Annotated in this window: 48 protein-coding genes (2 of these 48 only partly in view); 21 read left to right on the top strand and 27 right to left on the bottom strand. The window is 65.8% G+C overall.

Annotation, left to right across the window (positions count from 1 at the left end; all coding sequences use genetic code 11):
* On the top strand, window positions 1–1,480 hold the 3' portion of the coding sequence (locus ACT53T_RS18200) for a carbamoyltransferase family protein (RefSeq protein ID WP_476162294.1). Its footprint begins 356 nt before the window's first position; the window shows 1,480 of its 1,836 coding nt (coding positions 357–1,836); the start codon falls outside the window, past its left edge; the stop codon is at window positions 1,478–1,480.
* A gap of 4 nt (window positions 1,481–1,484) precedes the next feature.
* Here the strand turns inward: ACT53T_RS18200 and ACT53T_RS18195 are convergent, their stop codons facing one another.
* The 3 genes from ACT53T_RS18195 to ACT53T_RS18185 all read right to left on the bottom strand — a co-directional run bounded on the left by ACT53T_RS18195 (window position 1,485) and on the right by ACT53T_RS18185 (window position 5,350).
* Window positions 1,485–2,924, bottom strand: coding sequence for a sensor histidine kinase (locus ACT53T_RS18195; protein ID WP_476162293.1), 1,440 nt, complete (start codon window positions 2,922–2,924; stop codon window positions 1,485–1,487).
* Entirely contained in the window at window positions 2,908–3,591 is a 684-nt protein-coding gene (locus tag ACT53T_RS18190; protein ID WP_476162299.1) for a response regulator transcription factor, read from the bottom strand. The genes ACT53T_RS18195 and ACT53T_RS18190 overlap by 17 nt, the downstream gene beginning before the upstream one ends.
* Window positions 3,592–3,766: 175 nt before the next feature.
* Window positions 3,767–5,350, bottom strand: a complete 1,584-nt coding sequence (locus ACT53T_RS18185; protein WP_400768158.1) for a Do family serine endopeptidase — start codon at window positions 5,348–5,350, stop codon at window positions 3,767–3,769.
* Between the two features lie 275 nt (window positions 5,351–5,625).
* Between ACT53T_RS18185 and ACT53T_RS18180 the strand changes: the two genes are divergently transcribed.
* Complete coding sequence (locus ACT53T_RS18180; RefSeq protein ID WP_476162292.1) at window positions 5,626–6,042, top strand: cupin domain-containing protein; 417 nt, start codon at window positions 5,626–5,628, stop codon at window positions 6,040–6,042.
* 66 nt (window positions 6,043–6,108) lie between these two features.
* On the opposite strand, the gene ACT53T_RS18175 is transcribed toward ACT53T_RS18180, so the two are convergent.
* Window positions 6,109–7,185, bottom strand: a complete 1,077-nt coding sequence (locus ACT53T_RS18175) for a hypothetical protein (protein WP_476162291.1) — start codon at window positions 7,183–7,185, stop codon at window positions 6,109–6,111.
* A gap of 238 nt (window positions 7,186–7,423) precedes the next feature.
* Here ACT53T_RS18175 and corA point away from each other — a divergent pair, with 238 nt between their 5' ends.
* Window positions 7,424–8,425, top strand: coding sequence for a magnesium/cobalt transporter CorA (corA, locus tag ACT53T_RS18170; protein ID WP_476162290.1), 1,002 nt, complete (start codon window positions 7,424–7,426; stop codon window positions 8,423–8,425).
* Window positions 8,426–8,478: 53 nt separating this feature from the next.
* Here corA and grpE read toward each other — a convergent pair whose 3' ends face one another.
* From grpE to gshB, 3 genes are read right to left on the bottom strand one after another with little or no spacing between them, the layout of a single operon-like run.
* Window positions 8,479–9,081 carry a nucleotide exchange factor GrpE gene (gene grpE, locus ACT53T_RS18165; RefSeq protein WP_026191346.1) on the bottom strand — a complete coding sequence of 201 codons (603 nt, stop codon included), beginning with the start codon at window positions 9,079–9,081 and terminating at the stop codon, window positions 8,479–8,481.
* 55 nt (window positions 9,082–9,136) lie between these two features.
* A complete protein-coding gene (locus ACT53T_RS18160) occupies window positions 9,137–11,989 on the bottom strand; it encodes a [protein-PII] uridylyltransferase (protein ID WP_476162289.1) in 2,853 nt (950 codons plus the stop codon).
* A complete protein-coding gene (gene gshB / locus ACT53T_RS18155) occupies window positions 11,982–12,938 on the bottom strand; it encodes a glutathione synthase (RefSeq protein WP_018265698.1) in 957 nt (318 codons plus the stop codon). Before gshB ends, ACT53T_RS18160 begins: the two co-directional genes overlap by 8 nt.
* 197 nt (window positions 12,939–13,135) lie before the next feature.
* Between gshB and ACT53T_RS18150 the strand changes: the two genes are divergently transcribed.
* A complete protein-coding gene (locus ACT53T_RS18150; protein WP_018265697.1) occupies window positions 13,136–14,458 on the top strand; it encodes a methyl-accepting chemotaxis protein in 1,323 nt (440 codons plus the stop codon).
* Window positions 14,459–14,646: 188 nt separating this feature from the next.
* On the opposite strand, the gene ACT53T_RS18145 is transcribed toward ACT53T_RS18150, so the two are convergent.
* Window positions 14,647–15,021, bottom strand: a complete 375-nt coding sequence (locus ACT53T_RS18145; RefSeq protein ID WP_476162288.1) for a YraN family protein — start codon at window positions 15,019–15,021, stop codon at window positions 14,647–14,649.
* Window positions 15,018–15,941: a 16S rRNA (cytidine(1402)-2'-O)-methyltransferase gene (rsmI, locus tag ACT53T_RS18140; RefSeq protein ID WP_018265695.1), complete on the bottom strand. Its 924-nt coding sequence runs from the start codon at window positions 15,939–15,941 to the stop codon at window positions 15,018–15,020. The genes ACT53T_RS18145 and rsmI overlap by 4 nt, the downstream gene beginning before the upstream one ends.
* 195 nt (window positions 15,942–16,136) lie before the next feature.
* On the opposite strand from rsmI, the gene ACT53T_RS18135 reads away from it, so the two are divergent.
* Entirely contained in the window at window positions 16,137–17,366 is a 1,230-nt protein-coding gene (locus ACT53T_RS18135) for a penicillin-binding protein activator (RefSeq protein ID WP_476162287.1), read from the top strand.
* Window positions 17,367–17,542: 176 nt separating this feature from the next.
* Here ACT53T_RS18135 and glyS read toward each other — a convergent pair whose 3' ends face one another.
* The 8 genes from glyS to ACT53T_RS18095 form a co-directional block, all read right to left on the bottom strand.
* Window positions 17,543–19,879, bottom strand: coding sequence for a glycine--tRNA ligase subunit beta (gene glyS / locus ACT53T_RS18130; RefSeq protein WP_476162286.1), 2,337 nt, complete (start codon window positions 19,877–19,879; stop codon window positions 17,543–17,545).
* A gap of 154 nt (window positions 19,880–20,033) precedes the next feature.
* Window positions 20,034–21,029, bottom strand: a complete 996-nt coding sequence (trxB, locus tag ACT53T_RS18125) for a thioredoxin-disulfide reductase (protein ID WP_036291156.1) — start codon at window positions 21,027–21,029, stop codon at window positions 20,034–20,036.
* Window positions 21,030–21,147: 118 nt separating this feature from the next.
* A complete protein-coding gene (locus ACT53T_RS18120; RefSeq protein WP_476162285.1) occupies window positions 21,148–22,314 on the bottom strand; it encodes a mitochondrial fission ELM1 family protein in 1,167 nt (388 codons plus the stop codon).
* 68 nt (window positions 22,315–22,382) lie between these two features.
* Window positions 22,383–22,856 carry a transcription elongation factor GreA gene (gene greA, locus ACT53T_RS18115; RefSeq protein ID WP_026191343.1) on the bottom strand — a complete coding sequence of 158 codons (474 nt, stop codon included), beginning with the start codon at window positions 22,854–22,856 and terminating at the stop codon, window positions 22,383–22,385.
* A gap of 158 nt (window positions 22,857–23,014) precedes the next feature.
* On the bottom strand, window positions 23,015–26,509 hold the full coding sequence (carB, locus tag ACT53T_RS18110) for a carbamoyl-phosphate synthase large subunit (RefSeq protein WP_476162284.1): 3,495 nt from the start codon (window positions 26,507–26,509) through the stop codon (window positions 23,015–23,017).
* 243 nt (window positions 26,510–26,752) lie between these two features.
* Window positions 26,753–27,187, bottom strand: coding sequence for a hypothetical protein (locus ACT53T_RS18105; RefSeq protein WP_476162283.1), 435 nt, complete (start codon window positions 27,185–27,187; stop codon window positions 26,753–26,755).
* 114 nt (window positions 27,188–27,301) lie between these two features.
* Window positions 27,302–27,610: a DUF167 domain-containing protein gene (locus tag ACT53T_RS18100; protein ID WP_476162282.1), complete on the bottom strand. Its 309-nt coding sequence runs from the start codon at window positions 27,608–27,610 to the stop codon at window positions 27,302–27,304.
* Window positions 27,607–28,311 (bottom strand): spermidine synthase, encoded by a 705-nt coding sequence (locus ACT53T_RS18095; protein ID WP_476162281.1) that lies wholly within the window; start codon window positions 28,309–28,311, stop codon window positions 27,607–27,609. Before ACT53T_RS18095 ends, ACT53T_RS18100 begins: the two co-directional genes overlap by 4 nt.
* A 292-nt stretch (window positions 28,312–28,603) precedes the next feature.
* Between ACT53T_RS18095 and ACT53T_RS18090 the strand changes: the two genes are divergently transcribed.
* Window positions 28,604–29,413 carry a sterol desaturase family protein gene (locus tag ACT53T_RS18090; protein ID WP_476162280.1) on the top strand — a complete coding sequence of 270 codons (810 nt, stop codon included), beginning with the start codon at window positions 28,604–28,606 and terminating at the stop codon, window positions 29,411–29,413.
* Between the two features lie 29 nt (window positions 29,414–29,442).
* Here ACT53T_RS18090 and ACT53T_RS18085 read toward each other — a convergent pair whose 3' ends face one another.
* The 3 genes from ACT53T_RS18085 to ACT53T_RS18075 are packed head-to-tail and all read right to left on the bottom strand — an operon-like array spanning window position 29,443 to window position 31,467.
* Window positions 29,443–30,450: a pilus assembly protein TadG-related protein gene (locus ACT53T_RS18085; RefSeq protein ID WP_476162279.1), complete on the bottom strand. Its 1,008-nt coding sequence runs from the start codon at window positions 30,448–30,450 to the stop codon at window positions 29,443–29,445.
* Window positions 30,443–30,958, bottom strand: coding sequence for a TadE/TadG family type IV pilus assembly protein (locus ACT53T_RS18080; protein ID WP_476162278.1), 516 nt, complete (start codon window positions 30,956–30,958; stop codon window positions 30,443–30,445). Before ACT53T_RS18080 ends, ACT53T_RS18085 begins: the two co-directional genes overlap by 8 nt.
* Window positions 30,955–31,467, bottom strand: coding sequence for a TadE/TadG family type IV pilus assembly protein (locus ACT53T_RS18075; RefSeq protein ID WP_476162277.1), 513 nt, complete (start codon window positions 31,465–31,467; stop codon window positions 30,955–30,957). Before ACT53T_RS18075 ends, ACT53T_RS18080 begins: the two co-directional genes overlap by 4 nt.
* A 298-nt stretch (window positions 31,468–31,765) precedes the next feature.
* Between ACT53T_RS18075 and ACT53T_RS18070 the strand changes: the two genes are divergently transcribed.
* The 3 genes from ACT53T_RS18070 (at window position 31,766) to ACT53T_RS18060 (ending at window position 35,136) form a co-directional block, all read left to right on the top strand.
* Window positions 31,766–32,647 (top strand): outer membrane protein assembly factor BamD, encoded by an 882-nt coding sequence (locus ACT53T_RS18070; protein WP_400768126.1) that lies wholly within the window; start codon window positions 31,766–31,768, stop codon window positions 32,645–32,647.
* A 47-nt stretch (window positions 32,648–32,694) separates the two neighbouring features.
* Window positions 32,695–34,371 carry a DNA repair protein RecN gene (recN, locus tag ACT53T_RS18065; protein WP_476162276.1) on the top strand — a complete coding sequence of 559 codons (1,677 nt, stop codon included), beginning with the start codon at window positions 32,695–32,697 and terminating at the stop codon, window positions 34,369–34,371.
* An 81-nt stretch (window positions 34,372–34,452) separates the two neighbouring features.
* A complete protein-coding gene (locus ACT53T_RS18060; protein WP_476162275.1) occupies window positions 34,453–35,136 on the top strand; it encodes a transglycosylase SLT domain-containing protein in 684 nt (227 codons plus the stop codon).
* Between the two features lie 9 nt (window positions 35,137–35,145).
* On the opposite strand, the gene ACT53T_RS18055 is transcribed toward ACT53T_RS18060, so the two are convergent.
* Window positions 35,146–35,307 (bottom strand): type II toxin-antitoxin system RelE/ParE family toxin, encoded by a 162-nt coding sequence (locus ACT53T_RS18055; protein ID WP_018265676.1) that lies wholly within the window; start codon window positions 35,305–35,307, stop codon window positions 35,146–35,148.
* Between the two features lie 177 nt (window positions 35,308–35,484).
* Between ACT53T_RS18055 and ACT53T_RS18050 the strand changes: the two genes are divergently transcribed.
* Genes ACT53T_RS18050 through ACT53T_RS18040 form a run of 3 tightly spaced genes read left to right on the top strand, consistent with a single transcriptional unit; the run spans window position 35,485 to window position 38,414 of the window.
* Entirely contained in the window at window positions 35,485–36,360 is an 876-nt protein-coding gene (locus tag ACT53T_RS18050) for a chorismate mutase (RefSeq protein ID WP_400768116.1), read from the top strand.
* Between the two features lie 4 nt (window positions 36,361–36,364).
* On the top strand, window positions 36,365–37,486 hold the full coding sequence (gene hisC / locus ACT53T_RS18045; protein WP_476162274.1) for a histidinol-phosphate transaminase: 1,122 nt from the start codon (window positions 36,365–36,367) through the stop codon (window positions 37,484–37,486).
* On the top strand, window positions 37,479–38,414 hold the full coding sequence (locus ACT53T_RS18040) for a prephenate/arogenate dehydrogenase family protein (protein WP_476162273.1): 936 nt from the start codon (window positions 37,479–37,481) through the stop codon (window positions 38,412–38,414). The genes hisC and ACT53T_RS18040 overlap by 8 nt, the downstream gene beginning before the upstream one ends.
* 158 nt (window positions 38,415–38,572) lie before the next feature.
* Here the strand turns inward: ACT53T_RS18040 and ACT53T_RS18035 are convergent, their stop codons facing one another.
* The gene (locus tag ACT53T_RS18035) at window positions 38,573–38,995 is read right to left on the bottom strand and encodes a VOC family protein (protein ID WP_476162272.1); all 423 of its coding nucleotides are present in this window, start codon (window positions 38,993–38,995) and stop codon (window positions 38,573–38,575) included.
* A 193-nt stretch (window positions 38,996–39,188) separates the two neighbouring features.
* Entirely contained in the window at window positions 39,189–40,139 is a 951-nt protein-coding gene (locus ACT53T_RS18030; protein ID WP_476162271.1) for a patatin-like phospholipase family protein, read from the bottom strand.
* Between the two features lie 116 nt (window positions 40,140–40,255).
* Here ACT53T_RS18030 and ACT53T_RS18025 point away from each other — a divergent pair, with 116 nt between their 5' ends.
* Window positions 40,256–41,371 carry a sensor histidine kinase gene (locus ACT53T_RS18025; protein ID WP_476162270.1) on the top strand — a complete coding sequence of 372 codons (1,116 nt, stop codon included), beginning with the start codon at window positions 40,256–40,258 and terminating at the stop codon, window positions 41,369–41,371.
* A 39-nt stretch (window positions 41,372–41,410) separates the two neighbouring features.
* On the opposite strand, the gene ACT53T_RS18020 is transcribed toward ACT53T_RS18025, so the two are convergent.
* Window positions 41,411–42,754 carry an FAD-dependent monooxygenase gene (locus ACT53T_RS18020; protein WP_476162269.1) on the bottom strand — a complete coding sequence of 448 codons (1,344 nt, stop codon included), beginning with the start codon at window positions 42,752–42,754 and terminating at the stop codon, window positions 41,411–41,413.
* Between the two features lie 302 nt (window positions 42,755–43,056).
* Here ACT53T_RS18020 and ACT53T_RS18015 point away from each other — a divergent pair, with 302 nt between their 5' ends.
* The 5 genes from ACT53T_RS18015 to ACT53T_RS17995 all read left to right on the top strand — a co-directional run bounded on the left by ACT53T_RS18015 (window position 43,057) and on the right by ACT53T_RS17995 (window position 48,497).
* Window positions 43,057–45,537 carry a TonB-dependent receptor gene (locus ACT53T_RS18015; RefSeq protein WP_476162268.1) on the top strand — a complete coding sequence of 827 codons (2,481 nt, stop codon included), beginning with the start codon at window positions 43,057–43,059 and terminating at the stop codon, window positions 45,535–45,537.
* Between the two features lie 157 nt (window positions 45,538–45,694).
* A complete protein-coding gene (locus ACT53T_RS18010; protein WP_476162267.1) occupies window positions 45,695–46,666 on the top strand; it encodes a quinone oxidoreductase family protein in 972 nt (323 codons plus the stop codon).
* Between the two features lie 430 nt (window positions 46,667–47,096).
* Complete coding sequence (rsfS, locus tag ACT53T_RS18005; RefSeq protein ID WP_400768100.1) at window positions 47,097–47,606, top strand: ribosome silencing factor; 510 nt, start codon at window positions 47,097–47,099, stop codon at window positions 47,604–47,606.
* Window positions 47,607–47,668: 62 nt separating this feature from the next.
* Complete coding sequence (gene rlmH, locus ACT53T_RS18000) at window positions 47,669–48,148, top strand: 23S rRNA (pseudouridine(1915)-N(3))-methyltransferase RlmH (protein ID WP_400768097.1); 480 nt, start codon at window positions 47,669–47,671, stop codon at window positions 48,146–48,148.
* 70 nt (window positions 48,149–48,218) lie between these two features.
* The gene (locus ACT53T_RS17995) at window positions 48,219–48,497 is read left to right on the top strand and encodes a (2Fe-2S) ferredoxin domain-containing protein (RefSeq protein WP_018265666.1); all 279 of its coding nucleotides are present in this window, start codon (window positions 48,219–48,221) and stop codon (window positions 48,495–48,497) included.
* Window positions 48,498–48,524: 27 nt separating this feature from the next.
* Here the strand turns inward: ACT53T_RS17995 and ACT53T_RS17990 are convergent, their stop codons facing one another.
* Together ACT53T_RS17990 and ACT53T_RS17985 are read right to left on the bottom strand one after the other, a co-directional pair.
* On the bottom strand, window positions 48,525–50,072 hold the full coding sequence (locus tag ACT53T_RS17990) for a DEAD/DEAH box helicase (protein ID WP_400768096.1): 1,548 nt from the start codon (window positions 50,070–50,072) through the stop codon (window positions 48,525–48,527).
* A 252-nt stretch (window positions 50,073–50,324) separates the two neighbouring features.
* Window positions 50,325–50,651: a hypothetical protein gene (locus ACT53T_RS17985; RefSeq protein ID WP_476162266.1), complete on the bottom strand. Its 327-nt coding sequence runs from the start codon at window positions 50,649–50,651 to the stop codon at window positions 50,325–50,327.
* A gap of 517 nt (window positions 50,652–51,168) precedes the next feature.
* Here ACT53T_RS17985 and clpS point away from each other — a divergent pair.
* The 3 genes from clpS to ACT53T_RS17970 all read left to right on the top strand — a co-directional run bounded on the left by clpS (window position 51,169) and on the right by ACT53T_RS17970 (window position 55,276).
* Window positions 51,169–51,537 (top strand): ATP-dependent Clp protease adapter ClpS, encoded by a 369-nt coding sequence (clpS, locus tag ACT53T_RS17980; RefSeq protein ID WP_043332417.1) that lies wholly within the window; start codon window positions 51,169–51,171, stop codon window positions 51,535–51,537.
* Window positions 51,538–51,550: 13 nt separating this feature from the next.
* Window positions 51,551–54,052 (top strand): ATP-dependent Clp protease ATP-binding subunit ClpA, encoded by a 2,502-nt coding sequence (clpA, locus tag ACT53T_RS17975; protein WP_476162265.1) that lies wholly within the window; start codon window positions 51,551–51,553, stop codon window positions 54,050–54,052.
* A 120-nt stretch (window positions 54,053–54,172) separates the two neighbouring features.
* Window positions 54,173–55,276, top strand: a complete 1,104-nt coding sequence (locus ACT53T_RS17970) for a glycosyltransferase (protein WP_476162264.1) — start codon at window positions 54,173–54,175, stop codon at window positions 55,274–55,276.
* A gap of 82 nt (window positions 55,277–55,358) precedes the next feature.
* Here ACT53T_RS17970 and uvrA read toward each other — a convergent pair whose 3' ends face one another.
* On the bottom strand, window positions 55,359–57,145 hold the 3' portion of the coding sequence (gene uvrA / locus ACT53T_RS17965) for an excinuclease ABC subunit UvrA (RefSeq protein ID WP_476162263.1). The gene runs 1,246 nt beyond the window's last position; 1,787 of the gene's 3,033 nt are visible here — the last part of the coding sequence; its start codon lies beyond the right edge, outside the window; the stop codon is at window positions 55,359–55,361.

Raw genomic sequence — 57,145 nt, 5'->3', positions numbered from 1 at the left:
TGTCGATTGGCGCGCGCGTCTGCTCTTCGCCGAGCATCATCTCAGCCATGCGGCGAGCGCCTTCTATCCATCGCCCTTCGACGAGGCTGTCGTGCTGACGATGGACGGCGTCGGCGAATGGGCGACCACATCGGTCGCCTTCGGCGAGGGCGCGAAGCTCGCCATGCAGCGCGAATTGCGCTTTCCGCATTCGCTCGGCCTGCTCTATTCGGCCTTCACCTATTACACGGGATTCAAGGTCAATAGCGGCGAATATAAGCTGATGGGCCTCGCGCCCTATGGCGAGCCGAAATATGCGAGCCTCATTCTCGATCACATCGTCGATCTGAAACAGGACGGCACATTCCGTCTCGATCAATCCTATTTCGATTATTGCACAGGGCTGCGCATGTCGAGCGAGAAGCTGCATCGCCTGTTCGGCGGGCCGCCGCGCGCGCCGGAGGAGCAGCTGACGCAGCGTCATATGGACATAGCCGCGTCGATCCAGGCGGTGACGGAGGAGATCGTGCTGCGCCTGACGCGCGCGCTGGCGGCGGAGACGGGCGCGCGCAATCTCTGCCTCGCCGGCGGCGTCGCGCTCAACTGCGTCGCCAATGGCAAGGTTCTGCGCGACAAGAGCTTCGAGCGCATTTGGATTCAGCCTGCGGCGGGCGACGCCGGCGGCGCGCTCGGCGCCGCGCTGCTCGCCTATCACGAATTCAACGGGCGTCCGCGCGCCGCGCGCGGCGAGAGCGACGCCATGCAGGGCGCCTATCTCGGGCCGTCCTATTCGCAGAGCGACATAGAGCGCCGGCTCGCCGATTGCGGCGCGCGCTTCACGACGCTCTCGGATGAGGAGACCATCGCCGTCACTGCGCGCGATCTCGCCGAAGGCAGGGCTGTGGGCTGGTTCCAGGGGCGCATGGAGTTCGGCCCGCGCGCGCTCGGCGGGCGTTCCATTCTCGCCGATCCGCGCTCGCCGCAAATGCAGAGAACGCTCAATCTCAAGGTGAAATATCGCGAGTCCTTTCGGCCCTTCGCGCCGTCCGTTCTACGCGAGCATGTCGCCGATTGGTTCGATCTCGACGAGGATTCGCCCTACATGCTGCTCGTCGCCGATGTCGCGACGAAGCACAGGCTCGCGACCAGCGCGGAGGATGAGGCGCTGTTCGGCATAGAGCGCTTGCAGCGGCCGCGCAGCGTCATTCCGGCAGTGACGCATGTCGATTGCTCCGCGCGCGTGCAGACGGTGCATCACGAGACCAATCCGCGCTATCACGCGCTGATCTCGGCCTTTCATGCGCTGACATCGTGTCCCGTGCTGGTCAATACCAGCTTCAATGTGCGCGGCGAGCCGATCGTCTGCAAGCCGGAGGACGCCTTCGCCTGCTTCATGGGCACGGAGATCGAGACGCTCGTCGTCGGCAATTGCCATTTGCGCAAGGAGGATCAGGACCCTGCGCTGCGCAAGGACTACAAGGACAGATTCGAGCTCGATTGAGGAGCTATTCCGCCGGCGGCGCCAGCGGAACGGCGGGGGAGGGCGCGGCGCTCGGCGCATGGGTCTTGGCCGCCGCGCGCGGCAGCGCCAGCACGACGCGCAGTCCCGGCGCATTGTCCTCTATGCGCAAGGTCCCGCCATGCAGGCGCGCCACGGCGGCGGCGAGCGACAGGCCTAGGCCGGAGCCCGGCCGCGAGCGCGAATTCTCGAGCCGCACGAAACGGCCGATCACCCGGTCGCGATCCTTCTCCGCTATGCCGGGGCCGCGATCGGAGACCTCGATCTCTATACCGTCGCTCGTCCCTCGCGCCGCGACGCGCACGACGGCGCCGGGCGCGGTCGCGCCATATTTCAGCGCATTGTCGACGAGATTGACCAGCGCCTGCCCGAGCAGCTCGCGATTGCCGCGCAGCGTCAGACCCTCGGCGGCGGCGAGCTCTATGCGCGCGCCATGCTCCTCGGCGACGGGCTCGTACATTTCGGCAATGTCGGCGGTGACGCGGCCGGCGTCGAAATCGCTGGAGAAATCGCTGCAATAGCCGGCCTCGGCGCGGGCGATCATCAGCAGCGCGTCGAAGATGCGGATGAGCGCGTCCGATTCCTCGATCATGTCGGTCAGCGCGTCGCGATATTGGTCGGCGCCGAGATCGGCGCGCAGCGCGGCGTCGGCGCGATTGCGCAGGCGCGTCAGCGGCGTCTTGAGATCATGGGCGATATTGTCGGAGACCTCGCGCAGCCCCGCCATCAGCTGCTCGATGCGGTCCAGCATGGCGTTGAGATTGCCGGCGAGACGGTCCAGCTCGTCGTCCGCGCCCATCAGCGGCAGGCGCTGCTCGAGATCGCCGGACATGATGCGGCGGGCCGAGGCGGAGAGCTTGTCGAGCCGCGCCAGAATGCGCCGCGCGACGATGAGGCCGCCGAGCGTGCCGATGGCGATGAGCCAGAACAGCGAGGCGACGAGCGCGCGGCGCAATATGCCGCGCAGCAGCTTTCGGTCTTGCAGATCATGGCCGACCAGCAGGCGAAAGCCGCCGGGGAGCTGGAATAGCCGCATCATGGCGCGATGATGGGCGGCGGTTTCGCCGCGCCGCTGATAGCGCGCCTCGACCAGCTCGGAGCCGTCCGGCAGGTCCGGCGGCAGCTCGGCAATATTGCCGACGACGAGCTCGCCGGAGAAGGTCGTCACCAGATAGAGCGAGGCGCCGGGCGTGCGCACGCGCCGCTCGATCACCTCCACCAGCTGGCGAATGCCGCCTTCCGAATATTGCTCGGCGAGGCCGCGAATGTCGGCGTCGATCGTCTGCGCGGTCTGCTCGTCGAAAAGGTCCTCGACATTGATCTGCACGCGGGTCAGCACCAATGCGGCGCCGATGCCGAAGAGCACCAGATAGGCGAGCGACAGCTTGAAGGCCGTCGTGCGGAAGAGTCTAACGAGCGCCTTCACGGATCATATATCCGGCGCCGCGGATCGTGTGCAAAAGCGGCGTCTCGCGGCCCTTGTCGATCTTGGAGCGCAGTCTGGAGATGTGGACGTCGATGACATTGGTCTGCGGATCGAAGTGATAATCCCAGACATTCTCGAGCAGCATGGTGCGCGTCACCACCTGGCCGGCGTGCTTCATGAGATATTCCAGCAGGCGGAACTCGCGCGGCTGCAGCACGATCTCCTGTCCGGCGGACACCACCTTATGGGCCAGCCGATCGAGCTCGAGATCGCCGACGCGATAGACGGTCTCCTCCGGCCTCGGCCCGCCGCGGCGGCGCGCCAGCGCCTCGACGCGGGCGAGCAGCTCGGAGAAGGCGTAGGGCTTGGACACGTAATCGTCGCCGCCGGCGCGCAGGCCGCGCACGCGATCGTCCACCTGGCCGAGCGCGGAGAGGATGAGGGCGGGGGTGTCGATCTTCTGCTCGCGCAGGCCCGAGATCAGCGAGAGCCCGTCCAGCTTGGGCAGCATGCGGTCGACGACGAGCACGTCGTAATGGCCTTCCGCCGCGGCCGCATAGCCGGAGAGCCCGTCCGCCGCATGATCGGCGACATGGCCTTGCTCGCGAAACGCCTTCACGAGATAGGCGCCGGCTTCCGAATCGTCCTCGACGACCAATATTCGCATCTCTCTCATATAGCGCGCCTCGAATAAAAACGGCAGGCCGGCGATACGCGCCGACCTGCCGCGACTGACGCGGCGGGAGAGGAGACGAAACGCCTCCCGCCGCCTCCTTTGCGCTGGCCCGCTACACGGGGGGCGGGCAAAACGGGCCGATCGCGCAAGAAGCTCTAGAGCGCCGTCACGACGCCGGATTGACCGAGAGGGCGACGAAGCGGGCGCCCTCCGGGGATTTCACGCGCAGCAGCACGGATTTGCGGCCCTCCTTCTTGGCCGAGTCGATGGCGGCTTGCAGATCGCCGCGTCCTTTGAGCGTCTGGCCATTGGCCTCGACGATCACATCGCCCTGGCGCAGGCCCTTCTGGGCGGCGGCGCCATTGGGGTCTATGCCGACGATGATGAGGCCCTCGCCGCCGCGGCCGCCGCGCACCTCGGCCGCCGGGGCGACCTCTATGCCATAGGCGGCCAGCGCCGCGCCGGGCTCGACGCCGTCGTCATTGGATTCGGCGGCGGCGGTCTCCTTCTCGCTCGGCAGCTTGCCGAGCTTCAGCTTCACATTCTTCTCCGCGCCGTTGCGCAGATAGGTCAACTCCGCGCTCTTGCCGGGGCCGAGCGTCGCTATGCGGCGGGCGAGGTCGCGCGGTCCGTCCACCTTCTGGCCGTCCACGGCCGTCACCACGTCGCCGGCCTTCAGCCCGGCCGCCTCGGCCGGTCCGCCGCGCTGCGGCTGCGCGATCAGCGCGCCTTTGCTCGTCTTGAGCCCCAGGCTCTCGGCGATCTCCGGCGTGATCGGCTGGATGGAGACGCCGATCCAGCCGCGCGCCACCTGTCCCTTGTCCTTGAGCGCGGCGATGACGTCCTTGGCCACCTCGGAGGGGATGGCGAAGCCGATGCCGACCGAGCCGCCGGAGGGCGAGTAGATCGCCGTGTTGACGCCGATCACCTGGCCATGCTCGTCGAAGGAGGGGCCGCCGGAATTGCCGCGGTTCACCGGCGCGTCGATCTGGATGAAATCGTCATAGGGGCCGGCGCCGATGTCGCGGCCGCGCGCCGAGACGATGCCCGCCGTCACTGTGCCGCCGAGGCCGAAGGGATTGCCGACCGCGATCACCCAATCGCCGACGCGCGGGCTGGAGCTCGCCCAGTCCACATGCGGCAGATTATTGCCGTCGCTGATCTTCAGCAGCGCGAGATCGGTGCGCTTGTCGGTTCCGATGATCTTCGCGGGCAGCGTGCGGCCGTCGTCGAACGTCACCTCCACCTGCGTCGCATTCTCGACGACATGGTTGTTGGTGACGACATAGCCGTCATTGGTGATGACGAAGCCGGAGCCTTGCGCCTGCGTCATATGCTTCTGCCGGCCGCGTCCGCCTCCCGGAGGCTCGCCGAAATGGCGGAAGAAGCGATAGAGCGGGTCGTCGGGCGAAAGCTCGGGCGGCGCGCCGGGAAAGCCTTCCTCGGGGCCGCCGCCGGCCTCCAGCGCCTTGGTCTTGATCGCGACCACGGCGGGCTTCACCCGCTCGACGACATCGGCGAAAGATTGCGGGCCGACGGCCGGGGCCGCGCTCTGGCTGGAGCTCTGCGTCTGCGTCGCAGGAGCCTGGCCCCAGGCGAGCGTCTGCGCCGGGGAGAGCAGCGTCGCGCCGAGCGCGAGAGCGGCGGCGCCGGACATCAGCGCGAGGCGGAAAGGGCGTCCTTCTGGACGACGCCAGCGCGCCGTGCGGCTGGTGGCGAGAGCTCGACGAAACAGCATAGGCAAGGTCATCAAACCGTCTCCATCGATCTGCCAGCGGCGCGCTCTCTCACTCGGGAGCTGCGGCCGGTGGCGCGGCGGGGCGTCCGCCTTCGACGATGAAGATGGTGTTCGTGAGCTTACGCCACAGTGGCTGCCGCATGAAACTTTCGTAAGGCGCGAGCGCGGGCTCGGGCGCGGCGCCTTCTCGGGCAATTCGCCCGGCGCCCGGAGGGATGGCGTCCATGGCGCGGCGCGGCCTCTTTCGTCAGGCTGTTCCGGTCGTCTCGGACCGGGAAGAAAGCGCAATGACGAAATTCATTTTCGACGACCAGAACATCGATTGGAAGAGACTCGAAGGGATCGATCACCTCTGGCTCTCCGTGCTGAATATCGATGACGAGGCCGGCATCGTTCATGTCTTGTACAAATTCGCCGCCAATGAGAAAATCCTGCTGCATCGTCACAAGACTCTGAACAAGACCTTCGTGATTCAAGGCGAGCATCGCCTCTATCACGCCAATGACGAGATAAAGGAGGTGCGGCCGGTGGGCAGCTACAAGGTCAGCCCGCCGACGGAGAACCCGCATCGCGAGGGCGGCGGCGATCAGGACGTGATCGTTTTCTTCACCATCTATGGGAAGGGTCTGCTCTATGAGATTCTGGACGATGCGCAGAATGTCGTCGCGCCGATCACTGTCGAGGATTTTCGCGCGCTGATGTGATTTCGACAGGGTCGGAGCGCGGATCGCTCGGCGACGGCGCGGCCTTCGCGCCGTCGCCAGCGGCGTTCAGACGAGAGCGAGGCGCAGGCCGCACATTCCGAGCATTATGGCGAGAGCGAGGAGGGCGGCCGCCGCCGTCACGCCGATCATCGCGCCACTCGCCCATCGCACTGGCAGACCATGGCCGAGCATCGCCATTCTCAGGCCGGCGCCCATATGCGCCACGACGAAGAAAACACCCAGCGCATAATGGGGAATGAGGCGATTGCTCCATCCGCTCGCGATCAGCCCGCCCCACGCCTCGCTGGTCGCGAAGGACCAATCCGTGGCGATCGGCGGATTGGACCAGCCGCGCGCATAGACGAACACCGAATTCATATGGCCGAGGATGAAGACGGCGAGATAGACGCCCGCCGCGATTTGGAAAATCCTGAACGGATCGGCGCTCGCGCGCAAATGGCGCCACGCGAGAAACGATCCGCTCGCCACTTGAAACAGCATTGTGGCGACGAGCAGCGGCTCGACGAGAGCGGAGCCATAAATGGCGTGAACGCTCTTCATGAGGCTGCGATGCGCATCCGGCCCGATCAGGCCCGCGAGATGATTGACGAGATGAAAGCCCAGGAACGCGGCGAGGATGGCGATTGCGGCGACGCCATGCGCGATGCGTAGCGTCGCCGGCGCGGCCGCCGAGGATGCGAGCGGATAGCGGTCGTCCGGGCTCGCGACGATTGCGACGATGAGGAGGACCCACAGCAGCGCAAAGGCCCATTCATCGGGAAGCGGGCTATTGGTCATGAAATCGACGACGCCGAGGAAGGTGTAGATCGCCGGCGCGGCGACGACGATCAGCGCCACGAACTCGGCGCGTCGTTCCGCCACAGTCGGCGCCGCGATGCGCGCCAGGCGGAACGATGCGAGCAGGCCGATCAGCGGGACCGCAAAGGCCATAGCCAAGAAAACCGCGGCGCCGATCCAAGCGACGAGATGCGCCTGTCCCGACGGCTCGAGCGTCGTGGCGGCGAGATTGAAGGCATGCAGCGTCCAGGGATAAGCGATCGCCGCCAATGGCGCGCCGATCAAGCCGAGCTTGCGTGAAACGGCGACGCGATCCGGCGTCGCGCCTTGCGCTTCTATCGTCATATTTCTGGCCTCCCGATCAACGTCCGCCCCGCATCGGCGGCTCATGGAGCTTCAAATATTCGTGACGTCGCGGCGACTGCGGCCGCGTGGATGCGTCGGCGTTCGCTCGCGCATCGAAAATTCTTTTCGTCCGGCTCAGATTAGCCAGACGCGACGGAGCTGTCACGCTCGTGCGATAGATAGCTTATTGAAACGACCCTATTATGATGCCGCCGTGGAGCGCGCTCGGAGCGAGAATATGAACGATAGGCCGCAAAGCGACGGGCGTGAGCCTGGCGTGGTCGCCGCCGCCGTCTATGCCGACGGCCGCCGGCTTCAGGACATTGCGATCGACGAGGCCGGCGCCTTCGCCGTGCGTCCCGGCCATGTCGTTTGGATCGGCCTCTATGAGCCGTCTTTCGCGCTGCTGGCGCGCGTGCAGCGGCAGTTCGATCTGCATCCTCTGGCGATAGAGGACGCCGGCAAGGCGCATCAATATCCCAAGCTCGAGCAATTTGGCGACGGCCTGTTCATCGTCGCGCGCACCGCGCAAATGGAGAATGGCCGCATCGCTTTCGGCGAGACGCATCTCTTCGTCGGCAAGGGCTATGTGCTGTCGATCCGCCACGGCGCCTCCAGCTCTTACGCGCATGTGCGCGAGCGTTGCGAGGCGGCGCCGCATGGGCTCTCAGAGGGCGAGGATTATATCGTCTACGCCATTCTCGATTTCATCGTGGACAATTACTTTCCCGTGCTGGCGACGATCAATGCGGAAGTCGAAGAGATAGAGGATCATATTCTCGCGCAATCGCCGGACAAGACGCATGTCGATCGGCTCTATGCGCTGCGTCGCGATCTCTTGCGGCTCGGCAACGCCGTCGCGCCGCTGGTCGACGTCTGCCAACGCCTCGAGCATACCGAGGTGATGGCGATCGACGCCGCCATGCGTCCGCATTTTCGCGACGTGACCGACCATATTCTGCGCGTGCGCGAGCAGATCGCCACCTTGCGCGAGGTGCTGGCCTTCGCCTTCGAGGCGAGCCTGATGAACGGTCAGATGCAGCAGACCCATATCACGCGGCGGCTTGCCGCCTGGGGCGCGATATTGGCGGTGCCGACAGCGATCGCCGGCATTTACGGGATGAATTTCAAGAATATGCCGGAGCTCGAATGGCGCTACGGCTATTTCCTCATCCTCGCGGCGACGGTGGCGATCTGCGCGACGCTCTATTGGCGCTTTCGCCGCAATGATTGGCTCTGACGCGCGGCGTCATCCACGTCGCGCGCTCCCGGTCATCCAGAAAAAGCATAGGGTCAGGCCTTCGGCCCGCCCCGCGAGATTCCGACCTTGGCGGGGCGCAGCACGCGCTCGCCGATCGTATAGCCGGGCTCGACCACTTGCGCGACCGTGCCATGCGGCACGCTCTCGTCCGGGATCTCGAACAGCGCCTCGTGCTGATTGGGGTCGAAACGCTGGCCCTGCGCCTCGATCTTCTTGACGCCGAAGCGGGCGAGGCGGGAGACGAAATCGCGCTCGGTCAGCTCGACGCCTTCGATGAAAGTGGACAGGCTCTGCTCGAGGCCCTCGCGCGCCTTTGCCGGCACGCTGTCGACCGCGCGGCGCAGATTATCGGCGAAGGTCAGCATCTCGCGGGCGAAATTGGTGACGCCATAGGTCTTGGCGTCGGCGATCTCCTTCTCGGTCCGCCGGCGCAGATTCTCCATATCGGCGAGCGTGCGCAGCAGCTTGTCCTTCAAGCTGGCGACCTCGGCGTGGAGATTGGCGAGCTCGGTGAAGGGCTCGGGCTCGGCGATGTCGGATTCGGCGCCGGGCTGCGCCAGAGCGGAGGCCTCGGCGTCCTCGGCCTGACGGGCGCGGGCCTCTTCCTGCGTGTCCTTTTTCTTATCGTCGCTCATGATCTCTTCCATTGGCGATGAAACGTCCCCGATATCAGTGCGGGAGCGTGCAAAATCAAGTCGGGGCGGCGCCCGCGCCCCCGCCGGAGGCCTTTCGCACGCGAATCGCGAAGACATCCAGCAATTGGCGCTTTATCGCCGCTTGTCGCGCCGGCGAGACGATTTTCCCGCCGGTCAGATCGGTCACATAGAAGGCGTCCACGGCGCGCTCCCCGAAGGTCACGATATGAGCGGAGCCGATGTTGAGATTGAGATTGGAGATGGCGTTGGTCAGATCGAACAGCAGGCCGACGCGGTCGAGGCCGGAGACCTCGATGACGGTCGCCATATTGGCGAAGCTATTGTCGATGACGACGCCCGGCGCGATGTCGAAGGCCGTCGTCGAATCGCGCTGCGCGCTGCGCGCGGCCACCGCCTCGGAAATGGCGATCTCGCCGCGCAGCGCTTTTTCTATGAAATCGGCGACGCGGCGCGCGCGGCGCAATTCGTCGTCGTCCAGCGGAAAGGCGCGCGAGAAGAAGATGGTGTCGAGCGCGAGCCCGTCGGCCGTGGTGAAGATATGCGCGTCGACGATATTGGCGCCGCTGGCGGCGCAGGCGCCGGCGATGATCGACAGCAGACGCCGATGATCTTGCGCGACGACGGTGAGCTCCACCGCGCCGCTCTTCGTGTCGAGATCGACCGTGGTGACGAGCGGCGCCTTGGCGTCCTTCAGATCGCGGAGCAGGCGCGCATGGCGCACCTTGCGCGAGAGATCGGCCTTCAGCCAATAGGCGGAGTAATGCCGCTGCGCATAGGCCTGGAATTCGGTCTCGCTCCAATCCGAGAGCGCGGCGCGCAGCTCCTCTTTCGCTTGGGCGACGCGGCTCTTGCGATCGGCCGCCGAATGGCCGCCGCCGAGCACCACTTCCGTCTCCCAATAGAGCACGTTCAGCAGCTGCGCCTTCCAGGCGTCGAGCACGCCGGGGCCGACCGCGTGAATGTCGCACATGGTCAGCACGAGCAACATTTTCAGCCGCTCCATCGTCTGCACGATGGCGGCGAAATTCTCGATCGTGCGGCGATCGGAGAGATCGCGGCTCTGCGCTATGCTGGACATCAGCAGATGATGCTGCACCAGCCAGGCGACCGTATCCGTCTCGCCGGGATCGAAGCCGAGACGCGGGCACAGCGAATGCGCGATGGTCGCGCCGGCCACCGAATGATCCTCCTTGCGGCCCTTGGCGATATCGTGAAGCAGCAGGCCGAGATAGAGCGTCTTGCGATTGGAGATGGTCGGCAGAATGTCGTTGGCGAGCGCGGCTTGCTTCGGCCCGCGGCCCGATTCCAGCGCCGCCAGCGCGCCGACGGCGCGCAGGAGATGCTCGTCGACCGTATAGTGATGATACATGTTGAACTGCATCATCGCGACGATGCGGCCGAATTCGGGAATGAAGCGCCCGAGCACGCCGGTCTCGTTCATGCGCCGCAGCACGGTCTCCGTCGTGTTGTGCGACAGCAGAATCTCGAGGAACAGCCGGTTCGCCTCCTTGCTCGCGCGCAGATCCGAGTCGATCAGCCGCAGCGAGCGCGTGACGACGCGCACGGCGTCGGGATGGATCGCGAGGCCATAGCGGTCGGCGGTCCAGAACAGGCGGATGATATTCACCGGATCGCGGCGGAACACATCCTCGGCCGCGACATTGACGCGGTCGTGCTCGACGATGAAATCATTCGACGGCATTTTGCGCGAGCGCCGTCGCAGCCGGCCGAGCACGCGGTCCAGCATCGCCGGCGGCTTGGCCTCGCGCGCCTCCAGCGCCGCGCAGACGATGGCGGTGAGATCGCCGACGTCCTTGGCGACCAGGAAATAATGCTTCATGAAGCGCTCGGTGTGCGACAGGCCGGCGCGGTCGTGATAGCCGAACTTCGCGGCGAGCATGGGCTGCAGATCGAAGGAGAGGCGCTCCTCGGCGCGGCCGGTGGAAAAATGCAGCTGGCAGCGCACGCGCCACAGAAATTCCTCGCAGCGCTGGAAGAGCGTCAGCTCGCTGCGCGTGAAGAGGCCCGCGGCGACGAGCTCCTCCGGCTCGCGCACGCGATAGACATATTTGGCGATCCAGAACAAAGTGTGCAGATCGCGCAGGCCGCCCTTGCTCTCCTTGACATTGGGCTCGACGAGATAGCGCGAGGAGCCCGCGCGTGAGACGCGCTGGTCGCGTTCGGTGAGCTTGGCGGCGACGAATTGGCGCGCATCGACGCGCATGATCTCGCGATCGAAGCTCTCGAGCAGCTCGTGAAAGAGCTCCGAGCTGCCGAGGATGAAGCGCGCTTCCAATATTGTGGTGCGTATGGTGATGTCGGCGCGCGCCTGGCGCAGGCATTCGGCGACGGAGCGGCTCGAATGGCCGACCTTCTGGCGCAGATCCCAGAGCACATAGAGGATCGCCTCGACGACGCTCTCGCCCCAGGGCGTCTGCTTATAGGGAAGCAGGAACAGAAGATCGATGTCGGAGCCGGGAGCCAGAGTGCCGCGCCCATAGCCGCCGACGGCGACGATGGTCAGCCGCTCGCCGAAGGTCGGATTATCCGCGACATAGACGAAGCGAACGACATAATCATAGATCGCGCCGATGATCTCGTCCTCGAGATCCGAGAGATAGCGCGCGCAGACGAGGCCCTTGCCGCCGGATTCGAGATAGGCGCGCGCGATCTCATGGCTGTCGGCCAGCACATTGCGCAATATCTCGACCACCGCCGCGCGCGGCGGCTCGCCGGGCTTGGCGGCTCTGCTCACTGCGGCGATCTTTTCGCCGAGCGTCGCGCGCAGGCCCTGCGCGCTCGGCGGCTGCGGCCGCACGGGCTTCAAAGGCTCCTCCTGCAATGGCTCCTCCCGCGCGCGCAGCGCGGCTTTGCGCGCGTCAGCCATTCGCGCGCAGCCTCGCGAGCTTGGCCTCGATCGCGTCGAAGATGGGCGCGGCGAGGTCGGGTCCGCCGAGCCGGGCGAGCGCCCGCAGGCCGGTGGGGGAGGTGACGTTGATCTCGGTCAGATTGCCGTCGATGACGTCTATGCCGACGAACAGCAGGCCGCGCTCGCGCAGCGCCGGGCCGAGCCGCGCGCAGATTTCGCGCTCGCGCTCGGTCAGCGCCGTCGAGGCCGCCGCGCCGCCGCGCACCATGTTGGAGCGAATGTCGTTCTCCGCCGGAACGCGATTCACCGCGCCGAGCGGCTCGCCGTCCACCAGCAATATGCGCTTGTCGCCCTTGCTGACGGCCGGCAGAAAGCGCTGCACGACCCAGGGTTCGCGGAAGATCGAGGAAAAGAGATCGAACAGCGAGCCGAAATTGGGATCGACCGGCTCCACCTTGAACACGCTGGCGCCGCCATGGCCGTAGAGCGGCTTCATGACGATCTCGCCATGCTCGGCGCGGAACGCCTCGATCGCCGCCCGGTCGCGCGTCAGCAGCGTCGGCGGCATCAAATCGGCGAATTCCATGACGAAGACTTTTTCCGGCGCGTTGCGCACGGCGGACGGATCATTGACGACCAGCGTGCGCGACTGGATCTTCTCCAGAAAATGCGTCGAGGTGATATAGGCGAGGTCGAAGGGCGGGTCCTGCCGCAACAGCACGACGTCGACGCTGGCGAGATCGAGCACGCGCTCCTCGCCCAGCTCGTAATAGCGTGCGGAATCGTCATAGACGGCGATCTCCCGCGCCGGCGCGCTCAGCCGTCCCGCGCCGAGCGACAGCTTGTCCGGCGTGTAGTGCCACAGGCGATGGCCGCGCCTCTGCGCCTCGAGCATCAGCGCGAAGGTGGAATCTCCGGCGAAATTGATTTTGTCCAGGGGGTCCATCTGGACCGCGACGTCGATCATGCTCTCGATGTCTCTTTCGTGGCGACCGCGCCGGCCTCTCGGGCCGGACTTGAGGAAGTAACGCTTTTCGTCCCGGGGCGAAAGCGCTTCCTCGAATTCGGGCGTCCCGACCACATAGACGTTAACTCCGCTTGAAGGAGATCGGTCTAAAACTACGGACAACTGTCAAGACCGGAACAAACTGGATACAGCCCCCAATGCGGTTCACCTCGATCGGCGCTGGCCTCGCGCTCAGGCAGTTCCTTTTTCTGGCTCTGCTGCTGCTCATGGGCGCGACCGCCTATGTCTCGGTCGCCAATGTCCGCGATCTGACCGGGGCCGCGGCCGATCCGGCCAATGCGGCGCGGGCGTCGCAGCTGGCGGTGACGGCCAATCAGGCGGCGGCGACGCTATCGCTCGAGCTGCTGCTCGGCACTCTGGCGGCCGCTTTTCTGGTGGTCGGCGTCTCCATCCCCACCATTCACCGCACCATCGCCTCGCCGATCAAGACCATCGCCCGCCAAATGGCCGATCTCGCCGCCGGCGACACCACCATTGTCGTGCAGGGCGCGGAGCGCGGCGACGAGATCGGCGCGATCTCCAAGGCCTTGATCGTGCTGCGCGACGCAGTGCGGGCCAATAATGAGATGGCGGCCGAGATTCGCGCCCGCGACGACCGCGAGGAGCGGCTGCGCCGCGAGGCAGTCATTCGCGAGCAGGTCGAGCATTATTCCCACGAACTTTCGGCGACGACCGCGGCGCTCGGCGAGCTGACGAAGAAAATGGCCGGCGCATCGGAGGAGATGATCGTGCAGGAACGTCGCGCCCGCGAGGATACGGATTTCGCCCGCACCGCCTCGTTGCAGGCGGCCGCCGACGTCGCCTCGGTCGCCACCGCCTCGGAGCAATTGCTGGAGGCGATCGGCGAGATCAGCCGTCAGGCGGTGGAATCGACCACAGTCGTGCGCCAGGCCGTGCAGGAGACCAATGGCTCCAGCGCCGAGATGCTGCGCCTCTCCGCCGCCGCCAATCGCGTCGGCGATGTGGTGAGCCTCATCTCGCGCATCGCCGCGCAGACCAATCTTCTCGCGCTCAACGCCACCATAGAGGCGGCGCGCGCCGGCGAGGCGGGCCGCGGCTTCGCCGTGGTGGCGCAGGAGGTCAAGAGCCTCGCCACCCAGACCGGCAAGGCGACGCAGGAGATCGCCGATCAGATTTCCGAGATTCAGGCGGCGACCAATCTCTCCGTCTCCTCCATCGACAAGATCAAGAACAAGATCGCCGAGGTGGAGCATATTTCCGCGATCATCACCTCCGCCGTGCATGAGCAGGACGCCGCCACCAAGGACATCACCCGCAGCGTGCGCTCGGCCGCCGACAGCGCCTCGGCCATGTCGCAGCATGTCTCGCAAGTGGCCAGCGCCATGGCCATGACCGGCGCCGGCGCCGAGTCGATCGTGACGCTCGCCCGCGAGATCGACCATATGGCCCGCCGCACTCAGGCGCATACGGAAGAGCTGGCGCAGAGCCTCGCGAGCTGAGACGGTCTGCGAGATAAATAGGTTCGCGCCCTCCTTCTCCCACTTGTGGGAGAAGGTGGCCCTCGCGTCAGCGAGGGTCGGATGAGGGCGCCTTGCGTCCCATGGACCCTCATCCGTCGCGCATTCGCGCGACACCTTCTCCCACGAGTGGGAGAAGGGGCGCGGCTTCATCGCTTCGTCTCTTTACTTCAACCCAAATCCAGCTCGAACGCCGCTTCCACATGCAGCGGCAGGCGCTTCGGCGCGATATAGACCGCGTCGCCGCGCAGCACATGGTCGGCGGCCCAGGGATTGGACGCCAGCCATTTCGACGCCGCGCGGGAGATGCGGCGGCGCTTCTCCTCGGTGATGGCGATCATCGCTTCTTCGAGATTGGCGCGCGCCTTCACTTCCACGAAAGCGATGGTCCGGCCGCGACGCGCCACAATGTCGATCTCGCCGCCGCGAATGCGATAGCGGCGGTCGAGGATGGCGTAGAATTTGGCTCTCAGGAAAAGCGCCGCGATCGTCTCGGCGCGCAGCCCGCCGCGATGGCGGGCGCGCCTTTCTTCCGCGTCGCTCACTCGCGCGTCTCGCTCTCGCGCTCGGCGGCGAGCTTGATGGCTCGCGCATAGACCTCGCGGCGCGGCCTTCCGGTGGAGGCGGAGACGACGCTGGCGGCGTCCTTCAGCGAATGGGCGGCGAGCGCCTCCTCGAGCTTGGCGTCGAGCTCCGCCTCGCTCGTCGCCTCGGCGTCCGCGCCGGGCGGGGCGATCAGCACGACGATCTCGCCGCGCGGCGGCTCCTCCTCGCGCAGAGCGGCGGCGAGCGCGTCGAGCTTGCCGCGCCGCACCGATTCATAGAGCTTGGTCAGCTCGCGGGCGATGGCCGCGTCGCGCGGGCCGAGCACGGCGGCGGCGTCCTCCAGCGTCTCGGCGACGCGCTTGGGCGATTCGAAGAACACGAGAGTGCCGGGAATGCGCGCGAGCTCGGCGAGGCGCGCTCGTCGCGGCCCGCCCTTATGCGGCAAAAATCCCTCGAAAAAGAAGCGATCCGTCGGCAGGCCGGCGACGACGAGCGCCGCCAGCACGGCGGAAGGGCCGGGGACCGATGTGACCTTGATCCCCTTCTCCAGCGACTCGGCCACGAGCTTGAAGCCGGGGTCGGAGACCAGCGGCGTGCCGGCGTCGGAGACCAGCGCGAGCGCTGCCCCGGCCTCCAGCCGCGCGATGAGATGCGGCCGCATCACATGGGCGTTGTGCTCGTGATAGGCGACGAGCGGCGTCGAAATCCCATAATGGGCGAGCAAAGTCTTGGTGACGCGCGTGTCCTCCGCCACGACGGCGTCGGCCGCCGCCAGAGTCGACAAGGCGCGGAAGGAAATATCCTTCAGATTGCCGATCGGCGTCGCGACGAGATGCAGCCCGGGCGCGATTTTCTCCGCCTCCGCTCGCAGGCCGAAAGCGGTATAAGCCGCCGGCGTCGTCACTTTTCCCTCGCTCATGGCCCGCCTCTCTGCCGATGCGTTCGATGAATCGTCCGTATGTTCTTTTTACAGAACATGGAAAGCGCGTTCAAGGCCGCAATTTCCCCGCAAAATTCCATTTTATTTCAATTTAGGGGTTGCCGTGCGCTTTCCGCAATCGCGTATAAGACGGCGATTTCATCGGGCCGTTCGAGCGGGAGGCTTCCATTGGTCATGGGTAGGCGGAACAGGTTTCGGCGGGGCGGCGCTGCGGCGTCGGCGCGCCTCGTCTGCGCCTTGGCTGCGGCGTCCTTTCTCAGCGCCTGCAATCCCACGGCGGGGCCCGGCGTTCCGGGCGCTCCCGATCTGCGGCTCTCGGCGCCGCTCGGCAAGGTGGAGGTCGGCCAACTCAATGAGGGCGAGCTGATCGGCAGCGGCGCGACGCGCATAGCGCTGATCGTGCCGCTCTCCATGGCCTCCGGGCCGAGCCAGGTGGGCGCCTCGCTGCTGAACGCCGCCAAGCTCGCCTATGCCGACAGCGGCGCCAATGATGTGACCATTCTGGTCAAGGACGATCATTCGACGCCCGCCGGCGCCGCCCAGGCCGCGCAAAACGCGATAAACGAGGGCGCGGAGATCGTCATCGGCCCCGTCTTCGCCAGCGGCGTGAGGGAGGCGGCGCGCGTCGCCCGCGGCGCGGGCAAGCCGATCATCGCTTTCTCGACCGATTCCTCCGTCGCCGGCAAGGGCGTCTATCTCCTGTCCTTCCTGGTCGAGGGCTATGTCGAGCGCATCGTCGATTTCGCCGCGCAGCGCGGCAAGAAATCCATCGCCGCGCTCGTGCCCGAGAATGATTATGGCACTGTGGCGCTAGCGCAATTCCAGCAGAGCGCGGCCAATCACGGCATGCGCGTGCTGACGATCGAGCGCTACAAGCCCGGCGCCGTGCAGCCTTCAGTGCAGCGCATCGCCCAGGCGGCCGAGCAGATCGACGCTCTCTTCATCCCCGAGCAGGCCGAGGCTATGGGCGCCGTCTCGCAGGAATTGCAGGCGGCGCATATCGACACAAAGCGCATTCAGGTGCTCGGAACCGGCCTCTGGAATGACGCCCGCGTGCTGAAGCTTCCGGCGCTGCAAGGCGCCTGGTTCGTCGCGCCGGAGAACGCCGGCTTCAACTCCCTGGCGCAGCGTTACCGCGCCAAGTTCAACACCGATCCGGCCCGCATAGCGACGCTCGCTTATGACGCCGTGTCGCTGGCCATAGCTTTGTCGCGCAGCCAGGGCTCGCAGCGCTATTCGGACAATGTGCTGGTCAATCCGTCGGGCTTCAACGGCGCCGATGGCGTGTTCCGCTTCAAGGCCGACGGCATGAACGAGCGCGGCCTCTCCGTGCTGGAGATTTCCGGCGGCGCCGCCAAGGTGCTCTCGCCCGCGCCGCGGACGTTTACCGGGAATGGGGCGTAGGTTCCTCGGGGAAGTGCAATCACCCTCGCCCTCATGCTGAGGAGGTCGCGCAGCGACCGTCTCGAAGCACGAGGGTGAGTTCCAGACGGCGGCGCATGAAGGTTTCCTCGTCCTTCGAGACGCCTGCTGCGCAGGCTCCTCAGGATGAGGAAACCTTCACCCGACGGCGCTGCGCCTCACGCCACTTTCGAGAAATCCGCCACCTGCAGCATGGCCTCGCGCAGCTCCGCGAGCAGGCGCAGGCGGTTGAGGCGCACTTTCGGATCGTCGCAATTCACCGTCACCGCCTCGAAGAAGTCGTCGACCGGCTCGCGCAGCTTGGACAGCGCCTGCATAGCGCTCTCGAAATTCTCCTTGTCCAGCCGTTCCGAAGTCTCCTCCCGCGCGCGCTTGATGGCGGCGGCGAGCTTATGCTCGGGCAGTTCCATGCGCAGATTGGGATGGTGCGGCTCGTCATAGGCGCCGGCGCCGTCCTTCTTCTCCTCGATCTTGAGAATATTGGCGGCGCGGCGGAAGCCGGCGAGCAGATTCTTGCCGTCGTCGGTGTCGAGGAATTTCCCCAGAGCCTCCACCTTGCGCGTGATGGTGAGCAGATCGTCCGGCATTTGCGCGCTCCCTTCTCGAGACTGCGCCGAGGCCGAGGCCCCGAGCGCCGCATCGATGAGGTCATATCGTGCGCCGCGATCGCGAAGGTAGACCTTCAGGCGATCGATGAAGAAGGCGAGGAGATCGGCCGCATTGGCGGCCAGCAGTGGCGGCAGCGTCTCGCGCAAGAAAATCTCGGCGGCAGGCGAGGGCGCCTCGGCGCCCGCCTCTCTGCCGACGGCGTGAAGCTGCTTCTCTATGTCGCGGCGCAGATGCGCCTCGGCGTCGGCCGAGAGAGTCGCGGCGCCATTCGGCGAGAGGTCCGAGGCGACGCGATTGACCTCGCTCGTCACCAGCTCGCGCAGCGGCGTGCGCGCCGCGAGCCAGACCGGCCATTGCGCGGCGGCAAAGGCTTCGCGCAGCGGTAGCCGCAGCTCATTCTCGAGCGCGAGGCGGATGACGCCCAGCGCCGCTCTCCGTAGCGCATAAGGGTCCTTGCTCCCGGTCGGTTTCTCGTCGATCGCCCAAAAGCCGACGAGCGTGTCGAGCTTGTCGGCGAGCGCCACGGCGATGGACACCGGGCTCGTCGGAATACGGTCCGCCGGCCCTTGCGGCTTGTAATGCTCCTCGAGCGCCGCGGCGACCTCTGCGTCCTCGCCCTGCGCGGCCGCGTAATAGCGGCCCATCAGGCCTTGCAGCTCGGGGAACTCGCCGACCATTTCGGTGACGAGATCGGCCTTGGCGAGCGTCGCCGCCCGCGCGGCCTTGTCCGCATCGGCGCCGACGATAGGCGCCAGCTCGCGCGCCAGCGTCTCTATGCGCTTCACGCGCTCGCCCTGTGTCCCGAGCTTTTCGTGGAAGACGATATTGTCGAGCTTGGGCAGGCGCTCGCCGAGCGGCGTCTTCAGATCGGTCTCATAGAAAAATTTCGCGTCCGACAGACGCGCGGCGATGACGCGCTGATTGCCGCCGACGATCGTCTCGCCGCCATCGCTCGCCTCTATGTTCGAGACGAGGATGAAGCGATTGGCGAGCCCGCCGTCATGGCGCTTCAGCACGAAGCATTTTTGATTGACGCGAATGGTCGTGCGAATGACCTCGGGCGGAATGGAGAGAAAGCTCTCGTCGAAAGCGCCCATCAGCGTCACCGGCCATTCGACGAGGCCGGCGACCTCCTCGAGCAGCGCGGCGTCCTCGATGAGCTCGAGCCCCAGCGCCATGGCGAGATTGCGCGCGTCATGCAGGACGATGTCGCGTCGGCGCGCGGCGTCGAGCACGACCTTCGCCTTCTCGAGCGCGGGAACGTAATCGTCGAAGCGCTTCACCGCGAAAGGCGCCGGCGCCAGGAAGCGATGGCCGTGGGAGAGATCGCCGCTCTCGATTCCGTCGACAGAGAAGCGCACCACATCCGGAGTCTCCATCTCGGTCCCGAAAGTGGCGAGGATGGATTGCAGCGGCCGCACCCAGCGCAACGAATCGAGCCGCGTCGAGGCCTTGCCCCAGCGCATGGATTTCGGCCAGGGGAAGCTCTTCACAATGCCCGGCAGCAGATCCGCCAGCACCTCGATCGTCTCGCGCCCGGCGCGCTCGATGACGGCGACGTAGAACTCGCCTTTTTTGGCGTCCTTCTCGATCTTCGCCTCGTCGATCGACGCGAGGCCGGCGCTCTTCAGAAAGCCCTGAATGGCGGCCTCCGGCGCGCCGACGCGCGGCCCCTTCTTCTCCTCGCGCGTATCCGGCTGGCGGCCGGGCAGGCCGGCGATATGCAGCGCCAGCCGGCGCGGCGTCGCATGAGCGGCCGCGCCCTCATAGGTCAGCCCCTTTTCGGCGAGCGCGCCGCAGACCAGCCGCTGCAGATCATCGGCCGCCTGACGCTGCATGCGGGCGGGGATTTCTTCGCTGAAGAGTTCGAGGAGAAGGTCGGGCATGTGGAGTTTTTGCCTTCGGTGTTCCTTTGCCCCCTCCCTCACCCTCCCCCGCTTCGCGGGAGAGGGGGCGGCGGGCGTCGCGCGAAATTTCGATGAAGCGCCGAATCTTCTCCCTCTCCCGCGTGAGCGGGGGAGGGCCGGGGAGGGGGCTATCTCACAAAGGCTCCTCGGAGGCGAGCGCGTCGCTCGCCGGCGCCGGCGTCTCGAGCAGATAGCGTTCCACATCCAGCGCCGCCATGCAGCCGAGACCGGCGGCCGTCACCGCCTGGCGATAGGTCTCGTCGGCCACGTCGCCCGCCGCGAACACGCCAGGAATATTGGTGTTGGTCGTGCCCGGCTGCACGGCGATATAGCCGGAGGGCTTCAGCTCCAGCTGGCCGACGAACAGCTCCGAGGCCGGCTGATGGCCGATGGCGATGAAGACGCCATCCACATCCAGAGTCTGCGTCGCGCCGGTCTTCACGTTCTTCACGCGCGTCTGCGTGACCGAGGGCGGGGCGCTGCCGCCCAAAATCTCGTCGATGGCGTGATCGAAGAGGATTTTGACATTGGGCCGCGCGGCGAGCCGCTCCTGCAGCACGCGCTCGGCGCGGAAAGAATCGCGGCGATGCACCACCGTCACCTCGGCGGCGATCTGCGAGAGATAGAGCGCCTCCTCGACCGCCGTATTGCCGCCGCCGACGACCAGCACCTTCTTGCCGCGGAAGAAGAAGCCGTCGCAAGTGGCGCAGGCGGAGACGCCATAGCCCTTGAACGCCTCCTCGCTGGGAAGGCCGAGCCATTTGGCCTTGGCGCCGGTCGCGATGATGAGCGCGTCCGCCGTGTAGAGCGTTCCCGAATCGCCCAATAGCTCGAAGGGGCGCTTGTCGAGCCGCGCCTCGACGATATGGTCGGAGACGAGCTTGGCGCCGACATGCTCCGCCTGCGCGCGCATCTGATCCATCAGCCACGGGCCTTGGATCGGCTCGGCGAAGCCGGGGTAATTCTCCACATCTGTGGTGATCATGAGCTGGCCGCCCTGATCGAAGCCGGCGATGACCACGGGCTCGAGCATGGCGCGCGCCGTGTAGATCGCCGCCGTATAGCCGGCGGGGCCGGACCCCAGCACGATGACGCGGGCGTGCAGGCGGCCTTTATCGTCTGCGGACATGAAGAGGCTCTTTGCGAATGTCTCCGCGCGGACGGCGCGGCGCGTTCGGATGGGCGCAATCTAGCCATTATGCGTTGCGCCGCAACCGCTCCTGATCTTCGGGCGACTCGCGAATTTATTACGAAGCGCGCGAGCCATGAAGCAATACGGGGGCCGCCCCATGGAAGGCCGCGAAGCGGCGGGCGATCTCTTCGGCGATGGCCGGCGTCTCGTTCAGCGGCTCGTAACGCCAATGCTCGAGCCGTCCGCGCCACCGGCGCAGCGCGCCGCGCTGCTCGAGGGCGTCGAGAAAAGCGGCGATCTTGGCGGCGCCGCCCTCCGGCTCGAAGACATGAACCGGCGCGCCGGTCGCGGCCGCCTCGGCGACCATATTGACGCTATCGGCCGTCACCAACAGCGCCTGCGCGCCGGCGAGGATGGAAACATACGGATTCTCGCCTTTCCCCGCCCAAAGAAAGGCGCGCGTTTCCTTCTCCCGCACGCGGGAGAAGGCAGTCCTCGCGGCAGCGAGGGTCGGATGAGGGCCCCCGAGCCGCTCGCGCAAAGCCTCGACCAAGGGCGCCGGAGTTCGCCGCGAGACCGTCGCGGCGATACTCCAGCCTTGGTCCAGCATGGCGCCGACGGCTGCGAGAAGCCGTTCCGCATCTCGCTCCGAAAACCGAAAATGCCGGCTATCCCCCCCGATGAGCAGCCCCACTCTCGGCTCCGGCAGCGCTGCGACCCTCGGATCGAGCGCGGCGCACGCTTCGGCGAGGCGCTGCGGCGTCAGCCGATTCGCCGGCGCGAGTGGGGCGATGACATTTTCGCCCGTGAGCCGGTCGTGGCGCGGCGCGACGATGACATCCGCCGTTCCGAGCCCGCTGGCCGGGCGGTTCACATAGACGGTGAAGATCGCGCCACCCGAGGCGCGCTTCACATGGCGCAGATAGGGAATGGTCCGCCGTCCGCAGGCGATGACGAGATCGGGATAGGGCGGGGCGAGGAGCTTCGCCTCGCGCGGGTCGATCGGGCCGAAAGGCGCGAGCGCGGCGATGAGCCCGCTCGGGGCGAGGCGAATGAGGCGGGGGGAGAGGCCGAGGGCCTCCGCTATGCCGAGGCTCTGGACCTCGTGGCCGGCGCGGCCGTCGGAGAGGACCCAGGCGGAGGTAGGGCGGGGCCGTGGGGTTCTCCCTTCTCCCGCTTGCGGGAGAAGGTGGCCCGGCGAAGCCGGGTCGGATGAGGGTCCATGCCGCTCATCAGAATGTCGGGCAAATCGACGATTCGGCTCTTCTGGAGGCGCCCTCATCCGACCCTCGCTGACGCGAGGGCCACCTTCCCCCACGCGCGGGAGAAGGGGAGCGCGCTGCTTGCCGCTCAGACGAAAGCGACCTTCAAAATCTCATAGCTCTTGCCGCCGCCCGGCGTCTTCACCTCGACCGTGTCGCCGGCCTTCTTGCCGATCAGCGCGCGGGCGATGGGGGAGGCGATGGAGACGCGGCCGTTCTTTACATCGGCCTCGGGCTCGCCGACGATCTGATAGGCCTTCTCTTCCTCGGTGTCCTCGTCGACGACCGTGACCGTCGCGCCGAACTTCACCGTATTGCCGGTGAGCTTGGATACGTCTATGACCTCGGCGCGGGAGAGCTTGTCCTCGAGCTCGGCGATGCGGCCCTCGTTCAGCGACTGGGCCTCTTTCGCGGCGTGATATTCAGCGTTTTCCGAGAGATCGCCATGGGCGCGCGCCTCGGCGATCGCCTGGATGATGCGCGGACGTTCGATCTGCTGGCGCTGACGCAGCTCCTCGTCGAGAGTCGCGTAGCCGGCGGCGGTCATGGGCACCTTGTCCACCATGTCTCTTGCTCTTTCGCTCCTGGATGGTCCTGACCCGGTCAATAAAATTCCCGGCGCCCCCGAAGCAGCGCGAGCTGCGGCGGACGGTCGGACTTCCTTCGACATGAACGAGCCGCGGATGCGGCGGCCTTCACTTATATTCGCGCGGCGCGAGGTCACGCATTCGACGCGAAATAGTCCTGAAGGGCGCGGACTTCGAGATCTCCCGATACATAGGCCCTGATGCTCTGGACTGCTGCGATCGCGCCGGCCAGAGTCGTATAATAGGGGACTTTATGCAATAGCGCAGCTTGGCGCAAGGAACGAGAATCCGCCAGCGCCTGAGCGCCTTCGGTCGTGTTGAACACCAGCTGAACCGAGCCGTTCTTGATGGCATCCACAATATGCGGGCGCCCTTCCGACACTTTGTTGAGCTTTTGCGCCGGCACGCCCTGCTCCTGCAGATAGCGCGCCGTGCCGCCTGTCGCCACCACCGTGAAGCCGAGGCTCACCAGCTGCTGAACCGCCGGTATGACGCGCGGCTTGTCGGCGTCGCGCACCGAGACGAAGACGGTTCCCTGGCGCGGCACTTTTGTGCCGCCGCCGAGCTGGCTCTTGGCGAAGGCCGCCTCGAAGCTGCGGTCGAGGCCGATGACCTCGCCGGTCGAGCGCATCTCCGGCCCGAGCACGGTGTCGACGCCGGGGAAGCGCGCGAAGGGGAAGACCGATTCCTTCACGCCGACGTGATTCGGCGCGCGGGTGGGCAGAGTGAAGGCCGAGAGCTTCTCCCCGGCCATGATGCGCGCCGCGATCTTGGCGATAGGCGCGCCGACCACCTTGGCGACGAAGGGCACCGTGCGCGAGGCGCGCGGATTGACCTCCAGAACGAAGATTTCGCCGTCCTTCAGCGCATATTGGACGTTCATGAGCCCGATGACGCCGAGCGCCTTGGCGAGCTGGATCGTCTGCCGCTCGAGCTCCGCCACCATCTCCGCCGAGAGCGAGCGCGGCGGCAGCGAGCAGGCCGAATCGCCGGAATGAATTCCCGCTTCCTCGATATGCTCCATCACGCCGGCGATGGCCGCCTCCTCGCCATCGGCGAGGCAATCGACGTCCACCTCTATGGCGTCGGTGAGATAGCGGTCGAAGAGCAGCGGATTCTTGCCGAGAACCGTGTTGATCTGCCCGGTCTTGTCATTGGGATAGCGCGCCTTGACGTCCGACGGCACGAGGCTCGGCAGCGTGCCGAGCAGATAATCATCGAGCGCATTCTGGTCGCGGATGATCGCCATGGCGCGCCCGCCCAGCACATAGGAGGGCCGCACCACCAGAGGCAGGCCGAGCTCGCCGGCGACGAGCCGCGACTGCTCCACCGAATAGGTGATGCCATTCTTCGGCTGCTTCAATCCGAGCTTGTCGAGCAGGCGCTTGAAGCGGTCGCGATCCTCGGCGAGGTCGATCGAATCGACCGGCGTGCCGAGAATGGGCAGGCCCGCCGAGCTCAGCGCATGGGCGAGCTTCAAGGGCGTCTGGCCGCCATATTGGACGATGACGCCATGCAATGTCCCATTGCTGCGCTCGACGTCCAAAATCTCCTCCACATCCTCGGCCGTCAGCGGCTCGAAGTAGAGACGATCGGAGGTGTCGTAATCCGTCGACACGGTCTCGGGATTGCAATTGATCATGATGGTTTCATAGCCCGCGTCGGCGAGCGCGAAGCAGGCGTGGCAGCAGCAATAGTCGAATTCTATGCCCTGGCCGATGCGATTCGGCCCGCCGCCGAGAATGACGACCTTGCGCCGATTCGACGGCCGCGCCTCATTGGCCGGCGCGCCGAGAAAAGGCGTCTCATAGGTCGAATACATATAGGCGGTGGGCGAGGCGAATTCCGCCGCGCAAGTGTCGATGCGCTTATAGACCGGCCGCACGTCGAGCGCCCGCCGCGCCGCGCGCACTTCCTTCTCGCCGGCGCCGGTGAGCGTGGCGAGGCGCGCGTCGGAGAAGCCTGCGAATTTCAAGGCGCGGAAATTGTCGGCGTCCTTGGGCAGGCCGAAGGCGCGCACTCTGGCCTCCAGCGCGACGATCTCCTCGATCCGCGCGATGAACCAGGGGTCGATCTTGCAGGCTTCGTGAATCTCCTGCGGATCCATGCCGAGCCGCAGCGCCTGGCCGACGACGAGCAGCCGATCCGGCGTCGGCGTGCCGAGCGCGGCGCGCAGCACGTTCATATCGTCACCGCGGCCCATGCCGTCGATCTCGATCTCGTCGAGGCCGGAGAGGCCGGTCTCCAGCGAGCGCAGCGCCTTTTGCAGCGATTCGGCGAAATTGCGCCCGATCGCCATGGCCTCGCCGACGGATTTCATCGCCGTCGTCAGAATGGGCTCGGCGCCGGGGAATTTCTCGAAAGCGAAGCGCGGAATTTTGGTGACGACATAATCGATCGTCGGCTCGAAGGAGGCCGGCGTCGCGCCGCCCGTTATGTCATTAGCGATCTCGTCCAGCGTGTAGCCGACGGCGAGCTTGGCGGCCACCTTGGCGATAGGGAATCCCGTCGCCTTCGACGCCAGCGCCGAGGAGCGTGACACGCGCGGATTCATCTCGATGACGATCATGCGGCCCGTGGCTGGATCGACCGCGAATTGCACATTCGAGCCGCCGGTTTCGACGCCGATCTCGCGCAGCACGGCGAGCGAGGCGTCGCGCATGATCTGATATTCTTTGTCGGTCAGCGTCAGGGCAGGAGCGACGGTGATGGAATCGCCCGTATGCACGCCCATGGGATCGATATTCTCGATCGAGCAGACGATGATGCAATTGTCCGCTTTGTCGCGGACGACCTCCATCTCATATTCTTTCCAGCCGATGACGCTCTCTTCGATCAGCACCTCGGTGGTCGGCGAGGCGTCCAGGCCCCGCTCGATAATGTCGATGAACTCCGCCTTGTTATAGGCGATGCCGCCGCCGGTGCCGGCCAGAGTGAAGGACGGCCGGATGATCGCCGGCAGGCCGATATCCTCCAGCGCCTCCAGCGCCTCGGTCAGGCCCTTGGAAATGTAGCGTCGCTTGCGCTCCGGCTCATCCGCTTCCCAGCGGCGACGAATATCGGCGATCGCCTTCTGCTTCTCCTCGGCGGAGAGGGCGGAGGCCTCGATCTCGGCGATATCGGCGTTGCGCTTGGCCTTGTCGGAGGTCTTGACGTCGGTGGCGTTGGCGAGGCGCGAGCGCGGCGTCTCGAGGCCGATTTTCGTCATCGCCTCGCGGAACAATTCGCGATCCTCGGCCTTGTCTATGGCCTGGGCGTTGGCGCCGATCATCTCGACGTCGAATTTCTCCAGCACGCCCATACGCTCGAGCGAGAGCGCGCAATTCAGCGCCGTCTGGCCGCCCATGGTGGGCAGCAGCGCGAAGCCGCCGGGCGCGGCGTAGCGCTCCTTCTCGATGATCTTGGCGACGATCTCGGGCGTGATCGGCTCGACATAGGTCCGATCCGCCATATCGGGATCGGTCATGATCGTCGCGGGATTGGAATTGACGAGGACGATTCGATAGCCCTCGGCGCGCAGGGCTTTGCAGGCCTGAGTGCCGGAATAGTCGAATTCGCAGGCCTGGCCGATGACGATGGGGCCGGCGCCGATGATCAGAATGGTCGAGATGTCTGTTCGCTTCGGCATGTCGGTCCGTCTGTCATCCTTTCGTCGCGGGACGCTCCCCAGAATGGGGGAGAGCGCGCGTCTTGTCGTCTATCGGGGCGCCGGCGCGCACAAAAAAAGGCCGCGCTGCAGCCTTTCCAAGGTCCAGCGCGCCCTCCCTAGAGACGAGATCGAGCGGGGCGGTCGGCCCGGCCCGGCGGTCGGCCGTGTGTTAGACGAGAATCTGCGGAAGGGAAAGGGGCAGGGAGGCCGACTGGCGAAGAGTCAGCGTGGATTGGCCGGCCCGCCCACCTGAATCCGCGCCGTGACGTGCTGAAGGACCGTCCGATTCTCGAGGTGATAGGCGACGTTCAGCACGAAGCTGTCGTAGCCGGTGAAATTATGCTCGGGCGTGTAGGTCACGATCGTCGCATAGCCGGGCTGGCCCTGGCAGTGCCGCACCGGCGCCTGCCCCTCGCCAATGGTCAGCGTCCCATGCTCGGGATGCTGCGGCGACACCACCGTCGCCCGCTGCGCGAGCCGATAATTCGGCACGCCCTGGCAATTCACTCGGAAGGAATGAAAATAAAAGACGGTCGGCGTGTTGGGCTGCGTCAAGCGGGTGAGCAGCGCGTCTCGGGCCGCCGCCGGCGCCGCGGGCAGCGTTGCGGCGGCGAGGAGCGTGAGAGCGACAGCGCGCGCAATGAGCCGACAATTCATGACGTTCTCGGAAATAGACGAAACGAGAAGTCATTATATCGAATTTATGTATTAGTCCAGCTCAGGCCTCGCCGTCGTCGGCCACGGGCTTGTCTGGATTTCCGCGCTTTTCGCTCAGGCTCTGCGGAACGGGCCTGGAAGCTTCTGCGGCGCGGCGATCCGCAATTGCTGGTTGACGTTCATGCGTCCGAACACGACTTCGATCGCCGAGGGAGCGACGCCGAACTCGCCGGCGAGAAAGCGAACCATATGATCGGTCGCCCGGCCTCGCCGCGGCGCCGTGGTCACGCTGACCTCGAGCTGATGGCCTCTGGGCTTGCCGATGGCGTCGCGACTGGCGGCCGGCCGTCCCAATATGTTGACCACCAGCGTCTCGCCGTCCCACCAGAAAAAGCGCTCGTCCTCCGCCGATTTGCGCGTCACCGATCGGCTCCCGGCCGCGGCGGCGAATCGACGCGCGTGGCGAGCCAGATCACATGCCGCGCGCCGCCGCCTCCGCGATGGGCCCGCGCCTTCGCCTCCTCGACGCGAAAGCCGGCCTTGCGCAGACGCGCGGAAAACGCCTGGTCGGGCGCGCAGGACCATACGGCAAGCACGCCGGCCGGACGCAGTGCGGCGCGCGCCGCCCGCAGTCCCTCCTCGCCATAGTGCCCGCCATTGGAATCGCGCGTCAGGCCCTCGGGGCCATTGTCGACGTCGAGGAGAACGGCGTCATAGGCGCCGCGGCCGGAGCGAATCGTCTGGCCGACGTCCTCCACTTCTATGTCGAGACGCGGATCGGCCAGGCTGTCGCCGAAAACCTCGGCCATCGGCCCACGCGCCCAGGCCACGACGGCGGGCACGAGCTCGGCGACGGTGATCCGCGCCTGGGGGCCGAGGGCGCCGAGCGCGGCGCGCAAGGTGAAGCCCATGCCGAGCCCGCCGATGAGCGCGCGCGGCTGCGCCCGGCCGGCGATTTTCGCGCAGGCGAGCGTGGCCAGCGCCTCCTCCGAGCCGCTGAGGCGGCTGTTCATCAGCTCATTATTGCCGAGCATTATGGAGAATTCCGCGCCGCGCCTCTTGAGCCGCAGCTCGCCCGCGCCGCCAGGGACGGGGGCCGTATCGAGCAGGGTCCAGGGGATCACGGGAGGGGCTCGTCCTTCGAGGTTGCGCGGCGTTTCAGCGGCGCGGTGATAGCGCGAGGCGAGATTCGGCGTCCAGCGCGGCGAAGGCGGAATGGCCCACGAAAGTGGGCGCGGCCCGGCTCGACGCGGCGCTGCGCGTCCGAATTCAAAGCATTGGCGCCTCATTGGCGCGTCGTCCCATCGACTAGAAATTCGCCATGAACTCGGCTATAGGACGAAAAAATATCTCTGTTCGCCGCGCGGATTGCGGCCGGCGCGACGAACGGATTTCCCGATCGGAGTCCGCCTATCCATGTCGCTCGAGCCATTCGGATATATTCCTCTCTCCCTTCTCGCCTGGGCTGCGCAGATGGTCGCGTTCCACGGGATCGGCTACGCATTCGAATGGTGCGATTCGACCGGTCGGCTGAAGCGCTTCAAGGTGCGCGAGCTCGATCGCATGAGCTATCGCGAGCTGCTGCCGCGCGTCTTGCTCAACCAGACGACGATTCTTCTGCCCTCCATGCTGGCGGTGGAATATTTCGGCCTCGGCTTCGTCGGCGCGCCGCATCTGACCTGGACCGCGCTCGTCCTGACCATGATCGGCATGCTGATCGGCCATGACATCGTGCAATATGTCGCGCATCGCCATTTGCTGCATCATCCGGCGCTGATGAACCGGCTCGGACATGCGCTGCATCACCAGACCGGCGCCAGCAAGGCGATCAGCGCCTGCTATCAGTCCGGCGCGGATTTCTTCTTCGAGATCGTGCTGCCCTATCTTCTGCCGCTGGTTCTCGTCGGCGGCGGCGGCGCCAGCGTCGCTTTTCATCTGTGGACGACCAGCCTCGGCGCGCTCGGCGGGCTCTATGAGCATTCCGGCTATGATTTCGGCCTCGCCTTCCGCGATCCGGCGGCGACCGGCTGGCGCAAGCGGCTCAACGCCGCGCTGGAACATCTCACCTCCAGCGCGGCGCACGGCTTCCACCATACGCGCGGCAATGTGAGCTTTTCCGACGGCTTCGGCACCCCGGGCATTTGCGACACCCTGTTCAAGACGCGTTGGGATCTCGTGCCGGAGCGCGTGCGCCAGAGAGCGCGCGCGGCGGCGACGTCGGCCTGAGCTCGGCGAGGCGAGAAGCCGGCTCTTCGTCAATTGGTCAGCAGAACGCCGGTGGCCTGCGCGGTCGAATCATTGGCTGCGCATGTCACCGACATGACGGCGTCGTTATAGTCGTAGTCGTCGGTGTTTCCGCCCATGTCGTTCCATGCATAATAGAGCGTCTTGCCTGCCGCCGCCGCACAATTGAGCGCCGCATAGCTCGGCAAAGAGGAGAGGCAGGAGCCGCTGACCAGCGACGACAGGCTGGTGACGACCTGAAGGCTGCAGTTTTTCGTCACGGTCGGATAGGCCGATTTGCTCGGCGGCGACAGATGCGAATAGAAATAATGCGTCGAGCCCTGCGCGCCGCCATAGCCGTTGGACCCGTAGCCGCTGCGTCCGCCGGTGACATTGTAGAGGGCCAGTCCCAATTTCTGGCCGGCGGTGAGCGTCACCTTGATCGTGCCGGAAGTGGAGCCGCCGGTATTGCTGAAAAGCTTGGTGAGATTGGAGGTCGAGGGCGCCGAGCCGTCGCTCGGGACGATGTAATAATAGAGCGTGTTGGCGTCCAAGGCGCTGGAGTTGAACTGCGATAGGGCGATGCTCGCCGTATAGACGAAGTTTTTCGCGGTCGCCGTCACCGATATCGGCGCATTGGCCATGATGGCGCCCAGCATCTGGCTCTTGGCCGTGGCCGAGGCCGTCACCGTGACGATATAGGCGGTGGTCGAACTGCTGGCGCTGGCTGTCGATGTCGTCGCCGAATAGCTGACGGAGGCCGAGGCGCTGGGCAGGAGCGCGACGGCGCCGGCCATATAGGCTTTGGCGGCCGTGACCGCGGCGGCGCTGGTCGAGGAGGAGACATAGGCCGTCGCGCCCGCCAAGGCCGCCTGATCGACGGCGTTCTGCAATCGGGAACGAATCGCGAAGGCGCTCGCCAAATTGACGCCGGCCCCGATCAGCAGAGCGAGCGGCAGCAGCACGGCGGCGAACAGCAGGACGGCCGCGCCGCGGCGATCCGCGCGGAAGCGGGCGAATGTCGATTTTTTTTCAGTCATGGCTCACCTTCGTTCCGTTGCGTGGCTTGGCGACCGCGATCGCCGAGAAAGAGAATGTCGAGGGCAGCACGTAGGAGACGGGGGCCGCATAGGCGTATGTCGCCTGCACCACGATGGCGCTGTCGCCGGAGGTCGGCGTGTAGGTCGTCGCCAGGGTCGGCGCATTGGTCGTCGCGGAGGCGGAGCCGCAGCTCGTGTCTTGCCAGTCTTTCGCCCGGCCGCTGCTCGAATAGACGACGCTCGTCACCGCGGCTTTGAAGCCGGAGCTCTTCAGCGGCGAAAGCGCCATTTGCGCGCCCGAGCAGAGATTGGACATGATCGTCGTGGAGATGCTCGTCTGCTGGGAGACGATATCCGCCAAGGTCTGCGTCGCCAGCCGCACCTTCCAGCTCGCGCGAATGAGCCGCGTCGCCTCGAAGGCGCCGAGAGTGAGCATGAGAGCGACCGGCGCGATCAGCGCGAATTCGACGAGCGCGACGCCGCCGTCGTTTCGAGGCGGGCGGCTCATGAATAGGGCTCGTTCTGGAAGGCGACCGTCGACAGAATCAGCAGATAGCCGTTCTTGCCGAAGAAAGCCGAGAGCCAGGGAGCGAACAGCGTCCGCGTGAAGCCGACCTGCACCAGCACGTCCGATCCCCCCGAGCCGATGGAAAAGCTCGTATTGGTCAGCGCATTGGAGCTGTCGGTCGTGATGGTTGTCGAAAGGGCGGAGAAGCTCGTCCCCGATTGGACCGAATATTTGATCGAGGAGCAGGGGACGACGGCGTAGAGATAGCCGCAGAGCTTCGTCTTGAAGGCGGCCGAAGTCGTCGTCGCGCCGATCTTGACGCTGCGCGCCGCGCGCAAAGTCGCGCTGTCCAGCACGCTCTGCGCGAGCAGGGTCATGCCGAGATCGATCCATACGACCAGGATCAAAACGAAAATCGGCGCGATGAACGCGAATTCGACCGCCGTCGCGCCGCTTCGACTTTCGAAGAAGGCGGCGCGCTTCTCACATGTTCCCAAAGTGGCCATCATGGCGCTCCGCCGGTGCGTGGGAAATATTCCCACATCATGCGCGACGCGCGTTACCTATGGATTAACGCGGATCCGTCTCGCGGAAGCCCCGTTCCCGCGCCGCCCGCCATAATGTCGCCCGAACTCGCCCGTCATCTGGCCGCGGCGACGAAGCTTCCGCGGTCGCCGCGGTCGCCGGCCGCTCTCTTCTCGCGCGCGCGGCCCGCGCGCTTGTTTTCTCGTGGATCTCTCCGGGTGGCGCGCGCCGGCGATTTGGTCTACAGAAAGTTAACCGCCTACGCCCGATGAGGTCGATCACATGCCGATGATTTTCCGCTCGTCCCGTTATCGCGTCGCGGTTCTCGCCTGCGCTCTGCTCGCGGCGGCGCCGGCTCGCGCGGACATTCTGGACAGCATCACGAGCGGCTTCGGTCTCTTCTCGGGCGAGAAATACAAGACCGAGATTCTGCCCGATATTCCGGCCGAGGATATTTATAATCAGGGCCTCGCTCGCATGGACGCCCATGATTACGAGAACGCCGCCAAAAAGTTCGGCGAGCTCGAGAAGCAATATCCATTCTCGCAATGGGCGCGCAAAGGCCTGCTGATGCAGACTTTCGCGCAATATCAGAAGCCCGCCTATGACGACGCGGTCGCCTCGGCGCAGCGCTACATCGGCCTCTATCCGACCTCTCCCGACACGCCCTACATGTATTATCTCGCGGGAATGTCTTATTATAATCAGGTCCCTGCGGTGATGCAGGATCAGGAGAGCGCGGAGAAGGCGCTGGCCATCTTCACCCAGCTCGTCGAGAAATTCCCCAAGTCGGAATATGTGACCGACGTCAAATACAAGATTCAGGTGGCGCGTGATCAGCTCGCCGCCAAGGACATGACGGTCGGCCGCTTCTATCTGACCCGCAAGAATTATGCGGCCGCGATCAATCGCTTCCACGACGTTCTCGCCAAATATCAGACGACCCGCCACGCCGAGGAGGCGCTGTATCGGTTGACGGAAGCCTATTTCGCCATGGGCGTCGTCAATGAGGCGCAGACGGCGGCGGCCATTCTGGGGCATAATTTCCCCGATTCGTCCTGGTACAAGGACGCGCATGCGCTGCTCGCGACGGGCGGCGTCGCGCCCGAGGAACATCAGGGCTCCTGGCTCTCCAAGATCGGCAAGACGCTCGGCGCCAGCTGAGCGTCCGCAGGGGCGAGCCGAGGGGGCCGGAAGAGTAGAGCGCGCGCATGCTCGTCCGTTTGTCTATTCGCGATATCGTCCTCATCGACAGGCTCGATCTCGAGTTCGCGTCCGGCCTGACCACGCTGACCGGCGAGACCGGCGCCGGCAAATCCATCCTTCTCGACGCTTTCCTGCTGGCGCTGGGCGCGCGCGGCGACGCCTCGCTGGTGCGCGCCGGCGAGGAGCAGGGGCAGGTGACGGCGGCCTTCGATCTGCCGCGCGACCATCCGGCGCTCGCCGCGGCGCGCGAGTTCGGCCTCGACGCCGAGGACGAGCTGGTCTTGCGCCGGGTGCAGACCAGCGACGGCCGCACCCGCGCCTTCGTCAACGACCAGCCGGCGAGCGCCCAGGCGCTGCGCGCCATCGGCGCCTCGCTGGTCGAGATCCATTGTCAGCACGATGATCGCGCGCTCGTCGATCCGAGCGCGCATAGGGCGCTCGTCGACGCGCATGGGGCGCTCGGCGACAGAACCGCGCAGCTGCGCGAGCTGCATGGCGCGCTGCAGCGCGCCCGCCGCGAGCTGGCCGAGGAGGAGGCGCGCGTCGCCAAGGCGCGCGCCGAGGCCGATTATCTGCGCCACGCCAATGAGGAGCTGGAGGCGCTGGCGCCGCAGCCCGGCGAGGAGGCGGCGCTCGCCGAGCGGCGTCAGACCATGCAGCGCTCCGAGAAAGTGGCCGGCGATCTGCGCGACGCGCTCGAGGCTTTTTCCGGCGATCATTCGCCCGCCGGCGAGATCGCCTCCGCCGCGCGGCGGCTGGAGCGGCGCGCGACCCAGGCGCCGCAGCTGATCGAGCCGCCGGCCAAGGCGCTCGCCCATGCGCTGGACGCGCTGTCCCTCGCCGAGCAGGCGCTAGAGCAGGCGCTGCGCGACGCCGATTTCGACCCGCGCGAATTGGAGCGTATCGAGGAGCGGCTGTTCGCGCTGCGCGGCGCCGCGCGCAAGCATCAGACCAGCGTCGATGCGCTGCCGGCGCTGGCCGAGCGTTTCGCCGCCGATCTCGCGGCGCTCGACGCCGGCGAGGCGCGCATCGTCGCGCTGAGCGAGGCAGTCGCCAGAGCGCAGGCCGCCTACGCCGAGGCGGCGGAAAGCCTCTCCGCGGCGCGCCGTGCGGCGGCCAAGACGCTCGACGCTCTGGTGGAGGGCGAGCTGAAGCCCTTGAAGCTGGAAGGCGCGCGCTTTCGCACCGAGATCGTCAGCGATCCGGCGACCGCAGGGCCGGACGGCTATGACCGCGTGGAGTTCTGGGTGCAGACCAATCCGGGCTCGCGGCCCGGCCCGCTGGTGAAGGTCGCCTCGGGCGGCGAGCTCGCGCGCTTCATGCTGGCGCTGAAAGTCGTGCTCGCCGATCGCGGCTCGGCGCCGACGCTCGTCTTCGACGAGATCGACACCGGCGTCGGCGGCGCGGTGGCGGACGCCATAGGACAACGCCTAGCGCGGCTCGCGAAACGTGCGCAAGTGCTCACCGTCACCCATGCGCCGCAAGTGGCGGCGCGCGCCAGCCGGCATTTGCGCATCGCCAAAGGCGCCGTGAAAGGCAAGGCGAAAGACCGTGTGGCGACGCGCGTCGCCGAGCTGGGGGAGGCGGAGCGGCGCGAGGAGATCGCCCGCATGCTCTCGGGCGCCGCCATCACCGACGAGGCCCGCGCGGCGGCCCGCCGGCTGCTGGAAGGGGCAGGCTGAAATCCGTACGGATTCGGGCCGATTTGGCGAAAGCTCGATCTTCAGTTAAGAAGCGCTAACCAAATCGGCTCGGGAGGACGAATGAGACTGGCGATTTGCGCGGCGGCCGCCGCCATGGGCTTTGCGCTCGCGGGCTGCAATTCCTCTTCTCCCGAACGTCAATTCGTCGCCAAGGCGGTCGAAGAGCCGCCGCCGCCGAAGGCGAAGCTCTCGCAGCGCGAGAAGCTGGAGGAGAGCATCTCCCGTTGCGCGCGCACCTATGACATTCCCGCATCGCTGATCCATACCGCCGTCCGCCGCGAGAGCAATTACAATCCCGCCGCCAAGAACGGGCCCTATTGGGGCTTGATGCAGATCCGCTACGACACGGCGCGCAGCGTCGGCTACAATGGCCCGGCCAAGGGCCTGCTGGATGCGGAAACCAATCTCGCCTACGCCGGCGCCTATCTCGCCAACGCCTTCCGCGTCGCCGGCGGCGATGCGCAAAGGGCCATTCAGCTCTACGCCAAGGGCTTTTATTACGAGGCCAAGCGCAAGGGCCTGCTCGGCCAAATGGCCAGCGGGCGCTCCTCCGCCGACGAGAAGAACGAGCCGACGACGACCGTGGCCGAGGCGGAGCCGCCGGTCACTGTGCTGGCCGCGATCGATATTCCGGCGGGCAAGCATGTCAGGCCGGCCGAGCCGCAAGCGCAGCCGGAGCCGGTCATGATGTATACCGAAGCGCAGGCCCCGGTCGCGCTGGAGGAGCAGCCGGCGCAGCAATAGGGCCGAGCGTCAAAAAGCGTCCGGCCAGCGGCGCGCTCCGTGATAGACGCGCAATATGTGAATGGCCTCGTTCTGCACGCGATAAGGAACGAGGTAGGGCGTTCCTGCGACGACAAATTCCCGTGTGCCGAAAATGCGGAAACGGCGTTGTTCCGCTCGTGGTTCCGACATTCCAGAACGTCGCGGCGTGGATGACCGCGACAAGCGCGGTCATGACGCTGGAAACATCTGCTCCTCGCCCTGGTTCGGAGCCTTCGAGCCCGCATGGAGCCCGCGCCCTCGCATTGCCTCCGGCGCCGCGCTGGCCTAAGACAGCCCTCCGCCCTTTTTGAAGCCAGCCCGCGCCGGATGCGAGACGAATCTTTGCCCAAGATCGAGACCGAAACGCTCGCGGATCTGCGCGACGAGATCGACCGCATCGATCGCGAGATGCATGGCCTGCTGATGCAGCGCGGCGAGATCATCGATCGCCTGATCGCGGTGAAGGGCCAGAACGGCGCCTCCGCCTTTCGCCCGGACCGCGAGGCGAAGATGATGCGCGCGCTGGTCTCGCGTCACACAGGCCTGCTGCCGGTGGACACGGTCGAAGGCATTTGGCGCATCATCGTCTCCACCTTCACCTATATGCAGGCGGAATATTCGCTCCACGCCGATGATTCCGGCGGCGACGCCGCCATGCGCGACAGCGCGCGCTTTCACTTCGGCTTCACCGTGCCTTATGTCACCCATCATGGCGCCGGCGCCGTTGTCGCGGCGGTGGCGGGCTCCAAGGGCGATCTCGGCATGCTGCGCTCCGCCGGCGCGCAGGAGGAGGGCGCCTGGTGGACGCGCCTCATCGGCGAGAACGCGCCAAAAATTATCGCGCGCCTGCCTTTCGTCGAGCGGCCCAATCATCCGGCCGGCCTGCCGGTGCTGATCGTCGCCAAGCCGCTGGCCGAGGCCGCCTCGCAGGATATCGCCCTCTATGCGCTCACGTTGCCGAAATGGCATGCGGCCGCGCCGGCGGCGATCGACGCGCTGGCCGGCGAGATTCTCGCCACCGCGCCGCAGGGCGGCGAGCTGTCGCTGCTCGTCGCCGCGCCCGGCCATGTGAAAGCCGCGCAATTTGTGGAAGAGCTGGCGCGCGCCGGCGTCGGCCGGGCCAGCGCGGAGCCGGTCGGCAGCCATGCGGCGCGTTTTGAATTGGACACGGCCCGCAGCGGCGTTTTTGCTCCGAGGAGTTGACGAGATGACCAAACCTGTCGTGCGGCGAAGCGTGCTGGCGATCGACGCTTATGTGCCCGGCAAGAGCGCCGCCCCGGGCGCCGCGCGCGTCTTCAAGCTCTCGGCCAATGAGACGCCGCTCGGGCCGTCTCCCAAAGCCGTGGAGGCGCTGCGCGCGCTGGCCCCGAAGATCGCCGCCTATCCCGACGGCTCGGCGACGCGGCTGCGGCAGGCGATCGGCGCCGCCCATGGGCTCGATCCCGATCGCATCGTCTGCGGCGCCGGCTCCGACGATATTCTCGCTCTGCTCGCGCACGCCTTCATCGAGCCGGGCGACGAGGGGATCTACACGCAGTATGGATTCCTGGAGTATCGCATCGTCATTCTGGCGGCGGGCGGCGTTCCCGTCATCGCGCCGGAGACCGATTACAGAGCGAGCGTCGACGCGATTTTGGAGAGGGTGACGGAGCGCACGAAAATCGTCTTCGTCGCCAATCCCAATAATCCGACCGGGACCTATCTGCCGAAATCCGAGATTCTGCGCCTCGCCGATGCGCTGCCGCCGTATGTCGTGCTCGTCATCGACGCGGCCTATGCGGAATATGTGCGCGCGGAAGATTATTCGGCGGCGCTCGAGCTCGCCTCGACGCGCGACAATGTGGTGACGACGCGCACTTTCTCGAAAATCTACGGTCTCGCGGGGCTGCGTCTCGGCTGGGGCTATGGCTCGGCGCATATAATGGATGCGCTGAACCGGCTGCGCGGCCCGTTCAATGTCAGCGCCGCGGCGATCGAGGCGGGCATAGAGGCCGTGCAGGACAAGGCGCATGTCGAGGCGGCGATCGCGCATAATGCGCGCTGGCTGCCGTTTCTGACGCAGGAGATCGAGGCGCTGGGGCTCGAGGTTCTGCCGAGCGTCGCCAATTTCATCGCCATTCGCTTTCCGGGCGAGGCCGGTCGCACGGCGGCCGACGCCGATCGCTTCCTCACGTCGCGCGGGCTCGTGCTGCGCGCGATCGGCGCTTATGGAATGCCGCAATTTCTGCGGCTGACCATCGGCTCGGAGGAGGCCAATCGCCTCGTCGTCGCGGCGCTCGGCGAATTCACCGCCTCATGGCGCGCGGCGCCGCGGGCTGCGCATGGCTGACCCGCGCGCGCCGATCTTCGAGAAGGTCGCGCTGATCGGCCTCGGCCTCATCGGCTCGTCGATCGCGCGCGGCGCGCGCGCCTATGGCGCCGCGACGCGGATCGTCGCGAGCGACGCCTCGGAAGATGTGCGCGCGCGCGTGCGCGAGCTCGGCATCGCCGATGAAACGACGGCCGATCTCGCTGAAGCCGTGACCGGCGCCGATCTCGTCATTCTCTGCGTGCCGGTCGGCGCTTGCGGCGAGGTTGCGCGTGTTATCGCGGCGCATCTTGCGCCGGGCGCCGTTCTCTCCGACGTCGGCTCGGTGAAGGGCGCCATTGTCGCGCAGGTCGCGCCGCATGTGCCGGCCAGCGCCCATTTCATTCCCGCGCATCCGATCGCCGGCACGGAATATTCCGGGCCCGACGCCGGCTTTGCGACGCTGTTTCAGAATCGCTGGTGCATTCTCACGCCGCAGGACGGTTTCGACGGCGAGGCGGTGGGGAAGCTCTCGGCTTTTTGGACGCGGCTCGGCGCCAATGTCGAGACGATGAGCGCGACGCATCATGATCTCGTGCTGGCGGTGACGAGCCATCTGCCGCACCTCATCGCGTACAATATCGTCGGCACGGCCGCCGATCTCGAGGAGGTCACGCAGTCGGAGGTGATCAAATTCTCGGCGAGCGGCTTTCGCGATTTCACCCGCATCGCCGCTTCCGATCCGACCATGTGGCGCGATATTTTCTTGAACAACAAGGACGCCGTGCTGGAGATGCTCGGCCGTTTCGACGAGGATTTGACGGCGCTGCGCCGCATGATCCGCACCGGCGACGGCGACGGGCTGTTCGCGCTGTTCACGCGCACGCGCGCCATCCGCCGTAGCATCATAGCGCAGGGCCAGGACACGGCGGCGCCGGACTTCGGACGCGCGGCCCCGCGCGAGGAGTGATGCGGAGCGCCCCTCCCTGGAGCGCCCCCTCCCTCACCCTCCCCCGCCGACGCGGGAGAGGGGGCGGCCGGCGCCACGCGAAATCTCGATGAAGCGCGGAGTCTGCTCCCTCTCCCGCATAGCGGGGGAGGGCCGGGGAGGGGGCGCACGCCGCAGTGTCACATCGCAAACGTCACATGGCCGTGCTCGTCGATCGGCCACGACGGATTCCAGGCGATTTCCCATGCATGGTCGTCGGGATCGGCGATATAGCCGCGGAAACCGCCATGCGGCGGCGCGTCGGCCGCTCGCAACAGCGCGCCGCCGGCCTCTAAGAGCCGCTTCATGACCGGCTCGACATCCTCTTTGCTCGGGACATTATGCGCGAGCGAGAAAGCGCCCGGCGCGCGGAGCGCGGAGCGATTCATATCGGCCTCGAGCGCGTCTTTCAGGAATGCGCCGAGAACAAAGCCGTTCATCTGGTAGAAGATGATTTGCGGGCTCTCGAAGACCGGCTTCCAGCCGAAGCCCTCGACATAGAAACGACGCGAGCGCTCCAGATCGGAGACGCCGAGCGTGATGACGGATATTTGCTGTTGCATGCCACGACCTCATTGCGCGCCGGAGCGTGATTGCGCAGGCGTTAAAGGCCATGGGACACATCGCGGCGCGCGAAGGTCAGGACCCGCTGGCGCGGGGATCGGGCCAACCGCACCGATCTCTCCTTTTCTGACGCGTGATTTTTAATCCGCGGCGCGCGTCGGAACAAGACGGGACGACATCGGATCGGCCCGCTCAGATCAAACCCATCACCTGCAGCGCGTCGGAAATCTCCTCGCGTCGTTTCTCCACCGCGGCCTCGCCTTCGCGCACGGCTTCCTCGGTGCGATCGAATTCGAGCAGACCGATATGGCCGACGCGCGGCGTGATGTGAACGTCGGGCGGGTCGCCGGCGAGGCGCGAGCGCGTCAGCCGGTCCTGCATGATGCTGAGCGATGTCGTCATCACGCCGAAAATGCTGGGCCGGTCGGGGTCTCGGCGGAACACGCCGCGCGTCAGCGACTCGGTGAGCGAGGCGACGAATGGCTTCTGCTTTTGCTCGAGCAGCGTGATCGGATCGAAGCCCATGGTCGAAGGAATGCGCGCGGCGTCGCGCGATTTGCCGATGATGTCCGTGTTGAGATTGACCGCGATCACCAGCTCCGCGCCGAGCGCGCGGCAGGCTGCGACCGGCAGAGGATCGACCAGCGCGCCATCGGCGAGCCAGCGCCCGTCCACCTCCATGGGCGGAAACAGGCCCGGCAGCGAGAAGGAGGCGCGCAGCGTCTCGGCGAGATCGCCCTTTTGCAGCCAGATCTCATGGCCGGTGATGAGATCGGTGGCGACGGCGACGAAAGGCGTCGGCAGCGTCTCGACGCGCAGCGGCCCGAGCGCGCGGCGCAGCTCCATCAGCAGGCGGTCGCCCTTGATGAGGCCGCCATAGCCGAGCTGGAGATCGAGATAGGAAACGATCTTGCGCTTGTCGAGCGAGGTCGCCCAAGCCTCCAGCTCGTCGAGCTTGCCGGCGATGAAGCAGCCGCCGACGAGCGCGCCTGCGGAGGTTCCGGCGACGACATCGAAGACGACGCCCATGCGCGTCAGCGCGCGCAAGGCGCCGATATGCGCCCAGCCGCGCGCCATGCCGGAGCTGAGCGCGAGGCCGATCTTGCGCCTGCCGAGCGGATGCTCCTCTTTGTCGAGCGTCACCGTCGCTTCCCTCTTCGTCGCCGCTTCAGGCTCTTTTTTTCGCTCCCCGTCGTTCACATATCACATCCGCCGCCTTCGGGGGCGAGGGCGAAGATCACGCCGCGGAGGGAGCGCGGATGAGCGCCGAGACGGTCGAATATGATCGCTATCGCGTGATGGTCGAGGCCTCGCCGGCGGCGATTCTCATCGTCGGCTCAGATGGGCTGGTGCGCTACGCCAATCGTGAGACGGAGCTTTTGTTCGGCTACGCGCGCGATGAGCTGATCGGCCGCTCGGTCGATCTTTTGACCCCGGCGGTCGTCCAACGCCGCCACGCCGCCTACCGCCGGCTCTTTCACGCCGATCCGAGCCGCCGTCTGATGGGCGTCGGCCGAGAGATCAAGGCGCGGCGTCGCGACGGCGGCGAGTTTCCGGTCGAGATCGGGCTCGCGCCGCTGGCGACCGCGCATGAGCTGCTGGTGACGGCCACGATCCTCGACATGAGTCGGCGGCGAGAGGTCGAGCGCGCGCTGGCCGCCAGCGTGGCGGAGCTAGAGAGCGCCAATGAGCGGCTCGGCCAATTCGCCTATGTGGCCTCGCTCGATCTGCAGCAGCCCTTGACCGAGATCGCCGCGCAATCGGCGCGGCTCGATACGGCAATGGCGGCGGGATGCTGCGCGGAGATCGCGCAGGCCAGCGCGCATATGCGCTGCGCGGCCGTGCGCGGGCGCAAGCTCGTCGGCGATCTGCTCATTTATGCGCGCACCATTTATGGCGATCAGCAATTGGAGGCGCTGGATCTGCGCGAGGAGGTGCAGTTCTCCCTCGCCGCGCTGGCGCAGTCGATCGAAGCCGGCGCGACGCGGCTCGAGGTCGATATTCCCGCCGCCGCTTTCGTCGGCGACCGCGCGCAATTCGCCTGCCTGATGCAGAATATCGTCACGAATGCGGTCAAATATCGCAAGCCCGGCCGGCCGGCCGAGGTGACGATCGCGGCGACGCTGGAGCAGGGCGCCATTCGCCTCTCCATCGTCGATAAGGGCGTCGGCTTCGATCAGGATTTCGCGCAGCGAATTTTCGAGCCCTTCAGCCGGCCGGAGAGCGATGTGGAATATGCCGGCACGGGCATAGAGCTGGCGATCTGCAAATCCATCGCGGATCGCCACGGCTGGGAGATAGAGGTGGAGTCGCAGCCGGGCGACGGGACGGCGTTCCGCCTCGCGATACCGGCGCTGTTCGCGCCGTCCATGTGAGTCCTTCTCCCGCGCGCGGGAGAAGGACAGGCGCGCGCGTCAGCCCAGGCGCGAAGCCGTCTCGCGCAAATGGGCGAAGGCGCCTTTGGCGGCGTCGACCAGCGCCTCGGGGCCGCGCGGGCGCTTGCTGCGCATGCGAGGCTCCTTGGGCGCCTCCTCGCGCATCAGCCGCGGCTGCGCGAGATGCGGCGCCACGCCCTCGCGCATCACGGCGCGGCGCAGCGGGCCGAGCGCCGTCATGGCGATGAAGCCGGCGCCGCGAATGAGGTCGATCGGCAGATAGGGGACGATCAGCGAGCGATTGAGCAGATCGACGCCATGGGTTCGGAAGCCGATGTCGGCGCGGCGGTGCGCCTCATAGCGCAATAGCGCGCGCGAAAGCTCCTTGGGATTGCGCAGATCGACGCTGGCGAGGCAATCCTCGAGATCGGCGACGTCGCGCAGGCTGAGATTGAGGCCCTGCGCGCCGATCGGCGGAAACACATGGCAGGTTTCGCCGACCAGCGCGAGACGCGGCGCCGTCAGCCGCGACACTTGCAGCCCGCCCATGCGGAACTCGCCTATGCCGCTCTCGATCGTGATGGAGCCGAGCTTCTCGCGCGAATAATCCTCCATCTCGTATTGCAGCTCGTCGCGCGGCTTGGCGAGGCGGCGCTTGGCGTCGCGCGGGCTCATCAGCCAGACAAGGCTGGAGCGATGCTCCGCGCCCTCGCGCGGCGGCAGCGGCACCAGAGTGAAGGGCCCGGAGCGCGTGTGAAACTCGGTCGAGACATTGTCGTGCGGCAGCTCGTGGCGCAGCAGAGCGGTGAGCGCCACTTGCGGATAGGTCCATTCCTTCGTGTCTATGCCGGCGGCGGCGCGCGCCTTGCTGCCGCGCCCATCGGCGGCCACGATGAAATCGGCGGCGATGCGGCGTCCATCGGCGAGGATCGCCGTCGCGCCATTCTCCTCGAGCTCATAGTCGGCGATGTCGGTCTCGATGATCTCGAAGCTCCCGGCCGCGCGGGCGTGCTCGAGCAGAATGGCGGTCAGCTCGTCATTGGAGACATTGAGCCCGAAGGCCGGAAGATCGATCTCCTCCGAGCGCATCACGAGATCGGGCACGGGGAGAAGCTGGTCCGTGTCGTCGATCATTTGGATCGTCTCGATCGGGCAGGCGGCGGCGCGGACTTTCTCCAGCACGCCGATCGAATCGAGAAAGCGCACCGAGGCCTCGAACAGCGCGATGGTGCGGCCGGGCAGAGGCGGGGGGAAGCGCCCGGCGAGCGTCACGCGCCAGCCGGCGTTGGCGAAGGCGAGGGCGGCGGCTATGCCCGTGGAGCCGGCCCCGGCGACGAGAATTTGCGTGTCGATCGTGGGGCTTCCCGCCAATGTCTCGGCCATGTGTTGCGTCTCCGTTTCCTGCGTCTTGTACACCAAGGGCGGTCGCGGACGAAATCGTCGCTGCGAGCCGCGGCGTCGCAGCCTCGGAGCCTCGGTCGAGGGGGTGAAAACGAGGAGTGGGTTTGAGCAGCAGTCTATAAAAATTATATGCTTATTGGAGACGGAGGCCGGTGAGCTAGAGCGCTCGCTTATGGGTTCGTCATTATTTAAAAGGTATATTGTCGACGCGCGGCGGCGGAGATTGCGTCTCTAAAAATTTAATCATATTAATCTAGTATGTTAGTGTTATTGTGGAGGGGGCTGTGGCTGGGTTCGTTCGGTTCACGCATGCTTTATTGTCGGGCGCCTCGTTAGCGGCGACCGTCGCGGCCGGGGCGATTCTCTGGCCGCACATAGTCGCGGACGCTGCCGCGCAGGAGGCCGCCATCGCGGATGTGACCGTCGGAGCGGAAGCCAAGAGCGAGGAGAAGGCTCAGGAGCGGCCGCGTCCGGTCGTCGTGATCCCTTCCCGCGCGGCTGAGACGCAGCGGCTGGAGCAATTGTCGGATTTTGCGAGACGTGTCCCGAATTATCGCGAGAACAGCGGCGGCAGCCCGAATCGTTCGCCGAATTCGGCGATACGCGGAGTCGGTCGTGGAGCGGGCGGTGGCGATGGCTATGAATCGGACACGGGCTTCATCGTCGACGGCGTGTTCTACAAGCACGGCTCATTCCAGGGCGCGGAATATATCGACGTCGAATCCTTCGAACTGGGACTGGGACCGCAGGGAACCGCCTTTGGCAAGAACACCACAGTCGGCAATGTCGTCATCCGAACCAATCTGCCGTCCTTCGCGCGCTCCGCGACCATCGACACGAGCTATGCGAATTACAATCGCGTCATCGAGAAGGTGACGACGACCGGGCCGATCGTCGACGACCGGCTCGCTTATCGCGTGTCCTTCTATTTCGATCAGGGCGACGGCTGGATAAGAGACGCTGTCTCGGGAGCGAAATATTACGACAATGATCGCTGGGGCGTGCGCGGACAATTACTCTTCGTCGGGGACGCCTTCACCGACCGCCTGATCTTCAACCGATCCAGCTACAATGAATATCAGTTCGCCAATCCGAACACGGTGAGCGTCATCGGCGATTCCGCGCCGCTCTTCGCCAATGGGACGCTTGGCCGCACCTATGCGCAAACGCTGTTCTCAAGGCTCGGGCGCGTCATGCTCACGGCCGATCCTTATACATTCTATCAGACGCGGCAGGGTAAGACGTCTCTGCGCATAATGAATGTGTCGAACGAATTGAATTGGCAGCTCGGCGAGCACACGCTGACGTCGATCACCGCATGGGGCGAGAATGTCGTGCATACGCACAATCCGCTCGGCAATCAGCTGATCGAGATCGACGGCAACGCCTTTGACACGTATGTCGATCAATATTCGCAGGAGCTGCGCTTCGCCTCGGCCAAGGACAAGCCGCTCGAATGGACTTTCGGCCTCTTCGGCTTCCACGAGAAGATCTGGTCCGGGCCGCATACGGAATATGGAAGCCAAGCGGCGCAATGGTTCGGCGCCAATATCAATCTCAATCCGGGGCTTATCGCGGGCGCGTCGCAGCAGACCGACGGCAAGTCGATCACATTTCAGGGCGCGGTCTTTGGACAGGCGACCTATCATTTCGACGAGCGTCTCGCTCTGACCTTTGGCCTGCGCGACAGCTATGAGGTGAAGGGCGGCTCGAACTTCGCCTGGATCGCCGGGATGCGCGGCGGCTTCTCCGCCGTTCAGGTCTATAATGCGGTGCGTCAGGCAGGCGGCGCCGGAATATTCGACACGGGCGGAGTCGAGAAGAGCAACAACGCCGTCACCGGCGTGCTCAACCCGCAATATAAGGTGACGGAGAATATTCTCGCCTATGGGCTCGTCGGCCGCGGCGAGAAGGCCGGCGCGGTCAACACGGCGGCGCGGCCGCTGCTTTCCGGCTCGGATTTCAAAGGCTGGCAGCCTATCGTCACGCGCAACGAGGTGTCTTGGGACTATGAGCTCGGCCTCAAGACCAATTGGCTCGACGGCGCCGTCTTCGCCAACGTCAATTTCTATTGGACCGATATTTTCGACTTTCAGGCCAATTTCACCGACACGAGCCTGACCGACGCGGCCGGCCAGCCGATCCGCTTCACCTATCTCGGCAATGTGCCGCACGTTCGACTGCGCGGCGTCGAGTTCAGCGGCCGCTGGAACGCGCTCGAGGGATTGTGGCTCAACGCCAGCGGCGCCTATACGGAGGCGCGTTATCTCGACTACGATCAGGCCGCGCCGCCGGCGGACTGGACCTGGTCGACGCCCGCCAATGCGCCGGCGGGGTTCTTGTCCGCGCCTTTGACATTGTCATTGTCGAACACGCGCTGGACAGGGCTTCCGAAATGGGCGTTCAACATCGGCGCCGATTATCGGCATCCGCTCGGCTCGGTGTTTCAGGGCGTGGACGCGGAATGGGCCCGGCAGCCGGTCTCCGCTTTCGGCTATGTCAATGTCTCCTGGCAGGACAAAACCCAGCTGACCGATCCGCACTCCGTGCTGCAATATTGGCAGGCGGCCTATTCGCTGGTGGACGCGGGCGTCGGCTTGCGCGCCGACGACGAGAGCTACAGCCTCTCGCTCTGGGCCAAGAATGTCTTCGACACGCGTTATGTGACTGCATGGTCGCCGGGCAGCTCGACCACGCCGGCGAGCGTCAATCTTCAGGATCGCCCGCGTACTTTCGGCGCGAGCTTACGCGTGAAGCTCTATTGAGGGCGAAGGGCGCAAGCCGAGATCGTCGAAGCGCGCTCGTTCCTCCCGGATTGCGATATGTCGTCGGGAGCGCGCAAATCGTCCCGAGCGTCAATCCCCGGTCGCAATCGGCGTGGATTTTTGCGAAGAGGCGGGCGGGATTATTTTGGAGACGATCATGGTGAAGGCCATTCGCATTTATGAGACGGGCGGGCCGCAGGTTCTGCGCTATGAGGATGTCGAGCTGCCGCCGCCGGGTCCGGGCGAGGCGCAGATCGTCCAGCGGGCGATCGGCGTCAATTTCATCGATATTTATTTGCGCACAGGCGCCTATCCTTCGACGCTTCCCTTCACCCCCGGCTTCGAGGGCGCGGGCGAGGTGGTCGCGCTCGGCGAGGGCGTCGATGAATTCGAGATCGGCGATCGCGTCGCCTATGTCGGACCGCTCGGCGGCTATGCGGAGGCGCGCAATATTCCCGCCGCCTCATTGGCGAGGCTGCCGAAATCCTTCTCCTTCGAGACCGGCGCCTCGATGATGCTCAAAGGGCTCACGGCGCAATATCTGCTGCGGCGAACCTACAAGGTGAAAGAGGGGGACCGGATTCTCGTGCATGCGGGCGCCGGCGGCGTCGGCCAATTGCTCTGCCAATGGGGAAGCGCGCTGGGCGCGCATGTGATCGCCACCGTCGGCGACGAGGAGAAGGCGAAGATCGCCAAGGAGGCCGGGGCGGTGCATACGATTCTCTATCGCAGCGAGGATTTCGCCGCCGCGGTGCGCGAGATCACCGACGGCAAGCTCTGCGATGTCGTCTATGACGGCGTCGGCCGCGACACTTTTCCCGCCTCGCTCGATTGCCTGAAGCCTTTCGGACTTTTCGTCAGCTATGGCTCCGCCTCCGGCAAGATCGAGGCTTTCGACATCAATCTCCTGTCGCAGAAGGGCTCGCTCTTCGCGACGCGGCCCTCGCTCTTCGCCCATATCGCGCGGCGCAAAGACTATGACAAAATGACCAAGGATGTGGTGCGCGCGATCAAGAAGGGCGTGCTGCGGCTCGAGCGGCCGGCGCTTTTTCGGCTCGAGGACGCCGCTCTCGTCCATGCCGACCTCGAGGCGCGGCGCACGACAGGGGCGCTCGTGCTCGTCCCCTGAGCCTTCCGTCGGGCGCTGCTGCAAAATCTTCGCCTATGTGACATTTTTAGCACAGGCGCGCCGGTCGGCCCTGGTCGCAGAATTTAGCGGATTGAATTTGTGGGCGCTGGCGAATCGCGCTCGTCGGCCCCGCCCGCTCGGGCGGCGCTGAACCGGGGCCGTGCCGGCGCTTTTCCCGGCCAGGCCTGGACAAATGCGACCTTTTATGCCGGGCGCAGCGACGAGGAATCGGGTAGGCTCCAAATCGTTCCGGCTTTGAGGTTCCTCCCACCTCCCGATGGGCCGGGGCCCACTCTCAAAACCCGGCGTTCTCGCCGGGTTTTTTTCTGCCTGCGGCGGAGGCGCGGGCCGCGCGTCTTTCCGCCTTTTTCGATGATTAATAAAAGCTTACGTCGATGTCTCGGGGCGAAGGCCGCGGGCGGGCGCAGCCTTGGCCGCGCGCTTTCGTTTTTGCGCGGTTGCATTCGGGCTCAAAACGGCACATCTTGAAAGGCGCGGCGCCAGCGCCGCGAAGCATGAGGGTCACAAGCTGACGACAAGTCTTCCCGGGGCGGCGCGCGCGCCGTCTCAGCCGGCTTCCGGGCCGATCGGCCAGATCGCCGGCTCCATCGCCGAAAAAGTCCTCACGAGCCTCGACGACTCCAAGGCCGAGGACGTCATCTCCATCGATCTGCGCGGCAAGACGACGATCGCCGATGACATGGTCATCGCGACCGGCCGTTCCACCACGCATGTCGGCGCCATCGCCGACAGAGTGCTCAAAGCCTGCAAGGAGGCTGGTCTCGTCGCGCCGCGCGTCGAGGGTCTGCCGCAGTGCGACTGGGTGCTGATCGACGCGGGCGACGTCATTGTCCACATTTTCCGGCCCGAGGTGCGCCAGTTCTACAACCTCGAGAAAATGTGGGGCGGCGCGCGGCCGAGCGAGCTGCGCGCGGTCTGAACGCCCGAGGGCGAAACGGGACAGGACGGCATTCGCCGGAGCGCGAATGTCCGTAAGAGGACATGCGTCTCGGAATTCTCTGTGTCGGGCGGCTCAAGGCCGGCCCGGAGCGCGAGCTCTACGCACGTTACGCCGCCCGCGTCGCGGCGATGCGAAATATTGGGCTCACGGGCCTCGATCTCCTGGAAATCGACGAGAGCCGGGCGCGCAATCCGGCCGAGCGCATGGCGCAGGAAGGCGATTGCCTGCTCGCCGCTCTGCCGGCGGGGGGAAAGCTCGTCGTCTTCGACGAGCGCGGCAAGCCGGCCAGCAGCGCCGATTTCGCGGCCATGGTCGCGAGCGACAGGGACAATGGCGTAAAATCGCTATGGTTCGCGATCGGCGGCTCCGAGGGGCTGTCGCCCGCCGTGCGGGAGAAGGCCGGCGCGGTCTTTTCCTTCGGGCGCATGACGCTGCCGCATCAGATCGTGCGAATCCTCGTCGCCGAGCAGATCTATCGGGCGACGACAATTCTGTCTGGACACCCGTATCACCGCGCCTGAAATGCGCGCCGCTTATTCACCACGACGACATGAAGATTGCTTCGGCCGGGCTCAGAGCGAGAGGAATGAAATGACCGAGCCGCCGCTGATCCGCTTCGTCGTCTGCGTCGGCGACGTCTGCGACCGCGAGGGACGCGGGAGCGCGCTGCATGAACGCTTGAGCGCGGCGCTCGATATCGATTTCGGCAAAGGGATTTCCGCCGGCGAGATCGCCTGCGTGAGGCGCAGCTGTCTGCGCCATTGCTCGCAGGGAATTCCCATGGTCCGCATTGAGCCGTCCGGCGACGTTCACGCCGATCCAGACATAGAGCATATGCTCGATCTCGTGGAGGAGGCGCTCATCGGCTGAGCGGCGCCTCCACGCTTGCATGCTGGATTATTCGTCGCCGACCTTGGCCGGCTTCAGCACCACGGGGCGAAGCAGGAAGGACGGAATATGGTCGCCGAGGCCGATGACCGGCGGCCCGTCATCCTCATGCTGGCGCGTCGTCGGCCGGCGGTCACGGCGATCGCCATAGGTCGGCGGCCGCTCGGGACGGGGGCGCGCAGGGCGCGCCTCGCGCTCATGTCTCGGCTCCCGCTCTGGCCGGGCCTCGCGTTCTTGCCGCGGCTCCCGCTCGGGCCGCGGCTCCCGCTCGGGCCGGGGCTCACGCTCGCGTCTGGGCTCGCGCTCCGGCCGAGCCTCGCGGCGCGGCTCGCGCTCCGCCGATGAACGGCGGCCGCCACGCTCGCCGCCGCGCGCGCTGCGTCCGCGGCCGCGCGATTCGCGCGCCGGCGCCTCGGACGGTGGCGGCAGCTCGTGGAGGCCGGGGCCTTCCCAATCGATCTTATTGCCGATCAGCGTCTCGATCTGATCGAGATATTTGCGATCGTCGTCGGTGACGAGGGTGAAGGCCGTGCCGGAACGGCCGGCGCGGCCCGTGCGGCCGATGCGATGGACATAGTCCTCGCTATGCGTCGGCACGTCGAAATTGAAGACATGGCTGACGTCGGGAATATCGAGGCCGCGCGCCGCGACGTCCGAGCAGACGAGAAGATTGACGTCGCCATTCTTGAAGGCGTCGAGCGAGGCCATGCGGGCGAGCTGGTCCATGTCGCCATGCAGGGCGCCGGCGGAGAAGCCGTGCTTGTCCAGGGAGCGATGCAGGATCGCGACGTCACGCTTGCGATTGCAGAAGATGATCGCGTTCTTGAAATTATCCGCGCCGCGGATGATCCGTCGCAAGGTCTCGCGCTTCTCGGCGTGGCCATGGGTGGCGACCAGCGCCTGGCGGATCGTCGCCGCCGTCGTCGAGGCGCGCGCGACCTCGACTCGTACGGGATTGTGCAAGAACGCCTCGGTGAGGCGCGTGATCTCCGGCGGCATCGTCGCGGAGAAGAACAAGGTCTGCCGCGTGAAAGGCACCAGCTTGCAGACGCGCTCTATGTCCGGGATGAAGCCCATGTCGAGCATGCGGTCCGCCTCGTCGATGACGAGAATCTCGATGTTCGTCAGCAGCAGCTTGCCGCGGTCGAAGAAGTCGAGCAGGCGGCCGGGCGTCGCGATCAGAACGTCGGCGCCGCGCATGATCTTGGCTTCCTGATCTCCGAAGGAGACGCCGCCGATCAGAAGCGCGACATTGAGCTTATGATTTGCGCCATATTTGGCGAAGCTCGCCTCGACCTGCGCCGCGAGCTCGCGCGTCGGCTCCAGAATCAGCGTGCGCGGCATTCGCGCGCGGGCGCGGCCCTGCTCGAGGCGGCACAGCATGGGAAGCGTGAACGCCGCCGTCTTGCCGGTGCCCGTCTGGGCGATGCCCAGAATATCGCGCCCCTGCAGCGCGGGGGGAATGGCCTGTTCCTGAATGGGCGTGGGCTGGGTGTAGCCGGACGCCTCAACGGCCGCGAGGACCTTTTGGGAAAGGCCGAGTTCGTCGAAGTTCATCAATGGTCCTGGTCGCGGCTTTCATGACATCTGGCAAGGGAAGGGCGCGCGAATGCCGCGGGGGCGCGCGTCGTCCTCGAGAGGCGGGCCGTCGCAAATCGACGGTTATGTCCGCTGGCGTTCTGCTCGACGATCTAGGGAGCAAGACGCGCGCCATGCTTGAAGCCGAATGCGCCGGATGTCAATGAATTTGACTCGGAGCCATCGCGAGCGGCGCCGCGCCGCTGCGGATGTTTTCGTTGAAGCTTCGCCTTATTTGGGCTCCCCGCCGCAGGGGGAGACCGGCGCGACGGCTTTTTGGCCCGGCGCGATCGAGCCGGTGGCGGCGTGATCGACCCCGACGAAGCCGATGCGATGCACGATCTGAGTCGTCATGCTCGGCTGCGCCGCCGCGAGCTGCGCGCGGCCGCGCTCTTCCTTATGGACAAAAGCGAGGAGCGGCAGCTCGCCGTTTTGTAACTTTGCCGACAGCAGATTGGCCCCGAGCACGCAGGCGAGCGCCAGCACGGCCGACCCCAAGGCAACTTTTTCGACGAGCCTACCCGCCGTGTCCCGCCGAAACCGATCGAGCATCGACATTCGCGCCTCTTTTCAATCGCGCGCCTTGCATTTGCGTGAGCGCGACAGTAGGCGCCGTGGGTAAAGGACGCGTTTACGCTCATGGTTTTCAATAAGTAGACGGATGCGACGCGCCGCCGCGGGGCGGAATCGCGACATTGGCGGCGCCTTTTGGAAACCGCGTCGGGAGCCGAATGCGCCGCCGCGGCGCACTCACTTGTTCGCCCGCCGCGGCACATTATGTCCTAGGCGGATTGTCGAAGGACGGGGCGCGACCGAGGCGCCGCCCGGGGCTCGCCTCGGACTTTTTTCAACCGTTTCAGCTTTTCGGGTCTTGCCAATGCTCCCGCGAGAAAGAAAACTCGGCGCTACCCCGCTTCGACGGCGCCGCGAAAGCCGACCAGGGGCACGCGGCACAGAGAATGCTACGCAGATGTCAGCCGGGCCTTTCGCGGGCGAAACATCGGAAAGGGGAATGAGGAAAGCCGAGGTGACCGTGATCGATGATCTTACGCTCGACAGCCGGTTCGCGTCCGCAATGGACGCCGACGGCGGGCCTCCCCACGCGGGCGGGAAAGAGCCTCGCAAAGGCGGCGGCGACGGTGGGCCGGGGTCGGGAACGGCGCTGATCACCCGCACGCGGACGCAGACGCGGCGGCCCAATATGTATCGCGTCTTGTTGCTCAACGACGACTACACGACCCAGGAGTTCGTGGTCATCGTTCTGCGTAAATATTTCAACAAGAGCCTGGAAGAAGCCACTCGGATAATGCTGCACGTGCATAATCACGGCGTCGGCGAATGCGGCGTCTACACCTATGAGGTGGCGGAGACGAAAGTCACGCAAGTGATGGACTATGCGCGCAAGCATCAGCATCCGCTTCAGTGCATCATGGAAAAGAAGTGAGGGCGGACGATCGATGCCGACATTCTCGCGCAACCTGAAGCAGTCACTCGACCGCGCGCTCGCCTCGGCGAGAGAGCGGCACCACGAATATGCGACTTTGGAGCACCTGCTCCTCAGCCTCATTGACGACCAGGACGCCGCAGCCGTGCTGCGCGCCTGCTCGGTCGATCTCGATCTGCTCGCCAAAAATTTGCGCGAATATATCGATCACGAGCTGGACAATCTGGTCAATGAATCGGCAGGCGACTGCAAGCCGACCGCCGGCTTCCAGCGCGTCGTGCAACGCGCCATCATCAGCGTGCAGTCCTCCGGCCGCGAGGATGTGAGCGGCGCCAATGTGCTGGTCGCCTTGTTCGCCGAGCGTGAGAGCCACGCCGTCTATTTCCTGCAGGAGCAGGATATGACGCGCTATGACGCGGTGAACTACATCAGCCACGGCATAGCCAAGCGGCCGGGCCTCTCGGACGGCTCGCGCGCGCCGCGCGGCGTCGAGGACGAGGCGGAGCGGGGCGAGGGCAGGGAAGGCCGCGAGGGCGAGCAGCGCAAGAAGGAAGGCGCGCTCGAGGCCTATTGCGTCAATCTCAACCGCAAGGCGCGCGACGGCCGCATCGATCCGCTGATCGGCCGCGAGCAGGAGGTGCTACGCACCGTGCAGGTGCTCTGCCGCCGCCAGAAGAACAATCCGCTGCTGGTCGGCGATCCGGGCGTCGGCAAGACGGCCATCGCCGAAGGCCTCGCTCGCAAGATCATTCAGAACGAGGTTCCCGAGGTGCTCGCCGGCGCGACAGTGTTCGCGCTCGACATGGGCACGCTGCTCGCCGGCACGCGCTATCGCGGCGACTTCGAGGAGCGGCTGAAGCAGGTTATCAAGGAAATAGAGGCGCATAAGAATGCGATCCTCTTCATCGACGAGATCCATACGGTGATCGGCGCCGGCGCCACTTCCGGCGGCGCGATGGACGCCTCCAATCTGCTGAAGCCCGCGCTGGCCCAAGGCACGCTGCGCTGCATCGGCTCGACCACCTATCGCGAATATCGCCAATATTTCGAGAAGGACCGTGCTCTGGTGCGGCGCTTCCAGAAGATCGACGTCAATGAGCCATCGATCCCGGATGCGGTGGAGATCGTCAAGGGTCTCAAGCCCTATTTCGAGGAGTTCCACAAGATCCGCTACACCACCGAGGCGCTGAAGGCCGCGGTGGAGCTCTCGGCCCGCTACATCCACGACCGCAAGCTGCCGGACAAGGCGCTCGACGTGATCGACGAGACCGGCGCGGCGCAAATGCTGGTGCCGGAGTCCAAGCGCAAAAAGACGATCGGTCTCAAGGAGATCGAGACCACCATCGCGACGATGGCGCGCATCCCCGCCAAGACCGTCTCCAAGGACGACGCCGAGGTGCTCGCCCATCTCGACGAGACCTTGAAGCGCGTCGTCTATGGGCAGGACAAGGCGGTCACGGCGCTCACCTCGGCGATCAAGCTGGCCCGCGCCGGCTTGCGCGATCCCGAGAAGCCGATCGGCTGCTATCTCTTCTCCGGCCCGACCGGCGTCGGCAAGACCGAGGCGGCGCGCCAGCTCGCCACCTCGCTGGGCATAGAGCTGATCCGCTTCGACATGTCGGAGTATATGGAGCGCCATACGGTCAGCCGGCTCATCGGCGCGCCTCCCGGCTATGTCGGCTTCGATCAGGGCGGCCTGCTGACGGATGGCATCGACCAGCATCCGCATTGCGTGCTGCTGCTGGACGAGATCGAGAAGGCGCATTCCGATCTCTTCAACATCCTTCTGCAGGTGATGGACCACGGCAAGCTGACGGATCACAATGGCAAGCAGATCGACTTCCGCAATGTGATCCTCATCATGACGACCAACGCCGGCGCCGCCGATCTCGCCAAGAAGCCCATCGGCTTCACCCGCGGCAAGACGCATAGCGCGGAGGATAATGACGCGATCAATCACCTCTTCGCGCCGGAGTTCCGCAATCGTCTCGACTCGATCGTCCATTTCGGCCATCTGCCGGAGGAGGTGATCGCCCGCGTCGTCGACAAGTTCATCCTGCAGCTCGAGGCGCAGCTCGCCGACCGCAATGTCACGATCGAGCTCTCCGACGAGGCGCGGTCCTGGCTCGTCGAGCATGGCTATGACCAGGCCATGGGCGCGCGTCCCATGGGACGCGTCATCCATACGCATATCAAGACGCCGCTCGCTGACGAGGTTCTCTTCGGCCGGCTGAAGAATGGCGGCGCGGTGCGCGTGGTGGTGGTGACGGATGACAGCGGCGCCAAGACGCTGAGCTTCGTCTTCCCCGAGGGGCCGGTGCTTCCGCGTCCCGAGCGCGACATTGTCGAGGCCGGCAAGAAGCGCGCGTCGGCGGCGGAGAGCAGCGCCGAGCCGCGCAAGAGCCGCAAGGCGAAGGACGGCGACGGCGGCAAGGATGCAGGCAAGGCCGAGCCGGCGCCGCGCAGCGCCAGCGCGCGTCCGCGCAGCGTCCCGGAGACGCCACTCAAGAGCTGAGCGCGCGATCCCTCACGGGATGTTAATGACTTCGACTGTATTCTCGAAGCCGGGCTCATGCCCGGCTTCGTCATTTGCGCGCTCCCGCGCTTCTGTCCGAGGGTCGAGGTGGGAAAATAAATGCGCGTGGCGATCGTTCACTATTGGTTCGTCGGCATGCGCGGCGGTGAGAAGGTCGTCGAAGCACTGATACGGCTCTATCCGCAGGCCGATCTCTTCACCCATGTGATCGATCCGGCCGCCGTCTCGCAGACGATCCTTTCGCGCCCGATCAAGACCAGCTTCATCCAATCTCTGCCGCGTGCGACAAAATATTATCGGCAATATCTGTCCTTCATGCCGCTCGCCTGCGAGCAGCTCGATCTGCGCGGCTATGATCTCGTCATCTCGAGCGAGTCCGGGCCGGCCAAGGGGATCATCCCGCCGCCGGAGGCGCTGCATGTCTGCTATTGCCATTCGCCCATGCGCTATTTGTGGAACATGTACCACGAATATCGCGAGGAATCGGGCCGTCTAACGCGCCTGCTGATGCCGCTTTTGGCGCATTATCTGCGCAATTGGGATGCTTTGTCGGCGACGCGCGTCGATCATTTCATCGCCAATTCCGCGACAGTCGCGCAACGCGTCGAGCGCTATTATCGCCGCTCCGCCGATGTCGTGCATCCGCCGGTCTCCTCCGACGCCTTCTCGATCGCGCCTGCGGATGAAGTCGGCGATTATTATCTGATGGTCGGCGAGCTCGTCGGCTATAAGCGGCCCGATCTCGCCATAGACGCCTTCAACGCCATGGGCAAAAAGCTCGTCGTCATCGGCGGCGGCTCCAATCTGGACGCGATCCGGCGCCGCGCCGGCCCGACGGTGTCGGTGCTCGGCCCGCAGCCCTTCGACGTTCTGGCGCGGCATTATTCAAGCTGCCGCGCGCTGATCTTTCCGGGTGAGGAAGATTTCGGCATCGTGCCGCTCGAGGCGATGGCGAGCGGCCGACCGGTGGTCGCCTTCCGCCGCGGCGGCGCGACGGAGACCGTTGTCGAGAATGAGACAGGCGTCTTCTTCGATACGCAGACGGTCGAAGCGCTGAGCGAGGCGGTGACGCGCTGCGAGCGCATGGAATTCTCGCCCGAGCGCATTCGCGCCCATGCGCTCGGCTTCGGCGAGGAGCGCTTTTTGCGCGAGATGCGCGAGAAGATCGACTCCTATTTCGCGGCCCGCGAAGCGAAGCGCTGAGGGCATGCGAGCCAGAAGGCTCGCGGTCCAGAGCGCGGCTCGGACCGCGAGGCTTCAGCCGCGCAACGGCGCGCGCCGGCGCTCACTGCTCCTGCGCGGCGCGCTTGCGCTTGGGCGCGGGCGCCTCTTTCTCCGCTTTCGCCGCCTTGGTTTTCTCCGCGCGCGGCGGGCGGCGTTTCAGCACTTCGGCGAGATAGCGTCCCGTATGGCTGCGCTTCGCCGCGACGATCTCGGCGGGCGGTCCGGCGGCCACGATCTCGCCGCCGCCGTCGCCGCCCTCGGGTCCGAGATCGATGATCCAATCGGCCGTCTTGATGACCTCGAGATTATGCTCGATGACGACGACGCTATTGCCCTGATCGACGAGCTCGTGCAGCACCTCGAGCAGTTTCGCGACATCGTGGAAATGCAGGCCGGTCGTCGGCTCGTCGAGAATGTACAGCGTGCGGCCGGTGGAGCGGCGCGCCAGCTCTTTGGCCAGCTTCACGCGCTGCGCCTCGCCGCCGGAGAGAGTCGTCGCCTGCTGCCCGACGCGAATATAATCGAGGCCGACGCGCTTTAGCGTCTCCATCTTGTCGCGGATCGCCGGCACGGCTTTGAACAAGATCGCCGCTTCCTCCACCGTCATGTCGAGCACATCGGCGATGGACTTCTCGCGATATTTCACCTCCAGCGTCTCGCGATCGTAACGCTTGCCCTTGCAGACGTCGCAAGTGACATAGACGTCGGGGAGGAAGTGCATCTCGATCTTGATGACGCCGTCGCCCTGGCAGGCTTCGCAGCGTCCGCCCTTCACATTGAAGGAGAAGCGCCCCGGCGCATAGCCGCGCGCCTTCGCCTCCGGCAGGCCGGCGAACCATTCGCGGATCGGCGTGAAGGCGCCCGTGTAGGTCGCAGGATTGGAGCGCGGCGTGCGGCCGATCGGCGATTGGTCGATATCGATGATCTTGTCGATATGCTCGAGCCCGTCGATCTTGTCGAAAGGCGCCGGATGCTCATGCGCATTGTTGAGGCGCCGCGCCACCGCTTTGTACAGTGTCTCGATCACCAGCGTGGATTTGCCGCCGCCGGAGACGCCGGTGACGGCGGTGAAGAGGCCCAAGGGAATCTTCGCCTCGACATTTTTCAGATTGTTTCCGCGCGCGCCGGAAATCTTCAGCCAGCGGCCGGGGTCGGGCTTGCGCAGCGCATGGCGCAGGGTCACTTGGCGAGCGCCGGTCAAATATTGGCCGGTGAGCGAATTCGCATCGTCCATTATCTCCTGCGGCGCGCCTTTGGAGACGATATGGCCGCCATGCACGCCGGCGCCGGGGCCGACGTCGACGACATAATCGGCGGAGAGAATGGCGTCCTCGTCATGCTCGACGACAATGACGCTATTGCCGAGATCGCGCAGCCGCCGCAGCGTGTCGAGCAGCCGATCATTGTCGCGCTGATGCAGACCGATCGACGGCTCGTCCAGCACATAGAGCACGCCGGTGAGGCCGGAGCCGATCTGCGACGCCAAGCGAATGCGCTGGCTCTCGCCGCCGGACAAAGTGCCGGAGGCGCGCGAGAGCGTCAGATAATCGAGGCCGACATCGACGAGGAAGGTGAGGCGATCGCGTATCTCTTTTAGTATGCGATGCGCGATCTCATTGCGCTTGGCGTCGAGCTTCTCCGGCAGAGCGCGAAACCAATCGAGCGCCGCGCGCACGGAGAGGTCCGACACTTCGCCGATATGGCGCATGTCGATCTTCACGGCGAGCGCTTCCGGCTTCAGGCGATAGCCCAGGCACGCCTTGCAAGGCTCGGCCGACATATAGCGGCCGATCTCCTCGCGCGCCCATTCGCTGTCCGTCTCCAGGAAGCGGCGCTGCAGATTGGCGA

The organism is Methylosinus sp. DMC45 (assembly GCF_056313885.1).
This window is presented reverse-complemented; position numbering and strand designations above follow the sequence as displayed.

Bases quoted from the DNA above. Each gene is read 5' to 3' on its own strand.
- ACT53T_RS18050 (WP_400768116.1), top strand. From the start codon at position 35,485: ATGCGAGACGAATCTTTGCCCAAGATCGAGACCGAAACGCTCGCGGAT.
- ACT53T_RS17990 (WP_400768096.1), bottom strand. From the start codon at position 50,072: ATGAACTTCGACGAACTCGGCCTTTCCCAAAAGGTCCTCGCGGCCGTT.
- hisC (WP_476162274.1), top strand. From the start codon at position 36,365: ATGACCAAACCTGTCGTGCGGCGAAGCGTGCTGGCGATCGACGCTTAT.
- rsmI (WP_018265695.1), bottom strand. From the start codon at position 15,941: ATGAGCGAGGGAAAAGTGACGACGCCGGCGGCTTATACCGCTTTCGGC.
- ACT53T_RS18085 (WP_476162279.1), bottom strand. From the start codon at position 30,450: ATGACTGAAAAAAAATCGACATTCGCCCGCTTCCGCGCGGATCGCCGC.
- ACT53T_RS18010 (WP_476162267.1), top strand. From the start codon at position 45,695: ATGGTGAAGGCCATTCGCATTTATGAGACGGGCGGGCCGCAGGTTCTG.
- ACT53T_RS18160 (WP_476162289.1), bottom strand. From the start codon at position 11,989: ATGGCTGACGCGCGCAAAGCCGCGCTGCGCGCGCGGGAGGAGCCATTG.
- clpA (WP_476162265.1), top strand. From the start codon at position 51,551: ATGCCGACATTCTCGCGCAACCTGAAGCAGTCACTCGACCGCGCGCTC.
- grpE (WP_026191346.1), bottom strand. From the start codon at position 9,081: ATGAGCGACGATAAGAAAAAGGACACGCAGGAAGAGGCCCGCGCCCGT.
- trxB (WP_036291156.1), bottom strand. From the start codon at position 21,029: ATGTCCGCAGACGATAAAGGCCGCCTGCACGCCCGCGTCATCGTGCTG.
- ACT53T_RS18135 (WP_476162287.1), top strand. From the start codon at position 16,137: ATGGGTAGGCGGAACAGGTTTCGGCGGGGCGGCGCTGCGGCGTCGGCG.
- ACT53T_RS18035 (WP_476162272.1), bottom strand. From the start codon at position 38,995: ATGCAACAGCAAATATCCGTCATCACGCTCGGCGTCTCCGATCTGGAG.
- ACT53T_RS17970 (WP_476162264.1), top strand. From the start codon at position 54,173: ATGCGCGTGGCGATCGTTCACTATTGGTTCGTCGGCATGCGCGGCGGT.
- ACT53T_RS18040 (WP_476162273.1), top strand. From the start codon at position 37,479: ATGGCTGACCCGCGCGCGCCGATCTTCGAGAAGGTCGCGCTGATCGGC.
- ACT53T_RS18090 (WP_476162280.1), top strand. From the start codon at position 28,604: ATGTCGCTCGAGCCATTCGGATATATTCCTCTCTCCCTTCTCGCCTGG.
- ACT53T_RS18070 (WP_400768126.1), top strand. From the start codon at position 31,766: ATGCCGATGATTTTCCGCTCGTCCCGTTATCGCGTCGCGGTTCTCGCC.
- ACT53T_RS18150 (WP_018265697.1), top strand. From the start codon at position 13,136: ATGCGGTTCACCTCGATCGGCGCTGGCCTCGCGCTCAGGCAGTTCCTT.
- rlmH (WP_400768097.1), top strand. From the start codon at position 47,669: ATGCGTCTCGGAATTCTCTGTGTCGGGCGGCTCAAGGCCGGCCCGGAG.
- ACT53T_RS18190 (WP_476162299.1), bottom strand. From the start codon at position 3,591: ATGCGAATATTGGTCGTCGAGGACGATTCGGAAGCCGGCGCCTATCTC.
- ACT53T_RS17995 (WP_018265666.1), top strand. From the start codon at position 48,219: ATGACCGAGCCGCCGCTGATCCGCTTCGTCGTCTGCGTCGGCGACGTC.
- ACT53T_RS18105 (WP_476162283.1), bottom strand. From the start codon at position 27,187: ATGAATTGTCGGCTCATTGCGCGCGCTGTCGCTCTCACGCTCCTCGCC.
- recN (WP_476162276.1), top strand. From the start codon at position 32,695: ATGCTCGTCCGTTTGTCTATTCGCGATATCGTCCTCATCGACAGGCTC.
- ACT53T_RS18055 (WP_018265676.1), bottom strand. From the start codon at position 35,307: ATGTCGGAACCACGAGCGGAACAACGCCGTTTCCGCATTTTCGGCACA.
- ACT53T_RS18020 (WP_476162269.1), bottom strand. From the start codon at position 42,754: ATGGCCGAGACATTGGCGGGAAGCCCCACGATCGACACGCAAATTCTC.
- ACT53T_RS18080 (WP_476162278.1), bottom strand. From the start codon at position 30,958: ATGAGCCGCCCGCCTCGAAACGACGGCGGCGTCGCGCTCGTCGAATTC.
- gshB (WP_018265698.1), bottom strand. From the start codon at position 12,938: ATGATCGACGTCGCGGTCCAGATGGACCCCCTGGACAAAATCAATTTC.
- corA (WP_476162290.1), top strand. From the start codon at position 7,424: ATGAACGATAGGCCGCAAAGCGACGGGCGTGAGCCTGGCGTGGTCGCC.
- ACT53T_RS18175 (WP_476162291.1), bottom strand. From the start codon at position 7,185: ATGACGATAGAAGCGCAAGGCGCGACGCCGGATCGCGTCGCCGTTTCA.
- ACT53T_RS18075 (WP_476162277.1), bottom strand. From the start codon at position 31,467: ATGATGGCCACTTTGGGAACATGTGAGAAGCGCGCCGCCTTCTTCGAA.
- glyS (WP_476162286.1), bottom strand. From the start codon at position 19,879: ATGCCCGACCTTCTCCTCGAACTCTTCAGCGAAGAAATCCCCGCCCGC.
- ACT53T_RS17985 (WP_476162266.1), bottom strand. From the start codon at position 50,651: ATGTCGATGCTCGATCGGTTTCGGCGGGACACGGCGGGTAGGCTCGTC.
- clpS (WP_043332417.1), top strand. From the start codon at position 51,169: ATGGACGCCGACGGCGGGCCTCCCCACGCGGGCGGGAAAGAGCCTCGC.
- ACT53T_RS18025 (WP_476162270.1), top strand. From the start codon at position 40,256: ATGAGCGCCGAGACGGTCGAATATGATCGCTATCGCGTGATGGTCGAG.
- ACT53T_RS18185 (WP_400768158.1), bottom strand. From the start codon at position 5,350: ATGACCTTGCCTATGCTGTTTCGTCGAGCTCTCGCCACCAGCCGCACG.
- ACT53T_RS18120 (WP_476162285.1), bottom strand. From the start codon at position 22,314: ATGAGGGCGCCTCCAGAAGAGCCGAATCGTCGATTTGCCCGACATTCT.
- carB (WP_476162284.1), bottom strand. From the start codon at position 26,509: ATGCCGAAGCGAACAGACATCTCGACCATTCTGATCATCGGCGCCGGC.
- ACT53T_RS18060 (WP_476162275.1), top strand. From the start codon at position 34,453: ATGAGACTGGCGATTTGCGCGGCGGCCGCCGCCATGGGCTTTGCGCTC.
- ACT53T_RS18180 (WP_476162292.1), top strand. From the start codon at position 5,626: ATGACGAAATTCATTTTCGACGACCAGAACATCGATTGGAAGAGACTC.